This window comes from Actinoplanes siamensis (assembly GCF_016862395.1).
Classification (GTDB): Bacteria; Actinomycetota; Actinomycetes; order Mycobacteriales; family Micromonosporaceae; genus Actinoplanes; species Actinoplanes siamensis.
This window is the reverse complement of the sequence record NZ_BOMW01000052.1, coordinates 55,381-102,104: the sequence shown is the minus strand read 5'-3', so window position 1 is coordinate 102,104 and position 46,724 is coordinate 55,381. Positions and strand designations below refer to the sequence as shown.

General features: G+C 72.2%; 42 protein-coding genes (1 of these 42 running past the window's edge). 20 read left to right on the top strand and 22 right to left on the bottom strand.

The genetic code is table 11. From position 1 onward, the window contains the following. Together Asi03nite_RS26035 and Asi03nite_RS26030 are read left to right on the top strand one after the other, a co-directional pair. The coding region (locus Asi03nite_RS26035; protein WP_203683090.1) for a hypothetical protein at positions 1-206 on the top strand (206 nt) is incomplete at its 5' end. 127 nt (positions 207-333) lie between these two features. Further along, complete coding sequence (locus Asi03nite_RS26030; RefSeq protein ID WP_203683089.1) at positions 334-1,851, top strand: glycosyltransferase family 87 protein; 1,518 nt, start codon at positions 334-336, stop codon at positions 1,849-1,851. A 165-nt stretch (positions 1,852-2,016) separates the two neighbouring features. Here Asi03nite_RS26030 and Asi03nite_RS26025 read toward each other — a convergent pair whose 3' ends face one another. Beyond that, complete coding sequence (locus tag Asi03nite_RS26025) at positions 2,017-4,788, bottom strand: hypothetical protein (protein ID WP_203683088.1); 2,772 nt, start codon at positions 4,786-4,788, stop codon at positions 2,017-2,019. A 21-nt stretch (positions 4,789-4,809) separates the two neighbouring features. Beyond that, positions 4,810-5,583 carry a deoxyribonuclease IV gene (locus Asi03nite_RS26020; protein ID WP_203683087.1) on the bottom strand — a complete coding sequence of 258 codons (774 nt, stop codon included), beginning with the start codon at positions 5,581-5,583 and terminating at the stop codon, positions 4,810-4,812. Between the two features lie 130 nt (positions 5,584-5,713). Between Asi03nite_RS26020 and Asi03nite_RS26015 the strand changes: the two genes are divergently transcribed. From Asi03nite_RS26015 to rplI, 5 genes are all read left to right on the top strand, one after another. Further along, a complete protein-coding gene (locus Asi03nite_RS26015) occupies positions 5,714-6,724 on the top strand; it encodes a hypothetical protein (RefSeq protein WP_203683086.1) in 1,011 nt (336 codons plus the stop codon). A 307-nt stretch (positions 6,725-7,031) separates the two neighbouring features. Next, positions 7,032-7,322: a 30S ribosomal protein S6 gene (gene rpsF / locus Asi03nite_RS26010; RefSeq protein ID WP_014448192.1), complete on the top strand. Its 291-nt coding sequence runs from the start codon at positions 7,032-7,034 to the stop codon at positions 7,320-7,322. 65 nt (positions 7,323-7,387) lie between these two features. Next, positions 7,388-7,942 (top strand): single-stranded DNA-binding protein, encoded by a 555-nt coding sequence (locus tag Asi03nite_RS26005; protein ID WP_203683085.1) that lies wholly within the window; start codon positions 7,388-7,390, stop codon positions 7,940-7,942. 36 nt (positions 7,943-7,978) lie between these two features. Then, entirely contained in the window at positions 7,979-8,218 is a 240-nt protein-coding gene (gene rpsR / locus Asi03nite_RS26000) for a 30S ribosomal protein S18 (protein WP_007073789.1), read from the top strand. A gap of 14 nt (positions 8,219-8,232) precedes the next feature. Continuing rightward, positions 8,233-8,682: a 50S ribosomal protein L9 gene (rplI, locus tag Asi03nite_RS25995; protein ID WP_203683084.1), complete on the top strand. Its 450-nt coding sequence runs from the start codon at positions 8,233-8,235 to the stop codon at positions 8,680-8,682. 348 nt (positions 8,683-9,030) lie between these two features. On the opposite strand, the gene Asi03nite_RS25990 is transcribed toward rplI, so the two are convergent. After that, entirely contained in the window at positions 9,031-13,044 is a 4,014-nt protein-coding gene (locus Asi03nite_RS25990; protein WP_203683083.1) for a hypothetical protein, read from the bottom strand. Positions 13,045-13,455: 411 nt separating this feature from the next. Here Asi03nite_RS25990 and Asi03nite_RS25985 point away from each other — a divergent pair, with 411 nt between their 5' ends. After that, the gene (locus Asi03nite_RS25985; RefSeq protein WP_203683082.1) at positions 13,456-16,176 is read left to right on the top strand and encodes a replicative DNA helicase; all 2,721 of its coding nucleotides are present in this window, start codon (positions 13,456-13,458) and stop codon (positions 16,174-16,176) included. Between the two features lie 273 nt (positions 16,177-16,449). On the opposite strand, the gene Asi03nite_RS25980 is transcribed toward Asi03nite_RS25985, so the two are convergent. From Asi03nite_RS25980 to Asi03nite_RS25960, 5 genes are all read right to left on the bottom strand, one after another. After that, on the bottom strand, positions 16,450-16,797 hold the full coding sequence (locus tag Asi03nite_RS25980; protein WP_203683081.1) for a YbaB/EbfC family nucleoid-associated protein: 348 nt from the start codon (positions 16,795-16,797) through the stop codon (positions 16,450-16,452). Positions 16,798-17,001: 204 nt separating this feature from the next. Then, positions 17,002-17,712: a maleylpyruvate isomerase N-terminal domain-containing protein gene (locus Asi03nite_RS25975; RefSeq protein WP_203683080.1), complete on the bottom strand. Its 711-nt coding sequence runs from the start codon at positions 17,710-17,712 to the stop codon at positions 17,002-17,004. Positions 17,713-18,053: 341 nt separating this feature from the next. Beyond that, positions 18,054-18,455, bottom strand: coding sequence for a TFIIB-type zinc ribbon-containing protein (locus Asi03nite_RS25970; RefSeq protein WP_203683079.1), 402 nt, complete (start codon positions 18,453-18,455; stop codon positions 18,054-18,056). A gap of 23 nt (positions 18,456-18,478) precedes the next feature. Further along, a complete protein-coding gene (locus Asi03nite_RS25965; protein ID WP_203683078.1) occupies positions 18,479-19,855 on the bottom strand; it encodes a glycosyltransferase family 87 protein in 1,377 nt (458 codons plus the stop codon). Continuing rightward, on the bottom strand, positions 19,852-22,380 hold the full coding sequence (locus tag Asi03nite_RS25960; RefSeq protein ID WP_203683077.1) for a putative bifunctional diguanylate cyclase/phosphodiesterase: 2,529 nt from the start codon (positions 22,378-22,380) through the stop codon (positions 19,852-19,854). Before Asi03nite_RS25960 ends, Asi03nite_RS25965 begins: the two co-directional genes overlap by 4 nt. Before the next feature lie 483 nt (positions 22,381-22,863). On the opposite strand from Asi03nite_RS25960, the gene moaC reads away from it, so the two are divergent. From moaC to Asi03nite_RS25940, 4 genes are all read left to right on the top strand, one after another. Then, positions 22,864-23,355, top strand: coding sequence for a cyclic pyranopterin monophosphate synthase MoaC (gene moaC, locus Asi03nite_RS25955; RefSeq protein ID WP_203683076.1), 492 nt, complete (start codon positions 22,864-22,866; stop codon positions 23,353-23,355). Continuing rightward, complete coding sequence (locus tag Asi03nite_RS25950; RefSeq protein ID WP_203683075.1) at positions 23,328-23,825, top strand: MogA/MoaB family molybdenum cofactor biosynthesis protein; 498 nt, start codon at positions 23,328-23,330, stop codon at positions 23,823-23,825. Before moaC ends, Asi03nite_RS25950 begins: the two co-directional genes overlap by 28 nt. An 18-nt stretch (positions 23,826-23,843) precedes the next feature. Continuing rightward, positions 23,844-25,070 (top strand): molybdopterin molybdotransferase MoeA, encoded by a 1,227-nt coding sequence (locus Asi03nite_RS25945; RefSeq protein WP_203683074.1) that lies wholly within the window; start codon positions 23,844-23,846, stop codon positions 25,068-25,070. A 131-nt stretch (positions 25,071-25,201) separates the two neighbouring features. Beyond that, complete coding sequence (locus Asi03nite_RS25940; protein ID WP_239102924.1) at positions 25,202-25,615, top strand: molybdenum cofactor biosynthesis protein MoaE; 414 nt, start codon at positions 25,202-25,204, stop codon at positions 25,613-25,615. Positions 25,616-25,700: 85 nt separating this feature from the next. On the opposite strand, the gene Asi03nite_RS25935 is transcribed toward Asi03nite_RS25940, so the two are convergent. The 4 genes from Asi03nite_RS25935 to Asi03nite_RS25920 all read right to left on the bottom strand — a co-directional run bounded on the left by Asi03nite_RS25935 (position 25,701) and on the right by Asi03nite_RS25920 (position 29,847). Continuing rightward, positions 25,701-27,017 (bottom strand): glycosyltransferase family 87 protein, encoded by a 1,317-nt coding sequence (locus tag Asi03nite_RS25935; RefSeq protein WP_203683072.1) that lies wholly within the window; start codon positions 27,015-27,017, stop codon positions 25,701-25,703. Between the two features lie 263 nt (positions 27,018-27,280). Then, positions 27,281-27,889, bottom strand: coding sequence for a DoxX family membrane protein (locus tag Asi03nite_RS25930; protein WP_203683071.1), 609 nt, complete (start codon positions 27,887-27,889; stop codon positions 27,281-27,283). A 27-nt stretch (positions 27,890-27,916) separates the two neighbouring features. Continuing rightward, a complete protein-coding gene (locus Asi03nite_RS25925; protein ID WP_203683070.1) occupies positions 27,917-29,122 on the bottom strand; it encodes an ATP-binding protein in 1,206 nt (401 codons plus the stop codon). A 107-nt stretch (positions 29,123-29,229) separates the two neighbouring features. Further along, a complete protein-coding gene (locus Asi03nite_RS25920) occupies positions 29,230-29,847 on the bottom strand; it encodes an LppU/SCO3897 family protein (protein ID WP_203683069.1) in 618 nt (205 codons plus the stop codon). Positions 29,848-29,946: 99 nt separating this feature from the next. On the opposite strand from Asi03nite_RS25920, the gene Asi03nite_RS25915 reads away from it, so the two are divergent. Then, positions 29,947-30,396, top strand: a complete 450-nt coding sequence (locus Asi03nite_RS25915) for a prepilin peptidase (protein ID WP_203683068.1) — start codon at positions 29,947-29,949, stop codon at positions 30,394-30,396. 51 nt (positions 30,397-30,447) lie between these two features. On the opposite strand, the gene Asi03nite_RS25910 is transcribed toward Asi03nite_RS25915, so the two are convergent. The 5 genes from Asi03nite_RS25910 to Asi03nite_RS25890 form a co-directional block, all read right to left on the bottom strand. Further along, positions 30,448-33,570 (bottom strand): UvrD-helicase domain-containing protein, encoded by a 3,123-nt coding sequence (locus tag Asi03nite_RS25910; RefSeq protein WP_203683067.1) that lies wholly within the window; start codon positions 33,568-33,570, stop codon positions 30,448-30,450. A gap of 65 nt (positions 33,571-33,635) precedes the next feature. Next, positions 33,636-34,967 carry a metallophosphoesterase gene (locus Asi03nite_RS25905; protein WP_203683066.1) on the bottom strand — a complete coding sequence of 444 codons (1,332 nt, stop codon included), beginning with the start codon at positions 34,965-34,967 and terminating at the stop codon, positions 33,636-33,638. 613 nt (positions 34,968-35,580) lie between these two features. Continuing rightward, positions 35,581-35,823 (bottom strand): MoaD/ThiS family protein, encoded by a 243-nt coding sequence (locus Asi03nite_RS25900; protein WP_203683065.1) that lies wholly within the window; start codon positions 35,821-35,823, stop codon positions 35,581-35,583. Positions 35,824-35,826: 3 nt separating this feature from the next. Then, positions 35,827-36,861: a GTP 3',8-cyclase MoaA gene (gene moaA / locus Asi03nite_RS25895; protein WP_203683096.1), complete on the bottom strand. Its 1,035-nt coding sequence runs from the start codon at positions 36,859-36,861 to the stop codon at positions 35,827-35,829. A 289-nt stretch (positions 36,862-37,150) separates the two neighbouring features. Beyond that, positions 37,151-38,029, bottom strand: a complete 879-nt coding sequence (locus Asi03nite_RS25890) for a fructosamine kinase family protein (protein ID WP_203683064.1) — start codon at positions 38,027-38,029, stop codon at positions 37,151-37,153. A 56-nt stretch (positions 38,030-38,085) separates the two neighbouring features. Between Asi03nite_RS25890 and Asi03nite_RS25885 the strand changes: the two genes are divergently transcribed. Both Asi03nite_RS25885 and Asi03nite_RS25880 read left to right on the top strand, forming a co-directional pair. Beyond that, entirely contained in the window at positions 38,086-38,589 is a 504-nt protein-coding gene (locus Asi03nite_RS25885; protein ID WP_203683063.1) for a GNAT family N-acetyltransferase, read from the top strand. 93 nt (positions 38,590-38,682) lie between these two features. Next, positions 38,683-39,684 (top strand): DUF4192 domain-containing protein, encoded by a 1,002-nt coding sequence (locus Asi03nite_RS25880; RefSeq protein WP_203683062.1) that lies wholly within the window; start codon positions 38,683-38,685, stop codon positions 39,682-39,684. Between the two features lie 41 nt (positions 39,685-39,725). Here the strand turns inward: Asi03nite_RS25880 and fdhD are convergent, their stop codons facing one another. Next, positions 39,726-40,556 carry a formate dehydrogenase accessory sulfurtransferase FdhD gene (gene fdhD / locus Asi03nite_RS25875; protein WP_203683061.1) on the bottom strand — a complete coding sequence of 277 codons (831 nt, stop codon included), beginning with the start codon at positions 40,554-40,556 and terminating at the stop codon, positions 39,726-39,728. A 120-nt stretch (positions 40,557-40,676) separates the two neighbouring features. Between fdhD and mobA the strand changes: the two genes are divergently transcribed. From mobA to Asi03nite_RS25860, 3 genes are all read left to right on the top strand, one after another. Continuing rightward, entirely contained in the window at positions 40,677-41,276 is a 600-nt protein-coding gene (gene mobA, locus Asi03nite_RS25870) for a molybdenum cofactor guanylyltransferase (protein ID WP_239102920.1), read from the top strand. Between the two features lie 150 nt (positions 41,277-41,426). After that, a complete protein-coding gene (locus Asi03nite_RS25865) occupies positions 41,427-41,705 on the top strand; it encodes a DUF6457 domain-containing protein (protein ID WP_203683060.1) in 279 nt (92 codons plus the stop codon). 63 nt (positions 41,706-41,768) lie between these two features. After that, complete coding sequence (locus tag Asi03nite_RS25860) at positions 41,769-42,839, top strand: T3SS (YopN, CesT) and YbjN peptide-binding chaperone 1 (protein WP_203683059.1); 1,071 nt, start codon at positions 41,769-41,771, stop codon at positions 42,837-42,839. A 31-nt stretch (positions 42,840-42,870) separates the two neighbouring features. Here the strand turns inward: Asi03nite_RS25860 and Asi03nite_RS25855 are convergent, their stop codons facing one another. Next, positions 42,871-43,323, bottom strand: a complete 453-nt coding sequence (locus tag Asi03nite_RS25855; RefSeq protein WP_203683058.1) for an Lrp/AsnC family transcriptional regulator — start codon at positions 43,321-43,323, stop codon at positions 42,871-42,873. A 68-nt stretch (positions 43,324-43,391) separates the two neighbouring features. Here Asi03nite_RS25855 and ddaH point away from each other — a divergent pair, with 68 nt between their 5' ends. Both ddaH and Asi03nite_RS25845 read left to right on the top strand, forming a co-directional pair. Beyond that, positions 43,392-44,222, top strand: a complete 831-nt coding sequence (gene ddaH, locus Asi03nite_RS25850) for a dimethylargininase (RefSeq protein ID WP_373872164.1) — start codon at positions 43,392-43,394, stop codon at positions 44,220-44,222. Between the two features lie 185 nt (positions 44,223-44,407). After that, positions 44,408-44,947 carry a bacterial proteasome activator family protein gene (locus tag Asi03nite_RS25845; RefSeq protein ID WP_203683057.1) on the top strand — a complete coding sequence of 180 codons (540 nt, stop codon included), beginning with the start codon at positions 44,408-44,410 and terminating at the stop codon, positions 44,945-44,947. A 60-nt stretch (positions 44,948-45,007) separates the two neighbouring features. On the opposite strand, the gene Asi03nite_RS25840 is transcribed toward Asi03nite_RS25845, so the two are convergent. From Asi03nite_RS25840 to serS, 3 genes are all read right to left on the bottom strand, one after another. Beyond that, positions 45,008-45,799, bottom strand: coding sequence for an HAD family hydrolase (locus tag Asi03nite_RS25840; RefSeq protein ID WP_203683056.1), 792 nt, complete (start codon positions 45,797-45,799; stop codon positions 45,008-45,010). After that, positions 45,799-46,611 carry an HAD family hydrolase gene (locus Asi03nite_RS25835; protein WP_203683055.1) on the bottom strand — a complete coding sequence of 271 codons (813 nt, stop codon included), beginning with the start codon at positions 46,609-46,611 and terminating at the stop codon, positions 45,799-45,801. Before Asi03nite_RS25835 ends, Asi03nite_RS25840 begins: the two co-directional genes overlap by 1 nt. Positions 46,612-46,719: 108 nt before the next feature. Next, positions 46,720-46,724, bottom strand: partial view of a serine--tRNA ligase gene (serS, locus tag Asi03nite_RS25830; RefSeq protein WP_203683054.1) — the 3' portion only. 1,252 nt of this gene lie beyond the right edge of the window; only the last 5 of its 1,257 coding nucleotides appear in the window; its start codon lies off the right edge, out of view — the gene reads right to left on this strand; its stop codon occupies positions 46,720-46,722.

Sequence of the window (46,724 nt, the reverse complement as noted above, 5' to 3'; positions counted from 1 at the left end):
ACAACGGCGGCCCGGGCAACAACGGCGGTCCTGGCAACAACAACGGCGGCGGGAACAACAACGGCGGCCCGGGCAACAACGGCGGTCCTGGCAACAACAACGGCGGCCCCGGCAACAACGGCGGGAACAACAACGGCAACACCGGCGGTACGAACCAGAACAACGGTTCGACCACTCAGGGCGCGACCGGCGGCACCGACGGCTGATCCCGACCCGGCCAGGACGGCGCCCACCTCATCGAGGGTGGGCGCCGTCTTTTCATCCGGTTTCGATCGGTGTGCCGCGTACGGGTGGCGTCCGATCTTCGAGGTTCATGCGGCATGATGCCAAGACATGAGCGCGCAACCGTCCACCGACCGGCCCGACGTCCCGAGCGCGACCTCGGACGGCTTCGTGCGGGGACTGTCGCAATTCATCGGCGGGCCGCTCGGCTCGCACGCGACCCGCCCAGACGCCCGGCCCAACCGGTTCTGGACCGCCCCGCGGCTCGTCCTGGCCCTCACCTGCCTGATCCTGGCGCTCTCCTGGGTACAGAAGTCGCCCTGCATGAGCGGCGACTGGCAGAAGAACGTGCAGTACACCCGGTTCTGCTACACCGACGTGCTGGCCCTGTACTACGCCGAGGGGCTCAACGACGGCGCGGTGCCCTACGTCGACCACGAGGTGGAGTACCCGGTCGTCACCGGCTACTTCATGGGCGCGCTCGGCCTGCCCGTGCACTGGTGGGGCACCAAGCAGGATCCGAGCATCAACCAGGGCACCTGGTTCTACAACGCCAACGCGCTGGTGCTCTCGCTGCTTGCGGTCGCCACCGCCGCGGTGATCCTGGCCCTGCGCCGCCGGCGCCCCTGGGACGCGGCGATCTTCGCGCTCTCGCCGGTCCTGCTGGTCACCGCGACGGTCAACTGGGACTTCCTGGCCATCGGTTTCGCCGCGGTCGGGCTCTACCTGTGGGTGCGCCGCCGGCCGGTCTGGGCCGGGGTGTTTCTGGGGCTCGGCGCGGCGGCCAAACTGTGGCCGCTTTTCATCCTCGGCCCACTGCTGGTGCTGGCGTTGCGCTCCGGCCGGATCCGGCCGTGGGTGAGCGCCGCGCTGGGCACCACGATCACCTGGGCGGTGGTCAACTTCCCGGTCTGGTTCTGGCACCACGAGGCCTGGCTCAGGTTCTTCCGGCTGAACTCGACGCGGCCGGTCGACTGGGGCACGCTGTGGTACATCGGGCGGTACCTGGACGGCAAGTGGAAGAGCGGCGCGGCCGGTGACCAGGGGCCGTTCCAGTGGCTCAGCGACCACATCCCGACGCTCAACTACGTGACGTACGCGCTCTTCGGCCTGGGCTGCCTGTTCCTGGTGGGGCTGGGCCTGCTCGCGCCGAAGCCGCCGCGTCTGGGCCAGCTCGCGTTCCTGGTCGTGGCGTTCTTCCTGATCTCCAGCAAGGTCTGGTCCCAGCAGTACGTGCTCTGGCTGCTGCCGCTGATCGTGCTGGCCCGGCCCAAGTGGGGCGCGGTGATCGCCTGGACGGTCGCCGAGATCGGGTACTTCGCCGCGTTCTACGCCGAGCTGATCGGCGCGGGCGGCAAGCCGGTGATCCCGGAGGGCACCTTCGTGCTGGCGTCCAGCCTGCGGCTGATCACCGTGGCGGTGCTGTGCGGGCTGGTGGTGCGGGAGATCTGGCGGCCCGAACTGGACGTGGTCCGGCGCAGCTACGGCGGCGAGGACCCGGACGCGGGCCCGCTGTCCGGCCCGGACGCCGGGTGGGTGCAGCGGCTGCGGTGGTCGTTCGGCGTCGGCCGGCCGACGCCGGGCACTGTGGGGGCGCCGCCGGACGAGCCGGTGATCGTGAAGATCTGAGACGCGGCGGGGCACACCATCCGGTGTGCCCCGCTCGCTTCCCGCTCGCTTCCCGCTCGCTTCCCGCTCGCTTCCCGCTCGCTTCCCGCTCGCTTCCCGCTCGCTTCCCGCTCGCGGTTCGCCTCGGTGCCGGTTGGCACCGATTCGGCGGTACGGCGGTGGGCCTCAGTTCAGGTGGAACACCACCGCGTCGGTCAGGTCCTCGCGGGTGATGCCGAGCGTGTCCACCGGCATGTCGCCGGCCTGCTCCCAGGGCGTGTTCGCAACCCCTGACCGGATCAGCAGGACGGTGTTCACGCCGAGCGAGCGCAGGTACTCGATGCTCGTGACGTCCGGGAACGAGGTCACCTTCTGGCGCATCTCGGCCTGACGCGCCACGGCGACGTTGCCCCCGCCGTTGGTCACCTGCTGGTAGCGCGAGGTGGTCCAGAGCTGCACGGTCTGATCGCTGAGCGGATCGGTTGGCAGCACCAGCATCGGGCCGCCCACGGTGCGCAGCGCGGCCGGCTGGATCGGCGTCACCGGGTGGGCCGTCGCGTTCCAGCCCTCCAGGAGCACCAGCAGCAGCGGCAGCAGGGTGGCCAGGCGCAGCCACGGGCCCGGCCAGGGTGGCGTGCGCTGGGCGGCGAACTGTTCGGCGCGCCGGACGAACTCGTCGACGGCGCCGGCCGCCAGGATCGCCAGCAGCAGAGTCGTCCAGAGCATCAGGCGGCCCGGGACGCGCTGGTCGAACGAGGCCGGCAGATGTCCGAAGAGCGGCAGGTAGGTCCAGCGGCCGTCGAAGAACGTGGTGCCCAGGGTGAGGATCACGGCGACGGCCAGGCCCAGGATCAGGAACAGGCGCTGCCGCCAGCGCCAGATCGAGAAGAGCAGGCCGGCAAGCGCGAGCGCGTACAGCATGAAGCCGGGGAGCAGGGACATCTCGGCGGCCCAGCCGAGCGAGGCGCGCGGGGTGGCGTGCGCGGCCCCCCAGATGCGCGACTCGGCCGGGCCGATCAGCAGGCTCTGCAGCGGCGGGGAGAAGAAGTCGATCTCGGTGCCGCGGGTGGGCGAGTCGGGCACCCGCAGGTACGGGATGGCGAGGATGGCGCCGACGCCGGCCAGGAAGAGGACGCCGAGGAAGTCGGCGAGCAGGAGCGGCCAGCCGAGGACCGCGCGGCTCTCCCGGCGTGGCTTCCGGGGCTTTCCTGGCTTTTTGGCTTTCTCGGCCTTCTCGGGCTTGTCACTCTTCTTGCCCGCGGCTTCCCCGGCGGTGTCCTGCTTCTCGGCGGTGTCCTTCGTCTCGGCCGCGTCCTTCTTGTCGGCGGGCTTCTCGGCCGCCTCCTTCTTGCTGGGCTCTTCCTTTTTGTTCGGCTCTTCCTTTTTGCCGGGCTCCGGCTTGATTACTTCAGCGTTGTTGATCTGAGCCTTGTCCGGCGCGCTCTGAGCGGGCTCCGTCTTGCCGGCCGGCGCTTTGGCCGCTTCGGTTCTACCGGGCTCGGCTTCGTCCGGCTCCGTTTTGGCCGGCTCGGTCTTGGCCGGCTCGGTCTTGGCCGGCTCGGTCTTGGCCGGCTCCGTTTTGGCCGGCTCCGTTTTGGCGGCTTCCGCCTTGCTCGGCCGGGCCTTGCGGCGCTTCTCCCGCCGCCACTGCAGGAGCCGCCGGATCGGCACGGCCACCAGCAGGAACAGCACGATGGCCCCGAGCACGTACGCGAACGGGACGCCGAGCGAGAACCCCAGACTGATCTGCCAGATCGCCACCAGCCAGCCGAGCGCGGCCCACCAGGCGTTGCGGTGACCGGGCCGGAATCCGTACCGGATCGACCAGCCGTGTCCCCGGGCCAGCAGCGCCAGGGCGAGCGGAATCGCGCCCGCCGACACGATGTCGAGGTGACCTTCCTGAGCCAGGCGCCAGGGCGCGAACGCGAACGCGGCGGCCGCCACCGCGGCTCCGGTCGGGCGGGCGCCGAGCTGGCGGACCAGGGCGTAGGCGCCGAACAGCAGCAGCGCGTGTGCCAGCACGAAGAGGATGTTGTACCGCAGCACGGCCGCTTCCGGCCCGGTGCCGAAGAGCCCGGCGGGGGCGTATCCGAGCAGGCTGTCGCCGTACGCAAGGCTGTCGGTGGTCGGGAAGTAGGCGTTGCTCTGCCAGAGCTTGACCGGATTGGTGCGCAGCACGTGCCCCAGCCAGGCGACCTGCCAGGCCTGGCGGGACGGGTCCGCGAGATCCTGCGGCAGCGTGTGCAGCGGATACCGCAGAGTCGGCCAGGTCAGCCCGACCGCGAAGATCGCGGAAAGGTACACCGCCAGCGAGTACTCGTGGACGAGCCTTCGCCCGAAGGCCCGCAGGCCCCGCCGGATCCGTCCGGGCGGCTTCTCCGCTTCGGTGATCGCGAACGCGGTCCAGGGGTCCATCGGCGCTCCCGGCGGCCGTGTCTCCGGCAGCTCCTTGCGCTTCCGCTTCGTTCTCCCGGCAGACTCCGTCCCTGGTGGGGCCCCCGCGTCGCTCTTGCCGGCGGCGTCGCTCTTGCCGGCCGCGTCGCTCTTGCCGGCGGCGTCGGCTTTGGCCGCCTCGTCCTTCTCCGCGCCGGAGTTGCCGGAACCCTTCCCGATCCCGTCACCCGGCGCTGCTGAAACGGCCTTTTGTCCGGGAACGGCCTGCTCGCCCCCGGACGCCGCCTTCTCGGTCAGGTCCGAACCGCTGCGCACCGAAGCAGGCTTGTCCGCCTCCACGGCCCCGGCCTTACCGCTTTCGGTCCGCCCGGCCTCGACCGTGCCAACTTTCTTCCCGGCGCCCTCGGCGGCACCGGACTTTCCCGACTTGCCCGGTGCGGAGGAGCCGTCCTCGTTGCCCGCCCGCTTGGACCCGAAGACCCCGAGCCGCCGCTTCCTCCCCGGCTCCTTCTGAGCCGGCGCATCCACGCCGTCACTGGCGAGCGGTTGCGGCTGCTCGGTCATGACCCTCCCCGGCCCAGTACGTCAGGCGCCCGACCGCTCGCGCAGCAGGGCGATGTCGGCGCTCTGTCCCTTCACCCCGCCCGGAGTCTCCACAATGGCCGGGGCTCCGGAGGCGCGGATGGCGGCGACCACCAACTCGGGGTCGATCTTCCCATTCCCCAGGTTGTCGTGCCGGTCCTGGCCCGAGTCGAATCCACCCTTCGAGTCGTTCGCATGGATCAGGTCGATTCGCCCGGTTATCGCCTTGACCCGGTCGACGATGCCGACGAGATCCTCGCCGCCCGCGAAGGCGTGACAGGTGTCCAGGCAGAAGCCCGCCCCGAACTCGCCGACGGCGTCCCACAGCCGGGCCAGGTTGTCGAAGCGCCGGGCGCACGCGTTGTCCCCGCCCGCGGTGTTCTCGATCAGGATCGGGAGCGGGAGCCCGCCGTCGTTCTCCGCGTACTCGAAGGCCTTCCGCCAGTTCGCGAAGCCGGCCGCGAGATCCCCGCCCTCGACGTGGCCACCGTGCACGATCAAGCCTTTCGCGCCGACCTCGGCGGCGGCCCGGGCGTGCGTCATGAGCAGCTTGCGGCTGGGGATGCGGATGCGGTTGTTCGGCGAGGCGACGTTCAACCGATACGGCGCGTGGATGAAGACGTCGACCTCGGAGGCGCGCAGCCGCTCGACGTCCTCGCGCGGGACCGGGTTCTTGTAGGACTGCGGGTCGGCCAGGAAGAACTGCACCACCTCGGCGCCGCGGGCGGCGGCCTCGGCCAGCGGGTCGGCGGAATCGACATGGGCTCCGATGCGCATGGGACGAGCCTACGACGCCCCTCCGACACTTTCCGGCGAGCGTCACCGGTGTCCGATCCGCGTCGTTAGCACCATCGATCACGTTTGACCGATTGCCGGTCACGGCCGGCGGCGAAGCGGGGAGACACGCATGTCGCGGCAGTTCCGATACCGGATGGCGGCGCTGGCGGCCAGCGGCCTGATCTTCGGCGTGCCGCTGCTCGCCAACGGCACGGCCAGCGCCGGCCAGCTCGAGCCGGGTGACCGGCGGGTGACCTTCGACGGCGGGATGCTCGGTCTGTCCTGCGACTCCCGGCCCAGCGTCGAGCGGATGACGGTGCCGGCCGGCAGCACCCTGCACGTGATCAACCGCACCGGCCACGACGCCCGCCTGGAGCTGGGCGGCAAGCCGAAGGGCACGGTCCCGGAGGACGGCGCCGCCGAGGTGCTCTTCCGCCGCGGCGTCACGCGGGTGCTGCTCACGCCGGACTGCGCGGGCACGGAGACGCCGGTGCCGGTGATGATCACCGCGGTGCCCTCCGGCTCGGCGTCGCTGGCCGACCCGCAGCCGAGCGGTTCCGGCGTAGCCATGCTGCCGGCGATCGTCGCGGGCGCGGCCGGGCAGGCGTCGACCGCCGGCTCGACGCTGCCGGGCGGCGGGGCGCAGCGCACCCGGCCGGACCGCCGCGCGCCGGACTCGTCCCGGGTGCTCCGGGTGCCGGCCGGCGAGCGGCGGACCGCGCGGACGCGGACCACCGGCGACCCCGCGACGCCGCTGAGCGGCGCCGATCAAAAGATCAAGAGCCCGATTCCGCGTACGACGGGAGCGGCCGACCCCACCTTCGCCGGCATGCCGCCCGGCGAGCGCAAAGCCCTGCTGCCGGCGGACCGCGCTTCGCTCGCCGGCCTGGCCTCCGCGGCCGGCGCCGTGCTGGCGGGCACCGACCCGGTGGCGCCCGGCTCGGCCGCCGCCCCGGCGCCGCGGTCCGAGGACTCGGCGGCCGCCCCCGCCGCGGAGCCGGTCGCCGCGATCCGGCCGATGCGTACCGGCCGGCCGATCGGCCTGCTCGGCTTGACCGCTGTGGTCTGCGCGGTCGGCGTGCTGACCGCGGCTATTCGGGCAATCGTGTCGCAACGTGCATCCAGGACAAATCTGGCGTAAGCTTTTCTTCGAAGGCTCCGCGGGGCGACCGCGTCCACCTCATCGGTGTGGTCGTTCCTCCCCAGGTCCCACCCAACGAACCGGACCGGACGCCCCGCGGCTCTGCGTCACGAGACCCCGCCCGCCCGGTCGGGGTCTTCGTTTTGGGCCATCGCGCCTCACCTGGGTATGCTGGCTCGGTTCGCGGACTGTTCGCCGTGGGCGCGGTCCCTGCCGGGGTCGTCTCCCACGGTTTTCTTCTGCGATCGGCACAAGACCTCCTGCCACGGAAAGACCGTGGCCGTATAGCCCACAGGAGGTGAATGTCTTGCGTCATTACGAACTCATGGTGATCCTCGACCCTTCGCTCGAGGAGCGCACCGTCGCCCCGTCGCTCGACCAGTACCTGAACGTGATCAGGACCGCGGGAGGCTCGGTGGAGAAGCTCGACGTCTGGGGCCGTCGCCGGCTCTCGTTCGAGATCAACAAGAAGGCCGAGGGCATCTACGCGGTCGTCGACCTGCAGGCGACGCCCGAGGCCGTGGCCGAGCTGGACCGTCAGCTCCGGCTCAACGAGTCCATCCTGCGGACCAAGGTCATCCGTCCCGAGACCCGCTGAGACGTTTTTGTCAGAGGGTCCTGAGACCCTTTGCGTCAACGACTTGAGCGGCGAGGAGAAGTTTCATGGCTGGAGAAACCGTAATCACGGTGGTCGGCAACCTGACCAACGACCCTGAGCTGCGCTTCACCCAATCGGGAGCGGCGGTCTGCTCGTTCCGCATCGCGTCCACCCCGCGGACGCTGGACCGGCAGTCGGGCGAATGGAAAGACGGCGAGCCACTCTTCCTCGCGTGCAGCATCTGGCGTGACGCCGCCGAGCACGTCTCCGAGTCGCTGCAGCGCGGTGCTCGGGTGATCGTGCAGGGCCGGCTGCGCCAGAGGACGTACGACACCAAAGAGGGAGAGAAGCGCACCGTCTACGAGCTCGAGGTCGACGAGATCGGCCCGTCCCTGCGCTACGCCACGGCGAAGGTGCAGAAGATGAGCCGCTCCGGCGGCGGGGGTGGTTTCGGCGCCTCCGGTGGTGGCGGCGGCAACCGGCAGCAGTTCAACGGCGGGGGCGGCGGCGGTCGGAGCAACAACGACTTCGACGACCCCTGGGCGACTGCGGCTCCGGCCTCCAACAACCGCTCCGGCGGGGGTAACAACTCCTCGTTCGACGACGAGCCTCCCTTCTAAGCCCTCGGGCTTATCTTGAGTTCAGGAGTAAGAGCAATGGCCAAGGCTGCTGCGCTTCGCAAGCCGAAGAAGAAGGTGAACCCGCTCGACAAGGACGGGATCACCTACATCGACTACAAGGACACCGCGCTGCTGCGGAAGTTCATCTCCGACCGCGGCAAGATCCGTGCCCGCCGCGTCACCGGCGTGACCTCCCAGCAGCAGCGGCAGATCGCCCGCGCGGTCAAGAACGCCCGCGAGATGGCGCTCCTGCCGTACACGGCGACGGCGCGCTGAGGAGGGTCACCCAGATGAAGATCATCCTCACTCAGGAGGTGTCGGGTCTCGGCACCCCCGGCGACATCGTCGAGGTGAAGAACGGCTACGGCCGGAACTACCTGCTTCCGCAGGGCTTCGCCATCCAGTGGACCAAGGGCGCCGAGAAGCAGGTCGCGGTCATCAAGCGGGCCCGCGAGGCCCGCGAGATCCGGGACCTGGGCCAGGCCACCGAGGTCAAGGAGCAGCTCTCCGGCCTCAAGGTCACGCTGAGCGCGCGCACCGGCAACGGTGGCCGCCTGTTCGGCTCGATCACCCCGGCCGAGATCGTGGACGCGGTCAAGACCGCTGGCGGCCCCTCGCTGGACCGTCGCCGTCTCGAGCTCCCGGGTCACATCAAGACCACGGGCTCGTACAACGTCCAGGTCAAGCTGCACCCCGAGGTGACCGCCACGTTCCCGGTGAACGTGGTCGCCGCCAAGTAAGTCCTGGCAGCACGCACAACGGCACGCCCGGCTCCGGCCGGCGTGCCGTTCGTGTTCACTGCCCCCGCCGACCGCCGACCGCCGACCGCCGACCGCCGACCGCCGACCGCCCGCGCCACCGCCAGGCGTCGCATCAGCACCACCCCGGCGCCGCCCGAGAGCGGCTGCCGGCCCGCGCCGCCCGCCGACGGCCCCGGCTGGCTCGCGCCCGCCGTCCCGCGTCCCTGCCGGCCGCGCCGTCCGCTGCGATCCAGCGTGTGATCGCCGTCGGCCGCCGGCTGATCTGGACCGACGCATGGAGGTCGACCCGCACGCCGCCGTCTGCGCGCCCTGGGCTGCGGGAGACGGTCAGCTGAGGCTGTTGCCGGTGATGGCGGAACTCAGCACCGTGGCCAACCCACCGCCCACGACCGCCGCGGCCAGGCCGACACTCGCGGACTTCCAGGCCGTGGTGGCGAAGCGCAGGCCGAACGCCACGATGATGCTCAGCGCCAGCGAGATGCCGAACTCCGGCGCGGCGTTCGCGAGCGTCTGCAGGGCGTGCGCCCGCTGCCCGCCGTTCAGCAGGAAGATGCCGATGACGAAGAGGACCACCGGCACGCCGTACCAGACGACCGTGTAGCCGACCGCGGCCAGCGGACTGCTGGACGATTCCTCCTCGTCCTCCTCGTCCGGGTCGAGCAGGTCGCTCTGCCGGCCGGAGAGCAGGCCGTTGCTGACCGGGCGGCGCTCGTACGACCCGGTGTTCTCCAGCAGGGCGCTGCTCACCCCGCGCCGCGGCGGCCACGAGGTGTCCTCCTCCGGCGCCGCGCCCGGCGCGGCGACCGGCGCCGACATCACCGAGGTGGCGCTCAGCGCCAGGTTCTCCCCTCCCGAGACCGCGGCTGAGCCGCTGGGCCGAAAGGGCGGGAAATCGGAGGTGCTGAAGCGCTGCGGCGCGCCGTCGACAGGCACCGCCTCGCGGGCCAGGTCCCGTCGCCAGTCGTCGGTGGCGGGCGCCGCGGCGGTGGTCACGCGGTATCCGGTGCTGCCGGAGACCGGGGCGGCGGCCGGGGCCTGGACGCCGCCCATGTCGGCCCGCCAGTCCGTGCCGGCGGTCGAGCGGTAACCGGCGGCGCTCGAGGTGGGCGCGGCCGCGGTGCCGTTCAACTCGGCGCGCCAGTCGGCGGCGGGCGCCGCGGTCGTCACGACGGCGGTGGCAGCGCCGGGCGTTTGATTGGCATCAGGACCCGTGCCGGGCGCCTGGCCGCCGGTCAGGTCGGCACGCCAGTCACCGACCGGCGCAGCGCTCGCGCGGTAACCGGAGACCGGCGCGGCGGCACTCGCCGTGGCGCCGCCGGTCAGCTCCGCGCGCCAGTCACCACCGGGCACCGGGGCGCCGGTGGCCACGGCGGTGCCACCGGAGGCCGGCCCGGAGACCGGCGCCGCACCTTCCGCGCTCGCGCGGTAACCGCGGTCGGTTGGACCGCCGCGGTAACCCGAGCCGTCCGGGGCGGGACCCGGGCGGTAGCCGCCGGAATCCTGGCCGCCACCGGTCCAGGACGGGCCGTCATACGGTCCGGGGCCACGCCGGCCGCCGCCACCCCCGTAGGGCGGGTCGTCACGGTCGTCGCGGCGGCGGGCTCCGCCGTACCTCTGCGGCTCCTCCTCGTAATCCGGCGTCTCCTGGCCGGCCCAGGAGGAGGGACCACCGGGAAGCTCGCGTTGCGGCTCGCCGTAGGCGGGCTCGCGGGGATCGCGATAGCCCTCGTCACGCCGCTGCGGCGCGGCGGGCAGCTCGCGCATGCCGTAGGCCGGCTCGCGCCCGGAGCTCCCGGCCGGCAACTCCCGGGCGCCGTTCCCCCGGGGGTTGTCCGACCAGGACGGGCGCTCGCCCTGGTCGGCGCCGTAGCCGTTCTGCCGGGAGCCACGCTCCTGCCACGGCTGGGGCTCGCCGTAACCGTTCCATCGGGGGCCCCGATCCGGCAACGGCTCCGCCTCCGCGGCGCCGTAGCCGTTGCGCCACGCCTCCGGTTCGCCGTAACCGCTCTGCCGCATGCCGCGGCCCGGCTCGGCACCGTAGCCGCCCGGCTGCCGTGGCCCGCGGTCCGACCAGGAGCCGGCCTGGCCGTGGCCGTCCGGCCGGGAGTCCCGCTCGTCGGACCAGGACGAACGCCCGGCCGGCAGCTCGCGCTGAGCGTGATCGGGCTCCGGCCAGCCGGAACGACCGGCGGGAAGCTCACGGGGCGGGTTCTGCCGCGGCGGCAACGGACCCTGCCGCCAGCCCTCGGCGGGGTAGTCATCCGGGCCGCCCGTCCGGCGGCCCGGACGGCCGGACCAGGCTTCTGGTTCCGGCTCTGGCGCACGTCGCCGTCCGCCGCCTTCGCTTGTGTACGACTCAGGGGCGCCCCGCCCGCTCCCGAACCCCTCCGGGGGGCCGCTGCGCTGCGTCGGGTACCGGCCCGACTCGTACTGATCCGTGCGGAACCGCCCCGACGCGGACGGCTCGGGCTGGTCCGCGCCGTTCCACGGAGCCCCGCCCGCCATCGAGCCACGGGAGTCGGCCGGCGCGGGCATCGAGCCGGTCGACCACGCGCCACCGCCGGACGCGGGCATCGCGCTGCGCGGCGCGGGCATGGCGCTGCGCTGGGCCGGGATGGCACTGCGCTGGGCGGGCAGCGCGCTGCGCGGGCGGGCGCCGGGGTCGTCCGGCGGCGGCCCACCGGGCATGCCGCCGACCGGGCCGGTGGGCTCGTCCTCGCGGCGACCGCGCCGGCCACCCCGGACGGATGCGCCGGACGCCTCGCCCGGCGACTCCCCGCCGGCGTTCTTCAGCTGCTCGCGACGGGCCGCCTCGGCACGCCAGGCCAGCACGCGCGGGTCGTCCTCGGCACGGCTCCACTGCCCGGTGTCCGGGTCGCGGGTCCAGTTGCTGGTGTCCGGTTCCGACTCCCAGGAGGTGGTGTCCTCGCGCCAGTTCGTCGGGTTGGCGTTGTAGCGCTGCGGCCGCCGGGAGCTCCTGCCGTCGCCGCGCTGCCGCTCGGGCAGGCCACCGGCGGGCGCCTGACTCTCCGCGGGCTCCTCGGGGGCGGCGCGGCGGGACGCGCCGGGGCGTACGCCGTACTGGATCGGGGTCTGGCCGCCCCGCTCGCCGTAGGCGGAACTCTGGTCCGCGGCGTAGCCGCGGCGAGGCGCCTCGCCGTAACCCTGCTGCTCCGCCTCATACTGCCGGCGGGCGGACCGGCTGCCCCAGGAGGGTGCCGGCGGACCCGGGTCGGGGGCCGGCGAGCCGGGCGCGACGTTGATGTTGCCGGTGTCGGTGTGCCCGGCCCAGTTGTCCGCGTCGGAGGTGCCCGACCAGCCGGTGCCCCCGGAGGGCTGCACGTCGGGCTCGGGCGCTCTGCGGCGGCCGCGGCGGGTGGACCACTCGTCGTCGGCGCGGCGCCAGGCGGCCCGGTCGTCCTCGCGGACGTAGTGCTGGCCGTCGCCGCGCGGCCCGGTCTGCCAGCCGGGGCCGCCGGCACGGTCCCAGCCGGTGACGTCTGTGGTGTTCTCCCCGGGGGAGGAGCGTCGGCCGGTGTCCCAGGACGACGACGGGGCGCCGCTCTCCGCCGACCACGAGCCGCTGGCCGGCGCGGACGACGACCAGGAATCGGCCGGTCGCTGCTGCCAGGACGGGGCCGGCGAGGAGGGCTGCTGCCAGGACGGTGTCCGGTCGGGCTGCTGCCAGGACGGGGTCTGGCCGGACTGCCAGGACGGGGCCGCCGCGGACGGCTGCTGCCAGGACGGCGTGCCGGAGCTGGTGCTCCAGGTCTGCTCGACAGGGGTGGTCGCGGCCCGGCCGGAGTCCTGGTCACGCTGCCAGGACGGGGTCTGGGACCAGCTGGACGAGCTGTCCCGGCCGGACTCCAGCGCGGGCGTCGGCCAGGCGGTGCCGGCGATGGTCGTGCGGTCGCCGGACCGGCCGGCCGAGCGGTCCGGCGTCTCGGAGTCGTCGCCCTGCCAGGCCTCGGTGGTCGAGCGCCAGACGTGCGAGCCGGTGGTCGAGCGCCACTCGGTGGTCTGTCGCCAGCGCGCGCCGGTGGCCCGCCACTCCGAGGTCTGGGTGCGCCAGCCGACGCCGTCCGCCGGGAAGGCGGGACGGCCGGTGGAAGCCACGTCCGACCAACGGTTCGCCGGCTCCACGGCCTGGCCGCCGCCACCCGGGTAGGGCTCGGTCTCGCTCTGCTGCGCCCACGCGTCCGCGCGGCGCTGCCAGGTGAGGGCCTCGGGGCTGGGCGTCATGCTGCCGGTGTCGGTCAGCGCGGACCAGCGCGGCTCGGACTCGTCGATCTCCGGTTCCGGGGTGGGCCAAGCATCCGCAGCGCGCCTGTCGCGCGACATGCGGGCACCGTAGTCCCACTCCCGTTGGTCCACCTGAAAAGGGTGACGTGCCGGAGACGGAACCGCAACGCCTCACAGCGACGGCTTGCTCACCCTTCCCGGTATTTTCCCAGATCCATCAGCTTTTCTGCCTTCCACAGGAAGGCGCTGGAAAAGTGCTGCTGAGGCTCTTTCCCCAAGAGTTGTCCACATGGTGTGCACAGGGCTGCCCACAGGCTGACGGCGGCCTGTCCACAGCTTGTCCAGAGACTCGTCCACCACATCAGTTGGGCTGGTGGCGACCGGGTTCGTACAGTGGTCCAGCCTTCTGATCGACCGGTTCTGCTGAATCCCGGGCGGGATCGGCCGAACGAGTCGGACGAAGGTTGTTCGATCGTGATGACGGCATGATCATCGAGAGGGGATGTCCCGGTGTCGATCACCGACGACGCAAGGCCGGATCCGCGTCCCCCATCTCAGTCTTCCGGGGGACACCAGGGCGGCGGTTTCGCCCGCTCCGAGGCGCCGAGCAGCGGCCAGTTCGACAAGGCGCCCCCGCAGGACGTCGCGGCCGAGCAGGGCGTGCTGGGCGGCATGCTGCTGTCCAAGGACGCGATCGCCGACGTGGTCGAGATCCTCAAGACCAACGACTTCTACCGGCCGATCCACGCCACCGTCTACGACGTCATCCTCGACCTCTACGGGCGGGGTGAACCGGCCGACGCCCTGACCGTGGCCGCCGCCCTGGCCGACAGTGGCGATCTGCAGCGCGTCGGCGGCGTGCCCTACCTGCACACGCTCATCGAGAGCGTGCCCACCGCGGCCAACGCCTCCTACTACGCGCGGATCGTCTCCGAGCGGGCGATCCTGCGCCGCCTGGTCGAGGCCGGCACCAAGATCGTGCAGCTGGGCTACGGCACCGGCGGCAACGGCGGCCGTGACGTCGACGACATCGTCGACCTCGCCCAGCAGGCCATCTACGACGTGACCGAGAAACGGGTCAGCGAGGACTTCGCGGCGCTCGGCGACATGCTGCAGCCGACGCTCGACGAGATCGAGGCGGTCGGCGCCGCCGGCGGCGTGATGTCCGGCGTCCCGACCGGCTTCGCCGACCTGGACCGGCTGCTCAACGGCCTGCACCCGGGTCAGCTGATCATTGTGGCGGGCCGTCCCGGTCTCGGGAAGTCCACCGCGAGCATGGACTTCGCCCGCAACGCGGCGATCCGGCACGGCTGCGCCAGCGCCATCTTCTCCCTGGAGATGAGCAAAATCGAGATGGTGATGCGGCTGCTCTCCGCGGAAGCGCGGGTGCCGCTGCACACCCTCCGGTCGGGCCAGCTCTCCGACGACGACTGGACCAAGCTGGCCCGCCGGATGGGCGAGATCAGCGAGGCCCCGATCTTCGTCGACGACACCCCGAACATGAACCTCATGGAGATCCGCGCCAAGGCTCGCCGTCTCAAGCAGCGGCACAACCTGAAGATGCTGGTCATCGACTATCTCCAGCTGATGTCCTCGCCGAAGAAGACGGAGAGCCGTCAGCAGGAGGTCTCCGAGCTGTCCCGGGGCCTGAAGCTGCTGGCCAAGGAGATCGAGTGCCCGGTGATCGGCGTCAGCCAGCTGAACCGTGGCCCCGAGCAGCGCACCGACAAGCGCCCGCAGCTGTCCGACCTGCGCGAGTCCGGCTGTCTGACGGCCGACACCCGGGTACTGCGTGCGGACACCGGCGCTGAGACCACCATGGGCGAGCTCTTCGCGACGAACGCCCGGGACGTTCCGGTGTGGGCACTCGACGAGCGGCTGAAGTACGTGCGTCGGCATCTCACCCATGTGTTCAGCACCGGCGAGAAGCCGGTGTTCCGGATGCGGCTGGCCTCGGGCCGAGAGATCCGCGCGACCGCCAACCACCCGTTCCTCACCTACGACGGCTGGACGCCGCTCGGGGATCTGTCGGTGGGAAGCCGGATCGCCGCACCACGCCACGTCTGCGCGCCGGAACAGGTCACGCAGTGGGACGACCAGCAGGTGAGGCTGCTTGCGCACCTGATCGGCGACGGGTCGATGGTCGCCCGGCAGCCGATCCGGTACGCCGGCATCGACGAGGCGAATCTGGGGGCGGTGACCGCCGCGGCGGCGTTCTTCGGAGTCACCGCGGTCCGGGACGAACATCCGGCGGCGAGGTGTACCAGTTCCCAGCTCCCGGCTCCGTATCGGCTCGCACTCGGAGAGCGGAACCCGATCGCGGCATGGCTTGACGATCTTGGGCTGTTCGGCAAGCGCAGCCACGAGAAATTCGTGCCCGCTCTGGTCTTTTCTCTCCCGAAGGAGCAGATCGCCCTGTTCCTGCGGCATCTATGGGCCACCGACGGTCCCGTCCGGGTCGGGCCGGAAGACCGTAGCGGGCCGGTGGGGCAGATGTACTACGCGTCGACCAGCCGGCGGCTTGTCGACGACGTCGCACGGCTGCTCTGGCGGTTCGGGATTCAGAGCCGGATCAAGACTGTTCGCAGGAGCGGCTACCGCGACGGCTACCACCTGCACATCTACGACGTGGGCGACCAACTGGCTTTCTGCCGGGCGATCGGGGCGCACGGCAAGCGCGGTGAGGCGGTCGAGGCGCTGCGCCTCCGGTTGGAGGGCACGAAGGCGAACGTCGACGTCGACACCATTCCGCGCGCCGTCTGGGAACGTGTCCGGGACGTCCTCGCCGAGCGCAGCATGTCGCATCGGGAGTTCGCGATGGCGATGGGCACGCGGTCCAGCGGGAGCACCTTGTCGGAGCGCAACCCGTCGAGGGAGCGCATCGCCCGGGTCGCGAAAATCTTGGATGACAGCGAGCTCGAGATGCTGGCGACCAACGATGTCACCTGGGATGAGGTCGTCGCCATCGAGCCCGACGGCGTGGAGACGGTCTATGACGCCACGGTCGCCGGCGCCCACAACTTCGTCGCCAACGGCATCGCCGTTCACAACTCCATCGAGCAGGACGCCGACGTGGTGATCCTGTTGCACCGCGACGACTACTACGACAAGGAGTCGCCGCGGGCCGGTGAGGCGGACTTCATCGTCGCCAAGCACCGTAACGGTCCCACCGACACGATCACGGTGGCGGCGCAGCTGCACCTGTCCCGCTTCGTCGACATGGCCATCTAGGCGCCGCCCGCTCGGCTCGACGGCCTGCGCGGCCGTGCGGGAGTTCTTCGCCGCGCGGAACTCCCGCACGCCGCGGAAGCCGTGCGTGCCGCGGAAGTTCTGCGCGGCGCGGCGCGGAGTGTTTGCTTCCGTCGGCGCCGCAGGTCGCGTGGATGTCGTCGGCACGCCGGGTCGCGGTCGGGTGACCGCGGCCCCCGCCCGGCGTGGACGAACGTCGAGCCCTCCTGGCGCTCGGCGCCGGCATCGAGATCGGCGCCGGCGGCCGGGGCGAGGTCAGGCCGCGGCGGCCTCGTCCGGCGGGCGGTGCGTGGTGACCAGGTGCTCGACCTGGCGGTGCTTACCGGCGGACGCGTGCTGGACCGTCTCGACGATCACGCGGGCCAGGGTGTCGACGTTCCACTCGCGGCAGGCGTGCTGGTCGAGGCGCAGGCCGATCAGGTCGCCGTCGGCGTTCACGGTGGCGTGGACGGCGCCGTCCGGCGACGCGGCGCTCACCCGCATGGTGGCGATGCTGCGTTGCAGTTCGTCCACTCCGGAGCGTAATTCCTCGTACCGGCCGTAGACGTCTTCCAGATCGTTGCGCAGGGCCTGATTGGCCACGCGATCAGCAGTTTCGGTCACGGTTCTTCCTCCGCTCGCCGCGACAGGGGGCGACGTGACAATACCCAAGATCCGCGACGTTGCGTATTCCATCGACTTCGTAACGCGAACGAAAAGAGAGACCTATCGAAATAGCTCACTTCAAAGTGACGGCATGACTCCGATTTGTGGTCACCGAGCGTGATCAATGCCACTGTGGCTGGACAGGGCGGTCCTCGGTATTCATCAGTAGCCGCTGGTGGCGGTGCCGAACACAGGTATCCGAGCCATCCCGGCCCCGAGACTGCTCCGGTCGCTCTCGGTCAGGGCCGCCCGGCCGGTGCACTTCAGTAATGTCTCGCACCCGTCCCAATTCGCGGGCAGTCGCGTATCACCGAGTAGACCGACGATGGTGGCCAGCGCCACGGACATCGCCGAATCGGCTGGCCGTGGAGCTGCCGACCAGCCGGCGATCAGGTCCAGATGGTGCAGGACCGCCTCGGTGATCAGGGTGGCGAGAAAGTCCGGGAGGGCGAGCACGAGACCCTGCGTCGGCACCCGCCGCTCCGGGGCGACCGCTGCCGCGGCCGCTCGGACGGCGGCGAGAGCGGTGGCGGACCACAGCGGGACGATTCCGCCTGGGCGGTCGAAGGCCGCGGCGCTGCGGCGGACCCAGCGGGCATGCGCGGCTTCGGCCTCGCGATCGGAGAAACCCGAGTGGGTACGCCAATAGCCGACGAAATCCGTGTCCGGCGCCGACCCGCTCGGGGTGGCGAGCGCGACGAGGGCCCGCTGGGCGTCCCCGGTCAGGTGGAAGAGCAGATCCCCGCGACTCCAGCCGAGACACCCCGACGGCCGGAGCAGGTCGTCGTCATCGAGCCCGGCCACGAGCGCGGTGACACCGGAGTAGGCCGCGTCGAGCGCGTCGACGAGTTCGGGTGTCGTCGGCAGGGACATCTCCTCAGCCTCGCACCGGCGCCCGCCCCGCGCATCTCGACGATCGATCGGCCAGCCGCGCGGGTGGGCACGGTGTGTGCCCGAAGCGGTCGGGACTCGTGCCGGCCGGGAGGGGTGCCGGCTCAAGGGAACCGGGCGTCGCGGCACAGATGACCGGATGTGCCCGAAGGGGCCGGGACTCGTGCGCTCCGGGACGGGTACCGGGCGGAAGCGGCAGGGGTAGAGGCGCGACGGCACCCGCCCGGTCATCGGAGATCGGACCGGAACGGGTGCCGCGGGTCGTCAGCAAATGAGCGAGCCGTCAGACGAAGCAGGCCGTCAACGGCGGGAGCGCGAGCCGGTCAGTCGAACAGGTCGTGCAGGAAGCTGCGGCGACGGTAGTGCCCGTGGTGACCGTAGTGCCCCCGGTAGTGCCCGTGGTGACCGTAGTGCGGCACCGGCGGCGGGTAGTGGGCCGCCGGCGGGGCGTGGTGCACCGGGGCGCCGTAGGCGGGCGGCGGCGGGGGCGGCGGAACATATCCGTGCCCACCGTGCGGGGCGGGCGGTGGCGGAGGCGGCGGGGTGTGGGCGGCGGGGCCCGGCGCCGGCGCGGAACGGTTGTAAGAGGCCTCGGCCGCGAAGAGCTTCTCCAGCTCGCCGCGGTCCAGGAAGATGCCGCGGCACTCGGTGCACTGATCGATCGTGACGCCGCTGCGCTCGTAGACCCGCATTTCGCCGTGGCACTTGGGACAGGTCATCTGCATCTCATTGACGGTACAAGGCCATGTCATGAGATGGGGCCGAAGAACCTGTGCGTCTGCTGAGCGGACCCCGAAGAACTTCTGAGCGCGCGGTGTTCAGGAGCCCCGGGCGCGGATCGCTGAGAAGCTTCGGGCGCGGATCTCGCTGAGGTCCTGAGCGCTGGAGCCCAGACCAGGAATGCCACCGGATAGAGGAGATACCCGAAACGCGTGGTCGGCATCAGCAGGATCGCCGCGAACAGCCCCCATCCGCAGAACAGCGCGGCGTGCCGGGCGTCCCGGGGCGGTCGCCGCAGCAGGCGCCACGCGATCACCAGAGCGGTGCCGGCAAGCAGCGCCGCGGCCAGGACGCGGCCGCCCGGCAGGTGCTGTGCGACGAGGTGACCCGGGAACGGCGACTGCGCGGGACTGGTCACCAGCCCGTGCCCGAGCGGGAACCGCAGCACGTTCTCGATCAGCGAATCAGAGTCCACCAGCAGCGGTGGCATCAGCGCCAGCACCGGCAGCCCGGCCGCGAACGGCAGGAACCGGCGGGCCGGCCCGCCGACCGCCGTGACCGGCAGGGACCCGCCACCCCGGCCGGCGACCAGCGCGAGGACGGCGAGCACGGCGACCACCGGGAAGGCGAAGAGCTTGAGCGCTGCGGCGCCGCCCACCGCGACGCCGGACCAGCCGAACCGTCCGGTCGCGGCCAGTGCCAGCGCCAGCAGGCACAGCGCCAGCACCGGGATGTCGTCACCGCCGGTGGCCAGCGTCAACGCGGTCACCGGCAGCACGGTGGCGGCCTGCACGGCCCGTACCGGGAAGGGGTGGAAAGGGCGCAGCAGCGCGACCGCCGAGCCCAGCGCGACCACCGCGGTGATCGCGAACCAGATCCGTGCGTCCGTACACCAATGATCACCGGCGAGCGCGCGTGGCAACCCGAACACCGCCATGCCCGGCTGGTAGGGGCGGTAGCCCAGCAGCCGCTCGTCCAGCGGAAGCGCGGCGATCCCGCCACGGCTCAGATACGGCGTGCCGTGCTCCAGCAGCGACTTCCCCATCGCCTCGACGACCAGGACCTCTTCCTGGGCACGGTCGGTGCGCCCGCCGGCCCGTTGCGCCGCCTCCACGACCAGCGGGACCAGGGCCACCGCGGTCCACGTCGACCAGGCCAGCCAGGTCCGGATCCGATCACCGGAGAGCGGGCGGCCCCGCAACACCAGCTGGACGATCACCAGGAGCGCGGCGGCCAGGTAACCCCAGGCGGCGATCAGCCCCCAGCCGCGATGCGGCAGCAGCGTCGAGGTCAGTCCGGTCACCAGAGCGAACACCGCGGAGATCAGATACAGCGCGAGATCGGCCGCGAGCCCGCCGGCCGCCCGGTCGGCACGCCCGAGCAGTCCGCCGGCGGGTTTCGTCACGCCGGCAAGTGTGGCAGAGACGATCTTCCTGTTCCGCTGGCCCGCCGGGCCGGCATCCGGACCACGGCGCCCGCCTCGTGCAGCGCCGACGCCAGCACCCCGGGCCGGCCGCCGGATCCGCGTTGCAGGGTGCCGAGCAACCGTGCCGCGGACAGCGGCCGGGCGAACAGCCGGCCCTGCCCGGCCAGGCACCCCAGCTCCCACAGGGCCCGGCGCTGCGGCTCGCTCTCCACGCCTTCGGCCACCACTGTCAGGTGCAGGTTGCGGGCCAGGTCGACAGTGGTCCGGACGACCGCCGCGGCCTCCGCCGACGTCTCCACCGCCGCCACGAACTCACGGTCGATCTTGAGTTCGTGCACCGGGATGCGGGAGAGCACGGAGAGCGACGAGACTCCGGTGCCGAAGTCGTCCACGGCCAGTCGCACCCCGGCGTTGCGCAGCTCGGCCAGGGTCCGCTCGACCACGTCGATCTGGCTCAGCGTGAGCGTTTCGGTGAGCTCCAGAACCAGCCGTCCGGGTGACACGTCGTGCCGCTCCAGCCGGGCCAGCACGGCGGCCGGGAAGTTCGGGTCGAGCAGGCTGCGCGGCGACACGTTGACCGCGACCGGCAGATCGAAACCGGCCTCCCGCCAGGTCTGCACGGCCAGCAGCGACTGCTCCAGCACCGCGTCGACGAAGGCCGGCAGTTGCCCGGAGCGCTCCACCGCCTCGAGGAACTGCACAGGCGTGAGATCGCCCTGGTCGGGGCGCTTCCACCGGGCCATCGCCTCGGCCGAGACGACCTCACCGCTGCCCAGGTCCACGATCGGCTGGAAGTCCACGGTGAACTCGTGCCGGCTGACCGCGCGGCGCAGCTCGCCGGTGAGCATCAGCCGGTCGACGTCGGCGGTGTCCCGGGCGTGCGCGTAGATGGTGGTCGGCTCACCGGCGCGTTTCGCCTGGTACATGGCGATGTCGGCGCGGCGCATCAGCTCCTCGACGCTGCCCGCGCCAGCCGCCAGCGCGATGCCGCCGGCCGCCTCCACGGTGATCCGCATGCCCTCGACCTCGATGCTCGGCTCCAGCGCGCCCAGCATCGCGGCGGCCCGGTGACTGGCCAGGGCCGGGGTCGGCAGTCCGGTGAGCAACACCGCGAACTCGTCGCCGCCGAGGCGGGCGACCAGGTCGCCGGGCTCGGCCGACTCGTGCAGCCGGCGGGCCACCTCGCGCAGCACGTCGTCGCCGGCCGCGTGCCCGAGCGTGTCGTTCACCTCCTTGAAGTGGTTGAGGTCGATGAGCAGCAAGGCCACCAGGCCGTCCTGGCCGGTGTCGGTGAACAGCCGGCCGGCCCGGTCGTACAGCTGGCGGCGGTTGGGCAGCCCGGTCAGCGGATCGTGCGTCGCGGCATGCTCGTTCTCCGCGGCGATGCGGGCGAGCTCGGCGTACGCCTGCGCGTTGCGGATGGCGGTGCAGACGGCCGAGGCGAAGGTACGCAGTTTGTACTGCTCGACCTCGGTGAGCCGGACGGTCCCGCCGAAGCGCAGCCGCAGCACGCCGACGCGCATCCCGCCGTCGTGCGCCACCAGGTCCACTGTGGTCTCGCCGGCCCGGCCCGGCTCGCCGGTCAGCGGGCTGTCGGCGAGCACCTGGGACTCGGTGGCCCGCACCGTCCGGTCGGCCCCGCCGGCGGTCAGGTCGATCGCGGCCTCGGCCGCCGAGAAGATCTGTGCCGCGCGGGTGGTCGCGGAGTGCAGCACCTGGGTGAGGTCGACAGCGTTGAGCTCGTCGGTGGCCTTGGCCAGGCGTTGCCAGGACTCGCGCTCCTGCCTCGTCCGGGTGGTGCGCGACTGCCAGAGGTGCATGCAAGCCACAACGAGTGGGACGACCAGCAGGAGCAGCACGTTCGCGTCGGTGGCGAGCACCCAGAGCGCGACCAGGCAGGCGAGGAACTGGCCGAGGTGACCGATGACGGTGCCGGTCCAGTTCTGCCGGGCGGCCTGGCGGATGCTGCTGCCCGTGTCGGTCGCCACGATTGGCAGGAAGACCAGCTGGTCGGTGACGGCGAAGGCGAGCATGGCGGCGACCAGCACGAGCACCGGCACGTACGGGGTGTCCGGATCGGGGCGGATCCGGAAGGCGAGGAAGACGGCCGCCGCGGCGCTCACCGCGAGCGTCTCCTTGGCCATGGCGAAGGCGGTTTTGCGTACGCCGGACCGCGTCGCGATCTTCAGCAGGCCCTGCCCGGTCACCGCGCAGAGCAGCACCCACGGCGGCGGCAGCAGGGCCAGCCCGACCAGCACCGGGACCTCGTCCCACGCGGTGCCCAACAGGCTGGACTTGATCCGCACCGAGACCCGCCAGCGCTGGGCGACGACCACCGTGGCGCAGAGCAGCGCGAGCAGGGCCGCCGGCGGGCGGGGATCGGGATGGCGCAGGCTCTGCATCGCCCAGACCGAGGCGACGCCGAGTCCCAGCACGACGACGAGACCGATGAGCAGCCGAAGCCGCCGATCGGTCGCGTCGTCGTTGGTGCCGGTCTCAGACATGGTGTCCTCGTTGCCGAACGCAACTGAGCCGTAGCTCAGGGTTCAAGGCTATTCATCTGCGCCGTCGAGCGCATCCCTGTCTTTTCAGCTCCAGTCGGTGCTGCCGCGCATGGCTTTCTCCTCACCCGTTCGCGTTGGTGGCCGGAACCCTCTTCAGGCGCCTGCCGGATTCGTTCACGTCCACTAACGACGCTTGAAGTGTTCTTGTCGCGACAGGGCAGAACGTTAGGCCGAGATGATTCCGTTTTCCAGTGGATCGTGTCGTTATGCGCATAATGCGGAAACCGGTTCGAGACCGATCACGGAACGTTTCCGAATGGCAACGGAATGCAATGAGGAATGCGCTGCCGGATACAATTTTCATTGTCATCACAGGGGCTCTGGCCAGTGCCGGAACCCTACGGAGCCGGTGTGGACAAAGTGTGAAGCGGATCCGGCCCGGATGCGAACACGCATCTCCCTATCGCTCTATAAGCTCCCGGTATGCCCCAGGAAACGCATCTCACGCACGTCGACGAGACGGGAGCCGCCCGGATGGTCGACGTGTCCGCGAAGGCGGTCAGCAACCGGCGAGCCGTCGCGGCCGGCGCGGTCCGCACCACCCCCGAGGTGATCGAGCTGCTCCGGGCCGACGGACTGCCGAAGGGCGACGCGCTCGCGGTGGCCCGGCTCGCCGGGATCATGGGAGCCAAGCGGACTCCGGACCTGATTCCGCTGTGTCATCCGATCGGGCTGCACGGCGTGCAGATCGAACTCGTGCTCGGCCCCGACCGGGTGGAGATCACCGCGACCACCAAGACCGCGGACCGCACCGGCGTCGAGATGGAGGCGCTCACCGCGGTCGCGACGGCCGGCCTGGCGATGATCGACATGATCAAGGCGGTGGATCCCGCGGCGAGCCTGGACTCGGTTCGGGTGCTGCGCAAGGAGGGTGGCAAGACCGGAGATTGGGTACGACCGGAGGGCCGCCCGTGACGATCCGCGCGCGAGTGGTCGTCGCCTCGAACCGGGCCGCGGCCGGGATCTACGCCGACACCAGCGGACCCCGCCTGGTGGCCGGTCTCCGTGAGCTGGGGTGCGAAGTGGACGGTCCGGTCGTCGTCCCGGACGGCGACCCGGTCGCCGAGGCGCTGGCAGCCGCCGTCGCCGACGGTGTGGACGTGGTCCTGACCAGCGGCGGGACCGGGGTCACCCCGACCGACCGGACCCCCGAGGCGACCCGTGGCCTGCTCGACTTCGAGATCCCCGGCATCGCCGAGGCGATCCGCGCGCACAGCCGGGACAAGGTGCCCGCGGCCGCGCTGTCCCGCGGTCTCGCCGGGGTGTCCGGCCGTACCCTGATCGTGAATCTCCCCGGCTCGACCGGCGGGGCGAAGGACGGCCTCGCCGTGCTCGGCCCCCTGTTGCGGCACACCGTGGACCAGATCAGAGGTGGCGATCACTGAGGGGATTAGGCTCGACCGGTGAGCGCTGACGAGAACACCCCGGTCGGCTGGGAACAGGCTCGCGAGCTGGCCTACCGGGCCGGTCGTGCCGCCCCGGCCGGCGTGGAGCGGATCCCCCTGGCCGAGGGCGACGGCCGCACCCTCGCCGAGCCGTTGCGTGCCCTCACCGCCCTGCCCGCGTTCCCCACCTCCAGCATCGACGGCTGGGCGGTCCGCGGCGACGGTCCCTGGCGCCCGGTCGGCCGGGTGCTGGCCGGCGGCACGCCGCCGCCGCTCGCCGCCGACGGCACCTGCGTCGAGATCGCCACCGGCGCGATGGTCCCCGAGGGCGCGGCCGCGCTGATCCGGGTGGAGGAGTCCGCCACCGGCGCCGACGGTCTGGTCACCGGCACCCCGCGGTCGGCCCCGGAGTGGCGCCTGCCGGGTGAGGAGGCCGCGCTCGGCGAGGAGCTGGTGCCGGCCGGCACGCCCGTCGACCCGGCGGTCATCGGCGTCGCGGCCACTTGTGGACACGAGTTCCTGGCCGTCCGTCCCCAGCCCCGCGCCGCCGTGCTGGTCTTCGGCGACGAGCTGCTCACCGCCGGGCCGCCCGGCGCCGGCCGGGTCCGCGACTCGCTCGGCCCGCAGGTCCCGTCCTGGCTGCGCCGCTGCGGCGCCACTGTCACGTCGGTGGCCGGCCCGGTCAAGGACACGCTCGACGCCCACCTGGACGCGATCCGCGCCGCCCTGGACACCGCCGACCTGGTCTGCACCACCGGCGGGACCATGCACGGCCCGGTCGACCACCTGCACCCGTCGCTCGCCGAGCTCGGCGCGGAGTACGTGGTGAACACCGTCGGCGTCCGTCCCGGCTTCCCGATGCTGCTGGCCCGCGTTCCCGGCCCGGACGGCCGGCCGCGCTTCCTGGCCGGCCTGCCCGGCAACCCGCAGTCCGCGGTGATCGCCCTGGTCAGTCTCGTCGCGCCGCTGCTGACCGGCCTCGCCGGCCGCCCGTTCCGCGCCGAGTTGCCGCAGGTCGAGGTCGCCGCCCCGATCCACGGCCGGGGCCGGGACACGCACCTGGCGCTGGCCGCGCTCGACCCGTCCGGCCGGATTGCCACGCCGGTGGGGCACGTCGGTTCGGCGATGCTCCGCGGCCTGGCCAACGCTCACGGTTTCGCGGTGATCCGGCCCGGCACCAGGGCGGCGGCCGGTGACCTGGTGCCCTTCCTGCCCCTTCCACTGCTGCCCGGGGAGCGCGCATGATCACCGACACCGTCCCGGCCCCGGAGCCCACCGCCGAGGCGTCGGCCGTGGCCGGCGCCTCCGCTTGCGATTCGGGCTCCGGCAGCGTCTCGCCGGCCGCCGTGGACCCGGCCGCTGCCGGGTCCGGTGTCGTGGCCCTCACCGAGGTGCTGGACACCCCGCTCGACCTGGCCGCCCACGAGGCCGCGGTGGCCGACCGCCGGGCCGGCGCGGTCGTGTCCTTCCAGGGCGTGGTCCGCGACCACGACCACGGCCGGAGCGTCACCCTCCTGGAGTACGAGGGCCACCCCTCCGCGGCAGCCGTCCTCCGTGAGGTGGCCGAGGAGATCGCCGCCGATCCCGCGGTCTACGCGGTGGCCGTCTCGCACCGCGTCGGCACTCTCCGGATCGGTGACGTGGCCCTGGTCGCCGCGGTCTCCACAGCCCACCGCGCGGCGGCGTTCGAGGCGTGCGGCCGGCTGGTCGACGAGGCCAAGGCCCGGCTGCCGATCTGGAAGCGCCAGGTCTTCACCGACGGCCAGGAGGAGTGGGTCAACTGTCCCTAATGCCCGGTCGGGGCAGAAGGCCGGGGTCGCTGGAGGAGCGGGATGGCCGGTCACGGCAGGAGGCCGGGGCCGCTGGAGGAGCAGGTCAACTGTCCGTGGGGCCCAGTCGCCGCCGCGGGACCGGGATCGCCGCCCGCCGGCCCGAGACGCCGAACCGCACGGGCGGTGGCGCGGGCCGCCAGGGCAGAGCGCCGACCAGCAGGACCAGCGTGAAGGCGTAGCCGTCGCAGGTGAGCAGCGGAGCCGGGGCGACGACCAGGAGGACGTACCCGCACATCATCGAGGCGGCCGGCAACCGGCCGGCGAAGCGGGACGGATCCGGTCCGCGGGCGGGAGCCCGGCGGCGCACCGCGCCGTCGGCGAGCACCAGCAGGGCCGGGAGCAGCCAGATCAGCTGGGCCGGGGTGGTCATCGGCCCGACCGCCGCGGCGGCCAGGCCGATCAGCGTGAACGCGGTGACCTGGTCCCCGGCGGTGCTCGCGGCGCGGGCCCGGATCAGGCCGACGGCCAGCAGCAGCACCGCGAAGGCGAGCCAGACCAGCACCGGCGGCGCGGGGAAACCGTAGAGGCGGGCCAGCACGCCGGCCAGCGCCTGGTTGCCGGGGGCGTTGAGGGACTCGGTGCGGTTGAGCTCCCAGAGCGTGTCGCCGAACCACGTCACCGTCTCGCGTGGGGCGAACAGCAGGCCGGCGAGCGTCACGGTGACGCTGGTGGTCAGGGCGGTCAGCGCGGCGCGGCGCTGTCCCAGCACGAACAGTCCGGCCAGGAAGAACAGCGGGGTGACCCCGAACGCGGCGGCCAACCCGGTGCCGGCGCCCGCCCAGGAGCCGTCCAGCCAGCTCCGGCGCACCCGATAGCGCAACGGCAGGTGCGGCGCCGAACCGTGATCGGCCGGCCAGCGCAGGGCCCGGCGCAGCCCGACCACGTCCGCGACGATCAGGCCGAACAGCAGCAGTTCCGGGCCGCCCTCGCCGAGCGCGGCCCGGACCGGCTCGGTGAGCAGCGCGAGCGCGGTGACGACCAGGGCCAGCGGGGTGCGGCGGCGGTCGTGGCGCCGGGCGATCGGGCCGGCCAGCACGACCGCGGAGAGCAGCAGCGCCGCGTATCCGGCCAGGGCGAGGAGCCAGCCCGCCGCTTTCAGCGGCAGCAGCGCGAGGGGCGCGAGGAGGATGGCGAGGGCGGGCGGCAGCGCGGCGCCGGCCTGCGTCACCGGTTGGCGGTACGAGTACAGCCCGTCCCCGCCGAGCCAGTGGCGCACGGCCGCGTGGGTGACGGCGAGTGTGCTCAGCCCGTACCGGGACAGGGTCACCGAGATCAGCGCGAGGGTGACCAGGGCGCCGAGCGCGGCCAGCACCGACCTGTTCTGCGCGGCGCGCAGCGCGCGTCGCTGGATGACCGGCATGCTCGACCCCCGTCTCGTCCTCCGGGCACGGCACGGCCTGCCACCGGCACGAGCTCCGGTGGCAGGTTGTTGCCGGGCGGAAGCGAGCTGGGGGCCCCTCCTGCCGGTCTCCGAGGCTGCGCGTGGCGACCCGGTGGCCGGCAGGACGGGCCCTGGCACAGACCGTCCGTGCGGCCCCTCGTCCGCTTTAACGCAGAGGCCGCCTATAGGTTGTTATTCAGACAATTAGTGTATTTCGGGTACGCACCTCGGGTGCGGCCCGCTCAGGGCAGGCGCCGGGCGGCGGCCGCGGAGAAGGCGGCGATCCGGGCTTCGCGCCTGGCGGTACGCACGGCGCGGCGCACGTCCCGGCGTGACCGGTCGACCGCGTGGCTGACCGAGCGCTGTGACCGGTCCACCGCGTGGCTCAGCGTCCGCTGTCCGCGATCGACCGCGTGCGTGGTGCGGTAACGGAGGCCCGGCTCGCCCTCGGTGTCCACCGCGGCGAGCAGCAGGCCGCCGAGCAGCCCCAGATTCTTCAGGAAGTGGATCTGCTGGTCGGCGCGCCGGTCCGCGGGCGCTGCCCAGAACGGATGGCCGGCCAGCGTGGTCGGCACCAGGCCCGCGGCCAGCACCGCGGCGGCCGGCCGGGTGAGCCGGCCGCTGGCCAGGGCCAGCCCGGCCAGCACGTCGGCGCCGGCCTTGAGCCGGACCAGGGTGGCCGGGTCGGTGGGCAGGCGCGGGTCGGTCTTCTCCAGCAGCGGAGTGATCCGGTCGGTGACCCGGCGGGCGGCCTCGACCCGGTCCTCGCCGGGCTTGATCAGCACGCGGACCCCGCTGATCACGAAGATCGAGGCGAGCATGGCTCGGGCAGCGGTGCGGACGGGCTTCATGGACCTCTTATACCCGTTACCGGGTGATCACACCGGTTGTGTTCTGAGGTATCGACCGAAGTGCGGAACGGTGAACGCCACAGTGCCCCGCTCACCGGAGTAGATGAGTCCTTTTTTGATCAGCGCGTCCCGGGCCGGCGACAGGCTGGCCGGCTTGCGGCCCAGCGAGGTGGCAATGTCCGAGGTGGGCACCGCGGCGTCCATGTCGTTGCCGGGGTCGCCGGAGAGCGTCGCCATCGCACGCATGTACTCCCGCTCGGCCGGGGTGGCCCGCTCGAACCGGGAGCCGAAGAACCCGACCGCCAGTTCGCTCTCCGCCTCCGGGGCGGCGACCCGCACGTCGTCCGCGGTGATCGGGCTCTGCGGGGCGTGGTCCCAGGTCGCCTTCCCGTAGGCCTGCACGAAGTACGGATACCCACCCGACTTCTCGTAGAGCAGGTCCAGCGCCTCCTGTTCGTAGTCGACGCCCTCGCGCTCGGCCGGCACGCCCAGCGCCAGGTCTGCCGCGTCCCGGTCGAGCCGGTCGATCCGCTGGTAGCGGAAGAGCCGCTCGGAGTACGACTTGGCGGCGGACAGCACCGCGGGCAGGTGCGGCAGCCCGGCGCCGACCACGATCAGCGGCGCGCCGAGCTGGGAGAGCTCGTGGCAGGCGGCGCAGAGCGCGGACACGTCGGTGGCGCTCAGATCCTGCATCTCGTCGATGAACAGGGCGATCCCGGTACCCACGTCGGTGGCCAGCGAGGCCGCGTCGGTGAAGAGCTCGACCAGGTCGATCTCGATGTCGCCGGAGTCGGCGCGGCCCCGGGCGGGCGGCACGTCGATGCCTGGCGCCCAGCGGTCGCGGAGCTTGGCGGCGCCGTCGTTGGCCCGCAGCGCGAACGCCTTGAGCACGGCGAGCACCTCGTCCACCCGCTCCGGGTCGCGGTGGTGCGGGGCGAGCTCGCGGATCGCCATGTGCAGCGCGCCGGAGACCGGGCGGCGCAGCGACTGGTCGGGACGGGCCTCGATCTTGCCGGTGCCCCAGAGGCGGCCGATCGCCGCCGAGCGCAGCGTGTTGAGCAGCACCGTCTTGCCGACCCCGCGCAGGCCGGTGAGCACCAGGCTGCGCTCGGGCCGGCCGCGGGCCACCCGTTCCAGCACGACGTCGAAGGCGTCCAGCTCGCGGTTGCGCCCGGCCAGCTCAGGTGGACGCTGGCCGGCGCCGGGAGCGTACGGGTTCCGCACCGGATCCATGACGTAGCACCGTATCGGGCCATCTAGGACGAACGCTAGAGTCCACTCGATATGTCGCTCTAAAGCTGTCTAGGAATTCGGCTAGAGTCCGCTAGAGCGGGTCAGAATCACTCCGGCCGGTGCTCACGCAGGCACAGAACGAAGTCCACGTCGTCGTACTCGGTGTCGTAGTAGTACCACTTGGTGTAGCCGGCGACCTTGGCGCACTTGGCCACCGCGTCCTTCTCGCCGGTGGTCTTGCCGTCGAAGCGGCGCAGCACCTCGTAGGTGTTCGCCGCGCAGGTCGCGATCCGCAGCGCCGGCTCGGTGTTGGTGCCCTCGTTGCGCACGCACTGACCCTTGCCGGCGAACCGCGCGTCCGCGCTGGTCTGCGGACGGACCACGGCCGGCGCGGTGGACGACGCGGCGACCGGAGCGTCCTTCTCCTCCTGGCGGCCCAGCAGGAACCAGACGGCGGTCGCCAGTCCACCGCCGACCAGCACGCTGAGCACCGCGATCAGGGCGCCGACGGCGAAGCCGCGCCGGTTCGCCGGCCCGGGCGGATCGACGGGCGGCGGGGCCGGTTGCGGTGCCGGCCAGGCCGCCTGCTGGTGCGGGAACGGCGGCGGAACCTCCCAGGCCGGATCGCTGCGGCTATCGCCCCACGGGTCGGAGGGCTCCGCGTACGGCTCCTCGGGCCGCCCGCTGGACCACGGCGGGCCGGAGTGCGGGCCGTTGTGCGACATCAGGTCACGGTATCGTGCGCCGCTCCCTGTGGACGGTTCCGTGCCGTTGTCCACAACCCGACCAGCCCCCGGCGGCCGGGGCCGTTACCTTTCCGGTTCATGTCGTCACTACTTGTGATCTTGGCGAGCGTGTCCGGGGGCGCCTCCGCCCTCCTGTTGACCCTGGTCGATCTGCGCGAGCTGCGGCTGCCCGACCCGCTGATCGCCGCGCTGGCCCTGGGCGCCGGGATCCCGCTGGCCGTGCTGGCGCCGGGCCGGATCGCGGCGGCGCTGCTGGCGGCCGGTCTGGTCGGCGCGGCTTATCTGATGATCGCGTTGCTGCCCGGGCGAGGGCTCGGACTCGGACTCGGAGACGTCAAGCTGGGCGCGGTGCTGGCGTTGGTGCTCGGGCTCGCCGGCGGATGGCCGGCGGTGGTCGCCGGTCTGCTCCTGGCGCACCTGATCGGCGCCGGGGTGGCAGTGGTCGCGCTGGCCACCCGGCGCCGGGTCTTCCCGTTCGGCCCGGCGCTGCTGCTCGGCGCGCTGGCCGGCGTCGTCACGACAGCCTGAGCCGGCTTCCCCAACGGCCGAGCCGGTTTCCGTGCCCGCCCGCGCCTGCCCTCAGAGCAGCCTGAGCTGGCGGTCCTTCGGCCGGGCCGGCATCGTCTCGCCGAGCCGCTCGAACAATCCGGAGTCGATCACATCGAGGAACGGGGTTGGCTGCTGCTCCCGCTCACTGCCGTGCCGCGACCGCTTCGCCGAATAGCTCACGTACAGGCGGTCCTGCGCCCGGGTCAGCCCGACGAAGAACAGCCGCCGCTCCTCGGCGATCTCCTCGTCGCTCGGCTGCGCGCCCGGCCAGCGCAGCGGGAGCAGCCCGTCCTCGCAGCCGACCAGGAACACCACAGGAAATTCCAAGCCCTTGGCGGCGTGCAAGGTGAGCAGGTTCACCGCCTCGGCGCGCGGATCCAGCGCGTCCACCTCGGCGCCCGTCTCCAGCTGCTGCAGGAACTGCGGCAGGTCGTCGCCGACCCGCTCGGCCAGCGGCGTGAGCAGGTCGGCCGCCGTCCAGATGTCCTCCGGGCCGATCTGCCCGCCGTCCAGCGTCGGCGCGGCGTACCGCTGGGCCAGCGACTGCGCGGAAAGCTTGATCCGCGCCGCCAGTGCGCCGCCCGGCCCGCCGGCGTGCCGCAGCTCGCGGGCGATCACCTCGACGCCGGGCCGGTCCCGCAGCCGGTTGTGCGAGCGCTTCTGCACCGGCACGCCGGCCCGGGACAGCGCCTCGAGGATCGGGCCGGACTGCGCGTCGGTGCGATAGAGCACCGCGATGTCCGAGAACGACAGCGAGCCGGCGGTGGCCGACCGCGAGTCCACCCGGCCCGAGTCCAGCGACCGGTGGGACAGGCCGCCGACGAGTTCGTCGATGGTGCGGACGACGAAGTCGGCCTCGTCCGCGACGCTGCGCGCCGGATAGCGGCCGACCAGCGCCGCCTCCGGATCCAGCCGGGCCGGGTCCAGCCGGCGGCCGGTGACCAGCGAGGACGGGGCGATCGCCTGCACCGCGGCGGCCAGGATCGGTGCCGACGAGCGGTAGTTGCGGGTCAGCCGGACCAGCCGGGCGTCGACGAAGTCCTGGTTGAACCGCAGGAAATAACGCACGTCGGCACCGCGGAACGAGTAGATCGCCTGGTCCGGGTCGCCGATCGCGCACAGGTTGCCGTCCGCCGGGGAGAGCAGGCGCAGCAGCTCGTACTGCAGCTCGTCGACGTCCTGGTACTCGTCGACGAAGATCCACTGCCAGCGCCTGCGGTACTTCTCGACCAGGGCCGGATCCTCGCGCAGCAGCGCGACCGGGACGCTCATCACATCGTCCAGGTCGACCAGGTCCTGCTGGCGCAGCAGCTTCCGGTACGCGGTCTCGTCGTCGCCGGCCTGCTCCCGGGCCTGCTTCTGCTCCGGCTCCTCGGCGATCCGCCAGCCGGCGCCCAGCCCGGCCGCCTTGGCGTTCTCCTTCAGGATGCTCAGGCCCAGTGAGTGGAACGTGCCCACGGTGATGTCCTCGGCCACGTCACCGAGCAGGCTCTCCAACCGCTCCCGCAGCTCGGCCGCGGCCCGCCGGGTGAACGTGATGGCCAGGCAGCGCTCCGGGAAGACGCCGAGCTCGGCGCAGAGATACGCGATCCGGTGGGTCAGCGTCCGGGTCTTGCCGGTGCCCGGACCGGCCACGATCAGCAGCGGGCCACCCGGCGCGGACGCGGCCACCCGCTGCATCGCGTCGAGACGGTCCAGCAGGCCGGTGCCGACCTCCTCCATACCGGCCAGCATCGGCTCGAACGGCTCGTGCGGGCTCGGCGGCGGGGCGATCGGCGGCGGGGCCGGCTTCACCTTCGCCGGCTTGGCCTTCGGCTTGGCCTCCTTGACCGGCGCCTTCTTCGGCGGGTCCACCGGGAACATGTCGAACAGCGTCTCCACCTGCGGCGCACTACTGCGATTGCGCAGCTCACCGGGCTCGAAGAGGGTGATCACGCCGTACTCGCCGTCGTACCCCGCGATTCTCCTGACGTCTCCCCGGCGCAGCCGGGTGATCGCCTCGCGCAGTTCCTCGCCGCCGGCCTTGCCGATCTCCTCGACCGGCACCTTGCGCAGGATGTCCAGCTCCGCGCCCAGCGTTGCGACCAGATGGTTGAGCTGCGACTCGACGGTCTTCGACTTCGGGCCGACGCCGTGGATCTCGCCGAGGATCTCGTGCAGCTGAATCAGGTGCTCGACGTGCGTGTCCCTGGTGAAGCCCTCCGGCCGGTCGGCCAGGTCCTCGACCCGGCTCAGCACGCCGACGGTCAGCGGGCGGCCGCACTCCGGGCAACGCCCACCGGCCTCGCGGGTGCGCTCCGGCTCCCAGTTGACGCCGCAGGCGCGGTGGCCGTCGGCGTGGTACTTCCCTTCCTCCGGGAAGAACTCGAGGGTGCCGGCCAGGCCGGTGCCGTCCTTGACCGCGAAGTAGTCAGGGGTGCCGGTGAACAGGGTTGCCTCGCGGGCCAGGGCGCCCGGCGAGTGCGCGTCCGAGTTCGAAACCAGGCGGTACCGGTCCAGGCTGGAGACCCGCCAGTTCATCGCCGGGTCGGAGGAGAGGCCGGTCTCCACCGCGGTGACGTGGTCGGCCAGGTCGGCGTAGCAGTCGGCGATCGCGTCGAAGCCGGATTTCGAGCCGAGCGCGGAGAACCACGGCGTCCAGATGTGCGCCGGGATCAGGTAGCCGCCGGCCTCCAGCGTGATCTCCAGCAGGTCGCGCGAGTCCAGGCCGAGGATCGGGCGGCCGTCGGCGGTCAGGTTGCCGATCCGGCCCAACGCCGTGTTGATCTTCGCGGCGGACTCGAAGTCTGGCGCGTAGAGCAGGTGGTGCACCTTGCGGGTGCGGTCGTCGCGCTTGTAGATCGTGGAGATCTCGACGCTGAGCATGAACCGGGCCGGCGTGGTGCCCCGAAGCGAGCCGGGGAGCCGCTTGGTGACCGGATCCTCGTCGTTGAGCCGGAAGAGACCGGGCCCGGCCGGATCCAGGCTCTCCCTGAGGTGCTCGAACCACGCCGGGTGGGTGAAGTCACCGGTGCCCAGCAGGGCGATGCCCTTGCGCCGGGCCCACCAGGCCAGGTTGGGCAGGGCCAGGTCACGGCTGCAGGCCCGCGAATATCGCGAGTGAATGTGCAGGTCGGCGACGTATGTGTCCGGGCTGACCTCCACGTCTCGCATCCTGTCACGGCCGTCGGTTCCGGCAACAATCGCCACGCTCAAACACACTTACCGATCTTGATGAGTTACGCCATGCGGAGTTCGATCACCGTGACCTGTGGCGGTGCTCCGACACGCACGGGAGGGCCCCAGAAGCCCGCGCCGTTGGTCACGTAAACCGGCACTCCGTCGACCCGCCCGAAGCCGGAGACTACCGGTTGCTGCAACTTCACGAGGAGGTTGAACGGCGCCATCTGGCCGCCGTGGGTGTGCCCGGAGACCTGCAGGTCCACGCCGTAGGGCGCGGCGTCCTTGGCGGCCAGCGGCTGGTGCGCCATCAGCACCACCGGCCGGCCGGGGTCACGGTCGCCGAGCGCCTTGCCGAAATCGGCCGGATCGCCGTGCTCCTCCCCGCCCAGGTCGTTGACCCCGGCCAGGTCCAGCCCGTCGATCTCCACCCGCTCGTTGCGCAGCGGGCGCATGCCCAGCTCGGCGACCTCGTCGATCCAAGGCTGGAAGCCGGAGTAGTACTCGTGGTTCCCGGTCACGAAGTAGGCGCCCCTGCGCGACTCGATCCCGCGCAGCGGCTCGGCGAGCCGACCCAGCTCCGCGACGGTGCCGTCGACGAGGTCACCGACGACGCACACCAGGTCCGCGCCCACCGAATTGATCACACGGGTGATGCGCTCGGTGTGCCCGATTCCGGTCAGCGGCCCGAGGTGGATGTCGGAGACCACTGCCAGCCGGGTGCCGTCCATGCCGCGCGGCAGCTTCGCGATCGGAATCCGCACCCGGTCGATCCGCGGCGCACTGGTCGCGGTCCGGATCCCGTAGCCGGTGACGCTGGCGGTGGTCAGCCCCGCGAAGATCGCCGCACCACGCGCCAGCAGCAGCCGCCGGTCGACCCCGGCACGCTCCGCAGCCCCGTCGTCCGTGGGTCCCGCGCGCTCCGGACCGCCGTCCTCCGCGCCCTGCGCGCGTCCCGTGCCGCTTGCCACGCCGCTCCCGGCTCCCTCGGCCGAGCTGCCGCTTGCTGCCGTGACCGGAACAGACCCGGCAGGCAGCAACTCACTGTCCGCGGCGTCACCGCGGCTCCCCGGCGCTTCCGCGATTTCGGCGGTACGCCCACGGTCCGCCCACAGGAGCCGCACCACCAGGCGCGGAACCTCCAGCACGATCAGGCTGATCAGTAGGTAGAACATCAGCGCGATCCACAGATACCCGGTCCAGGCCAGCCAGGTGAGGTATCCGGCCCGCACCGCGATCAGCGTCACCGGCACGAGCAGCCCCAGCACGGCGGCCACCACCGCGCCGGCCCGCCGTCCCGGGCCGGGCCGTGTGGTGTCCCGCACCAGCCGTCTCCACAGGTAGTAATGGGCCAGGCCGATGAGCACCAGGATCACCGCGACGAACGCCACCAACTTCTTCCTCCCCCCAGCGGTCCCACCGTAGCCAGCCGCCTCCCGAACACCGCCCCAAGTCTCCCCGACCCCCGACCAGCCCGGTCACCGCACCCTCGACGACCGCCCCCACACCGAGCCCCCGTCCCCGCGAAGCTGCGGCCACTCGCAAGCTGAGGCCACCCGCGAAGCCGTGTCCACGGCGCCCCGAAGCCAGGGCAGCGGCCCCCCGCCATGCCGCGCCGCGGCCCCCCCCGCCACGCCGGTGCCCCCGCCACGCCGGCGCCCCCGCCACGCCGCGCCGTGCCGCGGCCCCCGCGACGCCACGCCGTGCTGGGCCCCGCCACGCCGCGCCGGGGCTCCGCACACGCCCGCCGGCCAGCCGTGCCTTTCGCTCGTCGAGCTCGGGCCAGCCGCGCAGCCGGTCACCCAGCCGGTTGCCGAGTGTTCCGGGGCAGCGCGCATCATCCCCGTGTTGATGCGAACCACCCCGGATCACCTCGGCGACCAGAATCCTGCCCGAGGGGTACGACAAAAACGCGAACCCGGAGGCCAGCCCGCGGACACGCGAACGGCCGCGGGTGATGGCCGGCCGGATGCTGAAGGTCGCGCGCGGCCCGGCTGCCCGCGATCAGCCGCCGGCGAAGGGCGGCAGGACGTCGACGGTCGCGCCCGCCGGCAGGGGAGCCTGCCGATCGTGGCAGGTCAAACCATCTACCAGGAAACTCGCCGCCTTGAGGACCAGGCTCAACCGCTCGCCGTGCCGATCGGTGAGGACCTGGGTCAGCTCTTCCAACGACCCGGCCGAGATCTGCTCGGACGGCACACCCCCGGCCGCGGCGCGGGCGCCGGCGAAGTAGCGGACGGTCAGCAAGGGTCAGCCTCCGATGGCGGACATGGGTCGGGCCGGCTGCAGGAAGGTCGGGTCGTCGATGCCGTGGCCGGCTCGCTTGCCCGCCATGGCCACCCGCCAGGCCTCGGCGATCTCGGCGTCGGGCGCGCCGTCACGCAGCAGCTTGCGCAGGTCGCTCTCCTCGGTGGCGAAGAGGCAGTTGCGCACCTGTCCGTCGGCGGTCAGCCGGGTGCGGTCGCAGTCCCCGCAGAACGGCCGCGTCACGCTACCGATCACGCCGACCCGGGCCGGCTCGCCCGCCGCGTCCACATGTCCCGGCACCAGCCAGGTCTCGGCCGGAGCCGTTCCACGTGAAACCATGTCGGGACGCAGATCGAAGGACTTCAGCGCCGTGAGGATCTCCTCGGCCGTCACCATGGTGTGCCGGTCCCACTGGTGCTGAGCGTCCAGCGGCATCTGCTCGATGAACCGCAACTGGTACCCATGCTCCAGCGCGAACCGCAGCAGCGCGGGCGCCTCGTCGTCGTTCACCCCACGCATCAGGACCGTATTGATCTTCACGGGGGTCAGGCCGGCGTCGGCCGCGGCACGCAGACCGCGCAGCACGTCGGCATGTCGATCGCGGAGCGTGAGTGTGTGGAACCGGTCAGGATCGAGGGTGTCGAGCGAGACGTTGACCCGGTCGAGACCGGCCTCCCGCAGGGACGGGGCGAGCCGGTCCAGCCCGATGCCGTTGGTGGTGATGGACAGTCGGGGGCGCGGAGTCAGCCGCGCCGCCTCGGTGACGATCCTGACGAGGCCACGCCGGATCAGCGGCTCGCCGCCGGTGAACCGCACCTCGGTCACTCCGAGCCGCTCGACCGCGATGCGCACCAGGCGAATCACCTCGTCGTCGGTGAGCTGGTCCGGCTGCGGCATCCAGGCCAGCCCCTCGGCGGGCATGCAATAGGTGCAGCGCAGGTTGCAGCGGTCGGTGAGGGAGACCCGCAGGTCGGCGGCGACGCGGCCGAAGCGATCAGCAAGCATGATCACGGCCGCCACCGGCGCCGCTCGGCTGATCTCCTGGTCTCGCTCACGAATCGAATCTAGCCGCTCCGCCGCCGAGTTGCCGCTAGGCATATCGGCCTGTGGACAACGGACCGACACCTGTCCACAGGGATGCCTGCAGGAAGGCCAGCCCGCCGGAAGGTGGGGACGCCCAAGGCGGAGCGGCCGCCGGAAAGCGCGGAGACCGCTGGGAAGTGGCGGCCGCCACGGGACGGAGTCCGGCGAAGGAGAACCCAGAGGCTGGCCCAGCCCCGCCCGGCGCGAAGGCGCAAGCGGCCGCACGCCCACCGGCCGACAGGGGTCAACCGCGCAGGACGGCATCCGCGGCCGCCCGCACGGCGCCACGGAAACCCGACCCGAACGCTGCCGTGTGCACGAGCAGGAGATGCAGCTGGTGCAACGGCACCCGGCGCTCCCACCCGTCCGCGAGCGGCCACTCCGCCCGGTACGCCCCGAGGATCACGTCCAGGTGCGGGACCCCGCCGAACAGCGACAACGTCGCGAGATCGGTCTCCCGGTGACCGCCGTGCGCCGCCGGATCGACGAGCCACCCGCGCCCGTCGGCGCCCCACAGCAGATTCCCCGGCCACAGGTCGCCGTGGATCCGGGACGGAGGCTCCTCCACCCCGTACCGCGCAATCGTCTTGAGGATTTGTTCGACCACGGCGATGTCGGAGCCGGAAAGCGCGCCTCGATCAGCGGACGCCCGCAGGTGCGGAAGCAGCCGGCGCTCGGCGAACCACGAGCTCCACGGCCCGCCCGATGGTGTGTTGTCCAGCGGCAGCGGCCCGATCCAGCCCGGCCACGGCGCCCCGAACGTTTCCGCGCCGCTGCGATGCAGCGCGGCCAGGCCGCGCCCGAAAAGCTCAGCGGCCTGACGGCCGGCCTCGCCCGGTTCCACCCATTCCATCGCGATCAGCTCGGGCAGAGAGACGATTATTTCGGGTACGGGAACCGCCCCCGCCCCGCGCAGCCACCGCAGGCCGGCCGCCTCCGCCGCGAACATCCCCTCCGGCGCGGGGCCGTCCGGCCACGACTTCGCGAACAGTGACGTGCCGTCGTCAAGCGTCAACCGCGACGCCGAGGTCACTCCGCGGTGCACCGGGGTCTCGCGGATCCGCTGGTGGATGAGGAATGTCGGGAGGTGCTCGGGGTGCGCGCGCAGGTACGCCAGGTCCACCCGGTTATCTTGCGCTTCTGATGACGGACATCTCCATCCGGAGGCAAAATGTCGGCATGGCCCCTGTCGTAGTGCGTTCGTACCGTCCGAGTGATCACTCCGCGGGCCGTCGGCTGTGGGCCGAGCTGACCCGGCAGCAGAACGAGATGTACGGCGAGGCCGAGGACGACGGCGGGGCGGGTTTCGAGGAGTATCTGACCAGGCTGGACCTGAGCGGCCTGTGGGTCGCCGACCACGCCGACGACGGGGTGATCGGGATGGTCGGCCTGATCATGCGGGCCCGCGCCGGCGAGGTCGAACCGGTCGTCGTCACCGTCACCCACCGGCACAAAGGGGTCGGCCGCAAGCTGCTGCAGCACGTCGCCGCCGAGGCGAAGAAGCGCAACATGACGTCGCTGACCATCTCGCCGTCGTCGCGGAACATCGAGGCCATCCGCAGCCTGCACGCGGCTGGATACGACGTGGTCAGCTCCATCGAACTCACTATGGACCTCGATCGGCACACCCACGCCTGGCAGCCCGAGGGCCTGGAGGTCCAGGGGCTGTCCTTCCGCAACTGAGCGGAGTCGCGGACCGGGAGTCTGTGGACGAGTTGTCCACAGCCCCGCGGATCGGCACGCGGCGGCAGCCCGAACCGGGCCAAGCTGCCCGGCATGACATCCGATCGCACTCTCGTCATCCACTCGCCCGCCGAGCTCATCGCCGTCGTGCCGTTCGTGCTGGGCTATCACCCGCACGACAGCGTGGCCATGGTCGGACTGACCGGCGCGCGCGTCGAGTTCGCCGTCTGCCACGACCTGCCACCGCCGGACTGGACCGAGCCGGACGCCGCCGAGGCGGCCGGCGTGGTCGCCGACGCGGTCGCCCGCCAGGAGACCGAGCTGGTGGTCGTCGTCGGATACGGGCCACGGCGCCGGGTCACGCCGGCGGTGCTGCGGAGCGCGCAGGCGGTCCGGACCCGCGGGGTCGAGGTGCTCGACCTGCTGCGGGTCGACGGCGGGCGCTGGTGGTCGTACACGTGCGCCGACCGGGGATGCTGTCCCCCGCAGGGCACCCCCTGCCTGCCGGGCGACAGCGTGATCGCCACCGAGGCCACCTTCCGCGGCAAGGTGGCGCTGCCCAACCGGAAGGCGCTGACCGCGCAGGTGGCGGCGGTGGAGGGAGCGGAGCGGGCGGAGATGGCGCGGGCCACCGAGCGGGCCCGGCGCCGCTTCACCGACCTGCTCGCCGAGGATCTGACCGCGGAACGGTACGGGCAACTGGTCCGCCGGAGCGGGCAGCTCGCGGTCCGGGCGGCCGAGCGATGCTACCGGTCCGGCGGCACTCTCAGCCCGGACGAGACAGCCTGGCTGGGCGTGCTGCTGGTGGCCCGGTCGGTGGAGGACTTCGCGCTGGACCGGGCCGAGAGCGGGCACGAGTGGCAGGTGCGCCTCTGGACCGACGTGCTGCGGCGGGTCGAGCCGGCCTATGTCGCCCCGCCGGCCTGCCTGCTCAGCTTCACCGCGTGGCGAGCCGGGCGGGGCTCGCTGGCCCGGGTCGCGGTGGACCGGGCGCTGGCCGAGGAGCCGCAGCACCCGCTGGCCGGGCTGATGCACAGCGTGCTCGGACACGGGCTGCCGCCGCACATGCTCCAGTTGCGCGGGAGGGGCCGGTGAGCCGGCCGGCCGGGGTTGCCCGGACGGCCGGGACCCGGCGGTCAGACCGTGACGCGCTCCACCCCGGCGTAGACGTTCATCGTCGTCCCCCGCAGGAAGCCGACAAGCGTCATCCCGGCCTCGTCGGCCAGCTCGACCGCGAGCGTGCTGGGCGCCGAAACAGCTGCCAGCATCGGCAGCCCGGCCATCCACGCCTTCTGGGTGAGCTCGAAACTGGCCCGTCCGGAGACCATCAGCACATGCCCCACCAGCGGGAGCCGGCCCTCGCGCAGCGCCCAGCCGAGCACCTTGTCCACCGCGTTGTGCCGGCCCACGTCCTCCCGCGAGACCAGCAGCTCGCCGGTCGCGGTGAAGAGCGCGGCCGCGTGCAGGCCGCCGGTCTTGTCGAAGGTGCGCTGGGCGGCCCGCAGCCGGCCGGGCAGCTCGGCCAGCGTTGCGGCCGGCACGCGCAGCGGGTCCGCGGCCACGTCGAAGCGCGACCGGGTCCGCACCGCGTCGATGCTGGCCTTGCCGCAGACCCCGCACGAGCTGGTGGTGTAGAAGTTGCGGCTCAGGTCGGTCACCGGCGGCGGCACGTGCGCGCCGAGGACGACGTCCACCACGTTGTAGGTGTTCGGCGTGTCGGTGCCGGCGCACAGCTGTGCCGTGGTCACGTCCTCGGCGGCGGTGATCAGGCCCTCGCTGAGCAGGAAGCCCATCGCCAGGTCGATGTCGTGCCCGGGAGTGCGCATGGTGACCGCGAGCGGCTGCTTGCGCACCCGGATCTCCAGCGGCTCCTCGGCGGCGAGGTCGTCGGGCCGCCGCCGGCTGCCGCCGGCCGGCGCGCCGAGATCGATGCTGACCACCGGCCGCCGTGTCGTGCTCCTCGCCATGGCCGGAGCTTACGGCGCGCCGCTGAGGACGCCCACGGCCGGATCGCGCGGGACGGGCCGGAAGAGCGTTCCGGAGAGCGCGTGGACCCGCCCGCCACCCGCTCGGGATACGGTACTCATGTGGGGGGATTTGCGGCGGTGGTCCTGGCCGGTGGTGCGGCGCGGCGGATGGGCGGTGCGGACAAGCCGACGCTGGCCGTCGCCGGCCAGCCGATGCTCACCCGGGTCCTCGCCGCCGTGCACGACGCCGACCCGCGTGTGGTGGTCGGCCGGGTCTCCGCCGAGCTGCCGGTTCCGGTGCACGTGACCCGCGAGGAGCCACCCGGTGGCGGACCCGTCGCGGCCGCCGCGGCCGGGCTGGCGCTGGTCCCGGAGACCATCGCGTACACCGCTCTGCTCGCCGCCGACCTGCCGTTCCTGACCGGTGAGGCGATCGACGTGCTGCGGCTGACCATGGAGTCGGCGCCGATGGAGGGCGCGGTCTACCGGGACGCCGACGGGCGGTTGCAGATCCTCTGCGGGGTGTGGCGGACGGCGGCGCTGCGTGCGGCGATGGACCGGCTCTCGGCGCGGCGGGGCGGGCTGCACGGGGCGCCGGTCCGGGAGCTGGTGAGCGAGCTGCGGGTGGCCGAGGTGTCCTGGCGCCGTCCTGGTCCGCCGCCGTGGTTCGACTGCGACACCGACGACGATCTGCGCACCGCGGAGGAGTGGGCGCGGTGAGAGCGGTGATGGCCGCGGGATGGTGAGCGCGGCGGTGGCCGCGGGGTGGTGCGCACGACGGTCGGTGCGCGTGGTGGCCTCTGAGGTGCTGACCGCGGGCGGTGGCGGTGAGCACGGCAGCGGTGGACTCGGCCGGGACAGAGGGGTGGAATGAACGAGCTGGACGAATGGATCGCCGCGGCCGGGGCTGAGCTGGGCGTGCCGCCGGAGGACCTCGCCGTGAAGTCGGTTCTGGACGTGGCCCGGGACGTGGCTCACAACGTGCTGCGACCGGGGGCGCCGCTCACCGCGTACCTCATGGGTCTGGCCGTGGGGCGCGGAGCGGACCCGGCCGACGCCGCCGAGCGGATCTCCCGCCTCGCCCTCGCCTGGCGGACGAAAGCCGCCGAAGACTCCGCTACCAGCCCGAACGCGACCTCCGGGAACTGAACGCCAGACGGGCGTTTACAGCACAGTCGCGCTCGATAGGGTGACGGGAACGGAGGTGCGATCATGACGGCAGAGATCCCGGCGGGCGACACGCCCGAGAGCGTGTTGCTCGACGAACCGACCACGGCCGACCTACGGGCGAAGGTCACCGAGGCCTGGCGGGAGTTCGCCGCCGCCCTCGCCGGTGTGCTGGCCGACCTGCCGTCCGGGGCGCAGATCGACCTCACCCTGGACCCGACCGCGTCCGGCACCGGCTCCGCGGTCTACTCGGTGAGCATCCGGGTCCTGCCCGAAGGCGTGATCGAGGCGCTCGCGGTCGGCAACGCCGAGCTGCCCCCGGAGTTCCGGATGGACCGCGCCGCGGTCGCCGACATGGTCGCGCTCGGCTGGTCGCCCCCGGGCGTGCTGGCCGGCTCCCGGGACTCCTTCGGCCTGCGGTCCGAGCAGTCCAAGGCCACCACACTGGCCGCACTCATCTCCCGCACCCTGCGCGACGTCTACGGCGCGCCGCACCCGGCCTTCCTGGTCTACCTGGTGCACGACGAGGAGGACGAGCCGATCGACGCAGGACCGCTGGCCACCGCGCGGCCCGAGTCCGGACTGGACCCGGCGGCCGCCCTCGACGACCTGACCGACGAGCAGCTGCTGGGCGAGGCGGTGGCCGACGAGGTGCCGCTGGACGAGCGGGTTCGCACGGTCGTCGCCACCATGAGCAAGACCACGGTGGACCAGCTGCAGGTCGACGCGGACGGGGACATCGGCATCCGGGCCGGCTCGGCGATGGTCTTCGTCCGGGTGCGGGACAACCCGCCGCTGGTCGACGTCTTCTCCCCGATCCTGACCGATGTGGAGCCGACGGAGCAGCTCTACGTGAAGCTGTCCGAGCTCACCAACCGGATGCCGATCGGCCGGCTCTACTGTGCGCAGGACACGGTCTGGGCGTCGATCCCGGTCTTCGGCCGCAATTTCCAGGCCATCCACCTGATGCTCGCGGTGCAGGTGATGACCGGTCTCGCCGACGAGCTGGACGACCGGCTGCACGGCGAGTTCGGTGGCAAGCGGTTCTTCGGCGAGGGCGACAAGCCGGCCCCGCCGAAGAACGACGGAGACCACCGCACCGGGATGTACCTGTAGGGGTCTCCTCGACCCGGGCCCGCCGCGGAGCTCAGAGCGGCATCGCGGTCGGCGTCTCCACCAGCCGGGACAGCACGATCATGCTGCGCGTCGAGGTCACGAAAGGCTCGGCGCGCAGCCGCTCCAGCGCCTGCTCCAGGTGACCGATGTCGGCCGCCCGCAGATGCACCAGCGCATCCGCCTGACCCGAGACGGTGTACGCCCCGACCACCTCCGGATGCCGCCGGGTGGCCACCGTGATCTGCGCCGGTGTGGTCCGCCCGGTGCAGTACAGCTCCACGAACGCCTCGGTCGTCCACCCCACCGCGGCCGGCTCGATCACGGTCGTGAATCCCTTGATCACTCCGGCCGTCCGCAGGCGGTCGACCCGGCGTTTGACGGCTGGGGCGGACAGCGACACCTTCCCGCCGATCTCCGCGTACGACGCGCGGGCGTCCGCCACGAGCAACGCAATGATTCGGTGGTCGACGGCGTCCATCTGCAACGATTCGCCTCCGAGGAGCAAGATTTCGAGCTGTTTGCTGCACCGCAGCCTACCTACGCTAAATCCTCATGAGCCACCTGGAGCGATTGCCGCGAAAGCGGGCATACCTGATGTGCCCCCCAGAGCATTTCACGGTCGAGTACGCGATCAACCCGTGGATGGACACCACCGTCGCGGTCGACGCCGGCCAGGCCCTGAAGCAGTGGGAATCGCTCCGCGCCACCCTGATCGATCTGGGTCACGTGGTGCACGTCCTGGATGCCCGACCAGGCCTGCCCGACATGGTCTACTCGGCGAACGGCGCGTTCTCGGTGGACGGCACGGTCTACGGCGCCCGGTTCCGCTATCCGCAGCGGGCCGACGAGGCGCTCGCGCACCGGGCGTTCTACGACACCGCCGGCTCCTGGCGGTTCGTCGCCCCCGAGCACGTCAACGAGGGCGAGGGCGACTTCGCGTACCTGCCCGCGGCGTACGGCGGCATCGTCCTGGCCGGCTACGGCTTCCGCACCGACCCGGCCGCGCACGCCGAGGCGCAGGAGGTGCTCGGCCGCCCGGTGATCTCGCTGCGGCTGATCGACCCGGCGTTCTACCACCTGGACACCGCGCTGGCCGCGCTCGACGACCGGCACGTCACGTACTACCCGGAGGCGTTCTCCCCGGCCTCCCGGCGGGTGCTCGCCCAGCTCTTCCCGGACGCCGTGCTCGCCGACCGCGCCGACGCCGAGGCGTTCGGGCTGAACCTGGTCAGCGACGGCCGCCACGTGATCCTGAACACCGATGCGATCGGGATGGGGCGCAAGGTGCGCGACGCCGGATATCAGCCGGTCCACGTCGATCTCTCCGAGCTCAAGCGCGGCGGCGGCAGCGTCAAGTGCGCCGTGGCGGAGCTGCGACCCTGACGCCCGCGCCGCGAGGCCGCCGTCGGCGGACGCGGGGCGGAGCGGAGTTCGACCCGGACACCACGAGGCCGCGGCTCGAGGCGGACGGAGTCGGGAACCGGGGAGCGGCGGCGGAAGCGGTCGCCTGCGACGTGAGACCCCGGGGCCGCGGGCACCCTTGGAAGGCGTGCGCAAAGATGGATCGCATGACCGACGACACCCGCACCACTGAGCACAAGGAAGACGGCTCCGTCATCGTCGTGGGCCCCGACGGCCGCCCGATGGGCACCATCGAGCAGGACGGCACGATGAGCCCGGAGGAACCGGGCAACCTGATCGAGCAGCCGGCGAAGGTCATGCGCATCGGCAGCATGATCAAGCAGCTGCTCGAGGAGGTGAAGGCCGCTCCGCTCGACGAGGCCAGCCGTGGCCGGCTGCGGGAGATCCACCAGCGTTCGATCAAGGAGCTGGAGGATGGTCTGGCCCCGGAGCTGCGTGAGGAGCTGGAGCGGCTGTCCCTCCCGTTCGAGGGCGAGACCCCGCCCAGCGAGGCGGAGCTCCGCATCGCCCAGGCCCAGCTGGTTGGCTGGCTGGAGGGCCTGTTCCACGGCATCCAGGCCGCGCTCGTGGCCCAGCAGATGGCCGCGCGCCTCCAGCTGGAGCAGATCAGGGGCGGACAGAACCGCCCGGCGCTCCCGATGGGCATCCCCGGCAAGCCGGACAGCCCGACGGGTCAGTACCTCTGAGATGCGATCCGGGCGGGTTCCGCGCAGGCGGGACTCGCCCGGTCGTACCGCCGGATCGGTTCAGATGTCGAAGGCTTTCCGCAGGTAGGTGGCAACGCCGTCGTCGACGTTGGTGCCCGTGATCTCGTCGGCCACCGCGCGCACCGCCGGATGCGCGTTCCCCATCGCCACCGCCCGCCCGGCCCAGGTGAGCAGCGGAATGTCGTTGGGCATGTCGCCGAACGCGACCACGTCCTGCGCTCCGATGCCCTCGCGCTCGCAGAACCACGCGAGGCCGGCCGCCTTGGTCACCCCGGCCGCGGAGATCTCCACCATCGCGGACGACGAGGAGCGGGTCGCCTCGGCCACGCCGCCCAGCGTCTTGCTGACCAGTTCCAGGAAGTCGTCCGGATCGGCGGTGGCCGAGCGGGCCAGCAGCTTCACCGCCGGAGCCGAGGTCAGCTCCTCGGGCGAGGAGATCACCCGGACCCGGTGATCGGCGAACCGGACCGGCCAGGTCGACTCGTGCCGGAAGGCCCGGCCGTCCTCGATCTCCACCGCGAGCGACATGTCCGGCACCGCCTCCCGCAGCCGCCGCGTCACGTCGACGAGCACCTCGCTGGAGATCACCTCGGCACGCAGCACCTCGTCGGTGTGCGGGTCGTAGATCACCGCGCCGTTCGCGCAGATCGCGGGCAGCCGCGCCGGCAACTGGTCGTAGAGCTGATCCAGCCAGCGCAGCGGCCGGCCGGTCACCAGGACCACAGGCACCGGCATCGCGGCGAGCGTGTCGATCGTCTGCCGGCTGAGCAACCGCTCGTCGTTGATCAGAGTGCCGTCGATGTCGGTCGCAACCAGCCGAAAGGGTGCCATCAGCTCGACAATAGCCGATCAAGATACACGGCCACCCCGTCCTGATCATTGGTCAACGTCACATCGTCGGCGACCGCCAGCAGCTCCGGATGCGCGTTCGCCACGGCCACCCGGCCCCACCCGGCCCAGCCGAACATCGGCAGGTCGTTGGGCATGTCCCCGAAGACGAGCACGTCCGCCGGGTCGACACCGACAGCCTCGGCGACCACCGCGAGACCGGTGCCCTTGTCCACGTGCGCCGGGCAGATCTCCACGTACTCCAGGCCGGCCTGGGTGACCGTGGCCACGTCCGGCGGGACGATCCGGCGCGCGATCGCCAGCAACTCGTCCACGTCGAGCTCGAACGACCGGGCGAACGCCTTGATCACGTCGCCGGTGAGGCACTCGGCGCGGGTGCGCTCCTCGATCGTGACCGGGTATCGCCAGGTCGGGTCGAAGTCGCCCCAGAGCGGGGAGTCGTCGTGCTCCAGCGCCTCGAACATCACCGAGAGCGGGCCGGCCGCCGACTCCATCCGGGCCAGCACGTCGGCCAGCACCCAGCCGGGCAGCCGCGCCTGGCGCAGATAGCGGGACTCCGCCTGGTCCAGCACCCAGCCGCCCTGGGCGAGCACGAGATAGTCGGCGACCCTCACGTCGTTGCGGGTCAACGACGTGAGGCGGGGACCGCGGCCGGTCGCGGCGACGATCCGGATGCCGGCCGCGCGGACCCGCTCGAGGACGTCGTGGGTGAACGCGGAAACCGTGTCGTCGCTGCGGACCAGCGTGCCGTCGAGATCCGTGGCGATGAGCTTGGGCAGCCCAGGCTGGGGCATCGGAACCTCCGTGGGTCTCACGAACCCCCGCGGAGGGCGGAAGGAGAACGGTACACCGCCCGGTCACCAGCGGCTATGACAACTGGTGACCAGGCGATGTCGAGATCGTCAGC

What these genes read in the sequence shown, in the direction of transcription:
- Asi03nite_RS26030 (WP_203683089.1), top strand. Translation starts at nt 334, where the DNA reads ATGAGCGCGCAACCGTCCACCGACCGGCCCGACGTCCCGAGCGCGACC.
- Asi03nite_RS26025 (WP_203683088.1), bottom strand. Translation starts at nt 4,788, where the DNA reads ATGACCGAGCAGCCGCAACCGCTCGCCAGTGACGGCGTGGATGCGCCG.
- Asi03nite_RS26020 (WP_203683087.1), bottom strand. Translation starts at nt 5,583, where the DNA reads ATGCGCATCGGAGCCCATGTCGATTCCGCCGACCCGCTGGCCGAGGCC.
- Asi03nite_RS26015 (WP_203683086.1), top strand. Translation starts at nt 5,714, where the DNA reads ATGTCGCGGCAGTTCCGATACCGGATGGCGGCGCTGGCGGCCAGCGGC.
- Asi03nite_RS26005 (WP_203683085.1), top strand. Translation starts at nt 7,388, where the DNA reads ATGGCTGGAGAAACCGTAATCACGGTGGTCGGCAACCTGACCAACGAC.
- rpsR (WP_007073789.1), top strand. Translation starts at nt 7,979, where the DNA reads ATGGCCAAGGCTGCTGCGCTTCGCAAGCCGAAGAAGAAGGTGAACCCG.
- rplI (WP_203683084.1), top strand. Translation starts at nt 8,233, where the DNA reads ATGAAGATCATCCTCACTCAGGAGGTGTCGGGTCTCGGCACCCCCGGC.
- Asi03nite_RS25990 (WP_203683083.1), bottom strand. Translation starts at nt 13,044, where the DNA reads ATGTCGCGCGACAGGCGCGCTGCGGATGCTTGGCCCACCCCGGAACCG.
- Asi03nite_RS25975 (WP_203683080.1), bottom strand. Translation starts at nt 17,712, where the DNA reads ATGTCCCTGCCGACGACACCCGAACTCGTCGACGCGCTCGACGCGGCC.
- Asi03nite_RS25970 (WP_203683079.1), bottom strand. Translation starts at nt 18,455, where the DNA reads ATGCAGATGACCTGTCCCAAGTGCCACGGCGAAATGCGGGTCTACGAG.
- Asi03nite_RS25960 (WP_203683077.1), bottom strand. Translation starts at nt 22,380, where the DNA reads ATGTCTGAGACCGGCACCAACGACGACGCGACCGATCGGCGGCTTCGG.
- moaC (WP_203683076.1), top strand. Translation starts at nt 22,864, where the DNA reads ATGCCCCAGGAAACGCATCTCACGCACGTCGACGAGACGGGAGCCGCC.
- Asi03nite_RS25935 (WP_203683072.1), bottom strand. Translation starts at nt 27,017, where the DNA reads ATGCCGGTCATCCAGCGACGCGCGCTGCGCGCCGCGCAGAACAGGTCG.
- Asi03nite_RS25930 (WP_203683071.1), bottom strand. Translation starts at nt 27,889, where the DNA reads ATGAAGCCCGTCCGCACCGCTGCCCGAGCCATGCTCGCCTCGATCTTC.
- Asi03nite_RS25925 (WP_203683070.1), bottom strand. Translation starts at nt 29,122, where the DNA reads ATGGATCCGGTGCGGAACCCGTACGCTCCCGGCGCCGGCCAGCGTCCA.
- Asi03nite_RS25920 (WP_203683069.1), bottom strand. Translation starts at nt 29,847, where the DNA reads ATGTCGCACAACGGCCCGCACTCCGGCCCGCCGTGGTCCAGCGGGCGG.
- Asi03nite_RS25915 (WP_203683068.1), top strand. Translation starts at nt 29,947, where the DNA reads ATGTCGTCACTACTTGTGATCTTGGCGAGCGTGTCCGGGGGCGCCTCC.
- Asi03nite_RS25910 (WP_203683067.1), bottom strand. Translation starts at nt 33,570, where the DNA reads ATGCGAGACGTGGAGGTCAGCCCGGACACATACGTCGCCGACCTGCAC.
- Asi03nite_RS25885 (WP_203683063.1), top strand. Translation starts at nt 38,086, where the DNA reads ATGGCCCCTGTCGTAGTGCGTTCGTACCGTCCGAGTGATCACTCCGCG.
- Asi03nite_RS25880 (WP_203683062.1), top strand. Translation starts at nt 38,683, where the DNA reads ATGACATCCGATCGCACTCTCGTCATCCACTCGCCCGCCGAGCTCATC.
- fdhD (WP_203683061.1), bottom strand. Translation starts at nt 40,556, where the DNA reads ATGGCGAGGAGCACGACACGGCGGCCGGTGGTCAGCATCGATCTCGGC.
- Asi03nite_RS25865 (WP_203683060.1), top strand. Translation starts at nt 41,427, where the DNA reads ATGAACGAGCTGGACGAATGGATCGCCGCGGCCGGGGCTGAGCTGGGC.
- Asi03nite_RS25860 (WP_203683059.1), top strand. Translation starts at nt 41,769, where the DNA reads ATGACGGCAGAGATCCCGGCGGGCGACACGCCCGAGAGCGTGTTGCTC.
- ddaH (WP_373872164.1), top strand. Translation starts at nt 43,392, where the DNA reads ATGAGCCACCTGGAGCGATTGCCGCGAAAGCGGGCATACCTGATGTGC.
- Asi03nite_RS25845 (WP_203683057.1), top strand. Translation starts at nt 44,408, where the DNA reads ATGACCGACGACACCCGCACCACTGAGCACAAGGAAGACGGCTCCGTC.
- Asi03nite_RS25840 (WP_203683056.1), bottom strand. Translation starts at nt 45,799, where the DNA reads ATGGCACCCTTTCGGCTGGTTGCGACCGACATCGACGGCACTCTGATC.
- Asi03nite_RS25835 (WP_203683055.1), bottom strand. Translation starts at nt 46,611, where the DNA reads ATGCCCCAGCCTGGGCTGCCCAAGCTCATCGCCACGGATCTCGACGGC.